We start from the raw sequence: 57,671 nt of genomic DNA, 5'->3' as shown, positions 1-57,671 counted from the left end.
GGTAAAAAGAAGTTCGACGATTGATGTTATATGGTTTAATGAAAGAAAAATGCCACATTCTTTTTTTGAAGTTGAGCATTCTACTGATATACAAAATTCATTGTTGAAATTTTATGATTTACAAGATTTTTATACCAGAATGATTATTGTAGCAGATAAATGTCGGAAAAAAGAATTTGAAAATAAGATAAGATATACAGCATTTAATGAACTAAAAGCCAGAGTTAAATTTTTAGATTATGAGGAATTAGTTAAACAATATGAACAAACGATTGAAAGGTTATCATTCAATACACTTTTATAAAGTGTGGAAGCTAGCTGGAATTGAAAAATTAGGTTATAAAAAATAAAGATAATTGGGAATGGAGGAGAAATGTTAAGCAAAGAAGATGTACTAAAAATAGCAGCACTTTCTAAATTGGAATTTTCGGAAAGTGAAATTGAGAAATTTAGGGTGGATTTGAATAAAATATTTGAGCATATGGAAGAGTTGAATGGCGTTGATACTACTGATGTGGAGCCGCTTTTTAATGTGCTGGACTTAAAAGATAAATTGAGAGAAGATAAAGTTAGGGATGCTGAAATTAAGAAGGAAATTTTGGAAAATTCGCCTAATAAGGATGAAGAATTTATAATTGTGCCAAAAGTTGTTGGAGAAAATGCGGATAATTAGATTTTTTTAAGGAGAGAAAAATGTTGGGAAATGTAGACTTATTTGCAGATAAAATAAAATGTGATTATGAAAAAGTTAATGAAGATAGTGGAATAACAGAAGTTGTAAAAAGATACTTTGAGCTATTGGAAGAAGGTAAAAAAGAAGGCTTTATCCCTGTTTTTGTTGAGGTAAAAGATTATTTCAATGAAGAATTCCCTGAATTTGAGGAATACAAAAGAACAAGAGATGAAATTTTAGAAAATTATAAAAAAGTAAACTGCGCTCAGTGGTTTAAAGAAAGAAAACAGGAGTATATAGAAAATGAGTATCTGGATGAGGAATATGAATTTTCTGATAACAACGATTACTTAGATTATTTTAAAAATTTCAATGAAGATAAAACTTTATATCTAAATTCAATATTTGACATAGAAACTGGAAAAATAAGGGAAAATGTAGGATTATTTAAAGTTCCGACAGATAAAGTTTATGAAATTCCAGGATGGTTTTTATTTGGTGGTTTTAATGAATGTCCTTTGCCAGAAGAAATCATAGCTATCAGTAAATATTGGTATGAAAAATATGATGCACGAATTGTTGCGATAACTGATTCTGAAATGGAATTTTATTTGGAGAAATTTCCAAAAAAACAAAAAGAGGCTGAAGAATTGGCAATAGAGCAGTTTTTAGTTAGCGGGGATTTAGTTTTTCAAATTTATGATGAACTGGAGGAACTTTCAAAAGAATTATACAAAGCTAAAAATTGGTATTTTTGGTGGGATTAGAAAAGAAGAAAGGTGAAAAAAATGAATTTATACAAAAAAACAGCTAGCGAACTGGCTGAAATGATAAAGAATAAAGAGATTACTTCACAAGAAGTTACAAAAAATTTTTTAGATAGAATAAAAGCAGTTGAAGATAAGGTTGGGGCTTTTTCTAATATTTTTGAGGAGAAGGCATTGGAACAGGCTCGAAAAATTGATAGGGAAAATAATGAAGAAGGAAGAAAAAATTATGAAAATACAGGACTTTTTGGAGTACCTGTGGCGTTGAAGGATAATATTGTTTCAAAGGGAGATTTGACAACGGCGGCTTCGCAAATTTTGAAAAATTATGTGGGAGTTTATGATGCGACTGTTGTGAAAAAGTTAAAGGAAGCTGGAGTAGTGCTAGTTGGAAAGGCTAATATGGATGAATTTGCGATGGGATCTTCAAATGAAAATTCTTCGGTAAAATCGGCTTCTAATCCTTGGGATTTGGAAAGAGTGCCAGGAGGAAGCAGTGGAGGATCGGCTGCTGCGGTTGCGGCTAGTGAAATACCTGTTGCTTTGGGAACGGATACTGGTGGAAGTATTAGACAGCCTGCGAGCTTGACTGGAACTGTGGGGATAAAGCCAACTTACGGAAGAGTTTCGAGATACGGGCTTATGGCATTTGGTTCTTCGTTGGATCAGATCGGGGCTTTGGCAAAAAGTTCACAAGATTTGGCAAGAGTTATGCAGATAATTTCAGGATATGATGAAAATGATCCGACAACTGCGGATGTGGAAGTACCAGATTATTTATCTTTGCTTGAAAATGATATAACAGGATTAAAAATTGGGCTTCCAAAAGAATATTTTTCAGATGAACTGGATAAATCAATAAAGGAAGTTGTGGATAAAACCGTGGAAACATTGAAAAAACTTGGAGCAGAAGTGAAGGAAGTATCGTTGCCTTACACAAAATACGCAATTTCCACTTATTATATAATTTCATCGGCTGAGGCGGCTTCAAACTTGTCAAGATATGACGGAGTGAGATATGGAGTTAGAAAAAGTGATGAAAATATTGAGGAAATGTATGTAAAATCACGAACAGAAGGTTTTGGAGATGAAGTGAAGCGTAGAATTATGATTGGAAATTATGTGTTAAGTTCAGGATTTTATGATGCTTATTATAAAAAGGCTTCGCAGGTTAGAAGATTAATAAGAGATGATTTTTTACGAGTTCTTTCAGAAGTTGACTTGATTTTGACACCAGTTTCTCCAACAACAGCGTTTAAAAAAGGTGAAAAAGTTACTGATCCAGTTCAAATGTATTTGGGAGATATTTTTACTGTATCAATAAATATGGCTGGATTGCCTGCAATTTCAGTTCCAGCAGGATTTGTAAATGGACTTCCTGTAGGAATACAGCTGATTGGAAATTACTTTAGGGAAGACTTGTTATTCAATGTGGCGAATAAATTTGAGAAGGAACGTGGGGAGATAGAATATCCGGAGTTGTAAAAATTATTTTTAGGGGGAGTAAATGAAGTATACAGATTTAGATTTGAAAAAACCAATGGAATCTAATAATTATAAAGAAGAATCGGAATTTGTTGTTTCTTCTGTAAAGCAAATTTTGGATGAAAAAAAGGTAATAGGAGATAATAAAATAATAATAAATACGAATTTAAAAATGAGACTTCCATTGGAGAATATAAATAAACTAGCTGCTCCAATGATTGAGGCATGGGCTTTTGAAGTATTTTCAGAGATAAGAGATGATTTTGAAAATAAATATAAACTTATGAATGTAGAGGCACAAGAAAGATTAGGAATGTCAGATATAATATTACAATTTAGAAAAAACGAAGATGTGATAACGGGAAATATTGATGTAAAAGCTACTTCCAATAATATAAAAAATAGTGGCAAATCACCTAATATAACCTCTTTTTCACGAATAAGAACAGCTTATATTCAGAATCCTGATTTTATATTTATAATTTTATCTATAAAACATAAAGTTTATAGTGAGAGGGATAATATTACATTAGCAATGAATGGAATAATGGAATTAACGGATTTTAAAGTGTATGATTTAAAATATGTCAGTGAAAAAGACATTTCTTATAATCCAAGTTTAGGAACTGGACAAATTCAAATAAAAGATATACATTATGTTGAATATCAATATAGAACTACTTGGGAAATGTGCCAATTGTTAGATAGAAAATACTTAAATAGCAGTCGCAGGACTATAGAGAATTTTTATAGGGAAGCGGTGAAAAATAAATGGATAAAGGAATAAAATTAATATTTGGGGATGCTTTGGAGAAGTTAAAAGAAATTTCTGATAAAAGTGTAGATTTAATTGTAACAGATCCTCCATATAATTTAAACAAGGATTACGGATTTACAAAGGATAATCTGGAGTTTGACGAGTATCTTGAGTTTTCACGGCTTTGGATAAAGGAAGCAGTGAGAATTTTGAAAGATGATGGAACTTTATATATTTTTATGGGAATGAAATACATATCGTATGTTTATGTTATGCTGGAAAAAGAGTTTAATTTACATTTTAATTCATGGATAACATGGTTTTATACACAAGGTATTGGTAAAACTAGAGGCTTTTCTCCTAGACATGATGATATTTTGATGTTTACGAAGGATAAGAAAAAATTTAAGTTTAATTTAGATGACATAAGAATACCACAAAAATATTATCGCTCTGTAAATAATATAAGAGGGGCTAATCCTGGAAATGTATGGGAAGTTTCACATGTTCATTACAGTAATAAAAATAGGAAAAAGCATCCTACACAAAAACCGGAAGCATTATATGAACGAATGATACTTGCTTCATCAAATGAGGGAGACCTTGTATTAGATCCATTTTTAGGCAGTGGTACAGCAATGCGAGTTTGTCAGCAGATAAACAGGCAAGGAATAGGGATAGAAATTAATAAAGAATACATAGAAATGTCAGAAGAAAGATTAAATGAGCATTTTTATGGATTTGACAGTATAGATGAGAGAATGAAAAGAATTCCGAATGATTTGAATGATGAGAAACTTAGAAAAGAATATATAGAAAATCATAAAAAATGGTTTTTAAAAAATCATAATTTGGAAATTGAGGAGTTTGAAAAACTTTATTTAGAAAAATACAAAGATAATAGTATAAAATCTAAAAATCGTCTAAAATTATTTAATGAATAATAGAATGTCTTTAAAAAATCAATAATTAAAAAAAATGAAAGGGAAAAATAAAAAAATGAATATGGAATATGAAACAGTCATCGGACTGGAAGTGCATTGTCAATTGAAAACGAATACGAAGGTATGGTGTTCTTGTGATGCGGATTATGATAATAAAGAGCCTAATACTGCGGTATGTCCTATTTGTACAGGGCAGCCTGGGGCTTTGCCGAAGTTGAATGAAAAGGTGCTGGATTATGCGATAAAGGCGGCACTTGCACTTGGGTGCGAGATAAACAGGGAGAGTTATTTTGACAGAAAAAATTATTTTTATCCTGATTCGCCAAAAAATTATCAAATAACACAGTTTTTTAAGCCTTATGCTGAAAATGGAGTTTTGAAAATCACGACGAATAGTGGGAAGGAAGCAAGTGTCGGGATTGAAAGAATACAGATTGAGGAAGATACGGCGAAAAGTATTCATACGGCTTCCGAAACTTTGCTAAATTATAACAGGGCCTCTGTGCCGTTAATTGAGATTATTTCAAAGCCTGAGATAAAAAATGCTGAGGAAGCGTATGCTTATTTGAATACATTGAAGGATAGGCTGAAATATACGAAAGTCAGCGATGTAAGTATGGAACTTGGATCACTTAGATGCGATGCTAATGTTTCTGTTAGAAAAAAGGGTGAAACAAAGCTTGGGACTAGAACGGAAACTAAGAACTTAAACTCGTTTAAAGCGGTTGTAAAGGCGATTGAGTATGAGACAAACAGACAAATTGAAGTGCTTGAAAATGGTGGACGTGTAGTTCAGGAAACAAGACTTTGGGATGAGGAAAATGCGGTTACAAAGCCGATGAGGAGCAAAGAGGAAGCGATGGACTACAGATATTTTCCAGAGCCTGACTTGCCAGCGATTATCATTACTGAATCAAGACTTTCAAATGTAAAGGATGAAATGCCTGAATTTGCAGATGAGAAGGCAAAAAGATTTATTAATGAGTATAAATTGAATGAAATGGAAGCGGCTACTCTTTCATCAGAGCAGGAACTGGCTGAATATTATGAGAAAGTTGTAAAAGTTTCGGATGATGCAAGACTTGCGGCAAACTGGGTATTGACAGAAATTTTACGTGTGTTAAAAGAAAAAAATATTTCTATTGAGGAATTTTCTGTTGAGCCTAAAAATATTGGAAAATTGATTAAATTGATAAAAGCTAATACGATTAGTTCAAAAATTGCAAAAGATGTATTTGAAATATTGCTTTCAGAAAATAAAGATCCTGAAATTATCGTAAAGGAAAAAGGGCTTGTGCAAATTACAGACAACAGCGAAATTGAAAAAATCGTAGAGCAGGTGCTGGCTGAAAATCCTCAGTCTGTGGAAGATTACAAGGCTGGAAAGAGCAACGCGTTAAAATATCTTGTGGGACAGTCAATGAGACTTTCTAAAGGCAAGGCTAATCCGCAAATGATTAATGAAATGATTTTAGCAAGACTGGAAGGTTAATATTGGTTAAAGTAGGAGAAAAATGAAAAAGGGTAATAAAAAAAGCAGTATTATTGACAGAGCAAAGTCAAATATGGAAGAAAATAGGAGAAAACAGAAGTTACAAAAAATTTGTAAAAAACTGTTTAAATATTTTAACACATTTAACGGACGATTTGTATTGATATTTCTTTTTACAATTATAGGATTTGCAGCCTTAATTGGAAGAGTTTATTATCTTCAAACAAAAGGTGGACAAAAGATAAGAGAAGATTCAGAAAAAAAATATTCTTACAAAACGTATAAAAAAGCTAAAAGAGGGAAAATATCCACGAGTGATGGGCAAATTTTGGCATACGATAATGAGGATTATTTTGTTATACTAGATCCAACTTTGATTGATGAGGAAAGTATTGATACATTGCTAGATATGTTAAAAAGATACATTGAATCTTTGGATATTCAAAAATATAAACTTGAGTATTTGGAGAAAAAAAAGGCAGGTAGGCAATATTTAAAAATAGATGATAAAATTTCATATAGAACAAAAATAGAAATTGAGTCAGAAATTGATAATGATAAAAATGAGGCTATTAAACAAAAAAAAGAAAAGTATAAAAGACGGTTTAAAGGAATAGTATTTGAAACAGTTTTCACAAGAAATTATGTGCAGAGTGAGGCTTTTCAAGAAACACTTGGATTTGTAAACAATGAGAATAAAGGTGTTTATGGGATTGAAAAATACTATGATGAACAACTTGCTGGAGAAATGGGAGTTGAGCCAAGACTTAGAATACCAAAGCCATTTTTAGAAATTGTAAAAGTAAAAAATAAAAATGAAGCAAAACCAGCTGTTGAAGGACAAAATCTTGTGCTTACACTTGACAGTGTTATGCAGTATAATCTTGATGACGAGCTTCAAAAGGCATATATAGAACATAGTGCAACTTCAACAATGGGAATTTTAATAGAAGTAGAAACAGGAAAAATATTGGCAATGTCTTCGTATCCAAAGGCTGAAGATAAGTCAACTATAAAAAATAGGACAATTGTTGATTTTTTTGAGCCAGGTTCGATATTTAAGCCTATAACAGTTGCAATAGGATTGGATACAAAAGTGATTAATGAAAATACAAAAATTTATTCACCTGGTTTTATTCGAGTATATGATAGAATAATAAGAGATCACGATAGTTCGACGATTGGAAATTTAGGTTTAGCAGATATAATTGCACATTCTGGAAATGTAGCTATGGTAAAAATACAGGAAAAGATTGATAAAAATACTTTTTATCGTTATTTAATAGACATTGGACTAAGTGGAAAAACAAATGTAGATACATATTTTGAAGCAACACAAAAACTTCGTGAATTTAAAACATTAAAAGATGAAGTAAGAAGAGCTAATATATCTTTTGGACAAGGAATCGCAGTAACACAAATTCAAATGATAACAGCATTAAATACAGTTATAAACAATGGTAAATTAATGAAGCCTTATTTAGTGGACAGAATAGAAGACAATAAGGGAAATATAATAAAGCAAAATAATCCTGTTATGATAAGAAAAGTATTTAGTGATGAAGCGTCAAGATTAAATAGAAGGTACATGGAAGCAAGTGTAAATCGTGGAACTGGTGGAGGAGCGTATATGCCTGGCTATCGTGTTGGTGGAAAAACAGGAACTGCTCAAAAAGCAGAAAAAGATGGATATGGAAATAGACATATTAGTTCGTTTTTTGCATTTTTTCCAGCAGATAAGCCTAAATACGCTATATTGATAACAATTAGCGAACCTAAAGGTGGAAAATATTATGCAGCTCAAGTTGCCTTACCTTCAGTAAGAAGAGTATTGGAAAAATTAATTGAGTATAAGAGAATAAAACCAAATGGGAAGGTAAAAACTCCAGAAAAAATTACTGAAGTTTTTCAGCAGGAAAAGAAAAAGGACTTAGGAAAGATAAAGCAGGATTTTGATAAAAATATTATGCCTGATTTAACTGGAATTAGTTTGAGAGAGTTTTTATCAATTTATCCGCAAGGGAAGTTTGCTCAATATGAAATTACTGGAAGTGGAGCGGTTGTATCACAATTTCCTGAAAAAGGGACTAAACTCGATAAGCATACGAAGATACAGATAATGCTGGAATAAAAGTATTTTTTATAAAAATTAATTGAGGAAGAAATGTTAAGGGGTAAAAATGTATTATTATGAAATTTATGTGGAAAATAATCAGGGAATATACACATATAAATCGGAAGAGAAGTATGAAATTGGGCAATGGTGCATTGTTAATTTTATAAATAAGGATAAAATGGGGCTTGTTATAGCAATCGTTAATGAAAATCAGATTCAGTTTGATATTTCAAAAGTGAAAAAAATTAAGGATGCTGCCCCAGTTTTGTCCATTCCATCCGATATTATGCAGCTTATAAGATGGATAAAAAATTATTATATAAGTGATTATTACAACGTAATAAAGGCAGTTTATCCAGGAGCATTGAAGTTAAATTATTCCAAAAAAGCCATTTTCCAAAAGGAATTTTCAGAAAATAATGAAACTTTGGAAGTGGAAAAAATTGAGGAAATGAAAAAATTTAATGAATATATGAAAAAACGGCAGGAAGTTACCATCGCAACTTTGAAAAAGAATTTTTCCAGTAAAATTGTGGAACAGGCAATAAATGAAAAGGTTATTTCCATTGAAAAGAAAGTTATTTTAAATTCTAAAATTTCAAAAAGAGAAAAGGAAAAAAGTGAAATTGTAGAAAAGGAAATTATTTTGAATGATGAGCAGCAAAAGGCTGTGGATACAATAAAAAATAGTGAAAATCAGATTTTTCTGTTAAAGGGGATAACTGGCTCAGGGAAGACGGAAATATATATTAACTTGATAAAGGAAGCCTTGAAACAAGGGTTTGGCAGTATTTTCCTGGTACCTGAAATTTCACTTACAGTTCAGATGATACAAAGGCTTGAGGAGGAATTTCACAATGAAGTGGCTATTCTTCATAGCAAACTTACAGACAAGGAAAAGCGGGAAGAATGGACTTTCATACGAAATGGCGAAAAGAAAATTGTGATTGGAGCAAGATCGGCGGTTTTTGCACCTGTTCAGAACTTGAAATATATTATTGTGGATGAGGAGCATGAAAATACGTACAAGCAGGAGAATAATCCACGGTATCACGTAAAAAATGTGGCAATAAAAAGAGCATTTTTACAAAACGAAAATTTGAAAAAAGATGAGAAACTTGAAAAAAATAGTGAATTAGAGAAAAATGATAATTTGGAAGAAGCTGAAATTGTAAAAAGTGAAAAGATAAAAGTGATTTTAGGTTCAGCAACTCCTTCGTTTGAAACTTATTATCAGGCACAGCAGGGCGATATTGAATTAATTGAGCTGACAAAACGGTATAAGAATGCTAAACTGCCAAAATTTGAAATTGTGGATTTGAATGAAACAACGGAAAATTTTTCAGAAGAACTGCTAGACAGAATTTCTCAGACTTTACAAAAAAATGAGCAGGTTATCTTGATTTTGAATAGAAAAGCATTTTCAAACTTGCTGAAATGCAAGGATTGTGGAAATATTCCAACTTGTCCGAACTGCAGTATTTCTTTAAACTACTACAAATACGATAATCGCCTGAAATGCCATTACTGCGGCTATGAAAAACGCTTTGACAACACATGTGATGAATGTGGTGGGCATAAAATGAGACAAATTGGGGCTGGGACGGAAAAAATTGAGGAAGAATTGGCGACAGCGTTTCCATCAGCAAGCACTGTGAGAGTAGACTCTGAAAGCATAAAGACAAAGCAAAATTATGAAAAAGCCTACAATGACTTTAAAAATCACAAATACGACATAATGCTTGGAACACAGATTATCGCAAAGGGACTGCATTTTTCAAACGTAACATTAGTCGGAGTAATTAATGCGGACATAATCCTTAATTTTCCAGACTTTCGGGCCTCAGAAAAGACTTTTCAGCTGCTGACACAGGCTTCAGGGCGTGCAGGACGTGGAGAAAAGGATGGGGAAGTGATTATTCAGACTTTTAATGGCGAAAATGATGTAATAAAGAAAACTATTGAAAGTGATTATGAAGGCTATTACAAAAACGAGATGATTATGCGAAAAATGCTGAATTATCCGCCTTTTGGAAGAATTGTAATTTTGGTAATTTCGGCAACGGAGGAAAATCTGGTAACGGAAAAAGCCAAAATTTTGCGTGAAGAAATTATAAGAAATGTAAATGCAGCAATGAACTTGACTTCAAATGATTTTATCTCAGACGCTTTCAAATCCCCAATTTACAAAATAAACGGCAGATACAGATACCAGATATTTTTTAAATTTGAAAGAGAAAATATCTTGAAAATTAAAAAAATCATAAAAAAATGTGTAGGCAAATTTCGCGAAATAGAAAAGAAAATTAGAGTAACGATTGATGTAGATCCTTTAAATATGATGTAATTTTATTTTATATAATTCTAATCAAAAACCCCCAAAAATAAAATTTGGAAATTATAAGTAATTGTTATAATATAATAAATAGAATATGGGATAGGAGTTGATTTTTATGAAGAAATTGATTTTGATTGTGTTACTTGGAATGACAGTTGTAGGATGTACTACAGAGGACATAGCAATTTGGAAAGATTCAGATCGGTGAGCAGCTGAAAGAGGTATAGAATGTTATAGAAGAGGTAATGGTGAATATTATTGCAAGGACAAATATGGAAATCGAGTTTATTAATGTGTGATTTAAGAAAAATGAATTTATGAATGTGGAAGTGGAATTTTTAGGATTCTGCTTCTTTTTTGTTTTAAAAGGGGAATTGTACTCTAGAACTAGAATTAGTATTAAAAAATTTACTATGTATAATCATCTTGTTTTTTCCCCCATAATATGTTATCCTATAATCACGAAAATTAAAAAAATATATAGTAAAAAATATATAAATAAGGAGAAAAATTAATAATGTTTAATAATTTAGGAGATAGATTTAAAGATATATTTAAAAAAGTCAGTGGACAAGGGAAATTGACTGAAAATAATATGAAAGAAGCTTTGAGGGAAGTAAGACTGGCATTGCTTGAAGCAGATGTAAATTACAGCGTGGCTAAAAACTTTGTAGCAAAGATTCGAGAAAAGGCATTGGGAGAACAGGTTATTAGCGGAGTTAATCCTACGCAGCAATTTGTAAAAATTGTAAATGATGAACTTGTGGAAGTGCTTGGAGGTTCAAATGTTTCGATTGCTAAAGCTGATAAAAATCCAACGATTGTAATGCTTTCTGGACTTCAAGGAGCTGGAAAAACTACATTTTCTGGAAAATTGGCAAAGCATTTGAAATCGAAAGGGGAAAAGCCATTTTTGATAGGGGCAGATGTTTATAGACCTGCTGCGAAAAAGCAATTGAAAGTGTTAGGAGAGCAAGTGAAAGTTCCTGTATTTACAATTGATGAAAGTACAGATGCATTGGAGATTGTAAAACAAGGGATTGAGGCTTCAAAAACTGAGCATGCCACTTATGTGATTATTGATACTGCGGGAAGATTACACATTGATGAACAGCTTATGAGTGAATTGCAAGACATAAAGGATAGTTTTAATCCAAATGAAATTTTGCTTGTTGTTGATGGAATGACAGGACAGGATGCGGTTAATGTAGCAAAGGAATTTAATGAACAGCTTGATATTACTGGAGTCGTGCTTACAAAACTCGACGGAGATACTCGGGGAGGAGCTGCTCTTTCAGTAAAGGAAGTTGCAGGAAAGCCAATTAAATTCATAAGTGAAGGGGAAAAACTGGATGACATCGCACCATTTCACCCAGACAGGCTTGCTTCACGTATTCTTGGAATGGGGGATGTCGTTTCACTTGTAGAAAAGGCGCAGGAAGCCATTGATGAAAAAGAAGCCAAGAAAATGGAAGAAAAATTTAGAAAAAATCAATTTGATTTTGAAGATTTTTTAAAGCAGTTTAAGATGATAAGAAAAATGGGATCAATTGCCGGAATTATGAAAATGATACCTGGAGTTGACACTAGCATGATTGACATGGGAATGGCTGAAAAGGAAATGAAAAAGGTTGAAGCAATCATTTTTTCAATGACAGTTCAGGAAAGACGTGATCCAAAACTTCTAAAAAACGGAAGCCGTAAAATGAGAATTGCCAAAGGAAGCGGAGTTCAGGTAAATGACGTAAATAAATTAATAAAACAGTTTGAGCAAATGAAACAGATGATGAAAATGTTTAATAGTGGGGGTATTCCAGGACTTGGTGGAGGATTTATGAAGGGCAGAAGAAGATAAAAAATATATTTAGAAATAAAAAAATAAAAAAGGAGAAAATTAGAATGAAAAAATTAATTTTGATGTTATTTATTATTTTTGGAACACTATCGTTTTCAGCTTTAGATAAAGTTGTAATTGGAGTTATTAATGACAATTATGAAAACCCAGTGATAAGTGGAACAGTAAATCGTGGAGGGCTTGCAAATCTTCTTTTTAAGCTGAAAAAGGATGGAGATTTTGCAAAACAGATGTACAAAAATCTTTCAGGTGCAAATAAAGTCGAATTTATTATAGAAAAACACGATGAATCTGCACTTTTGAGCCTTTTAAAAGTATTTGAAAAAAATAAATACAAAGGGCAATTGGAGGTTACAGAAGTGGCTGCTTCAGAAAATAAGAACATCCGTGAAATTACTAGAAAAAACGGCTGGACTTATAACATCTACCCTTATACAAGTGGAATACCAGGTACTGTGACAATTTCTGGAATTGATACTGATAAGGGAGAATTTGTACAAGATTTATTCCAAAAAGCAAAAGCAGTATTAAAATAAGTTAGTTACTATAAAGAGGGCAGGATTTTTATGAATGCTCTTTTTTATTCGTAAATAAAAATACTTGACTTATAATGGTTATAAATTATAAAATATATTCAAACCTATTTAAAATTAAACTACTAAAAATTATATAAATTTAAGGTTTGAGTAAAATAGTCCTAACTTTTGAGTTCAGTTTTAAATCGGTTTTACTATATATTTGAACACTTGTAAAATTGAATGGAAAAAAATAAAAAAAGAAAATTTATTTTAGAAAAGGGAAAATATGAAAATATTAATAATAAGATTTAGCTCATTTGGAGATGTGGTGCTTACAACTCCGATAATAAGAGCAATTAAGGAGAAGTATCCAGAAGCTGTAATAGATTTTATAGTTTACAATACTTTTTTTGAGGCAATTTCCTTAAATCCTGAAATTAGAAATTTGGTAATTTTTGATAAAAAGAAAAGTAAGGATAGAAATTATATAAAAGATATGATAGGCAAGCTGAAAAAAGAGAATTATGACTATGTTATTGATTTACATTCAAAATTTCTTTCCAGAATTATTGGAAAAAGCCTTCAAAGTAAGAATACTAAGTATTGTCGATATAAAAAGAGAAAATGGTGGAAAACTATACTTGTAAAAGCGAAACTTATTACATATAATGCAGATTGCACAATTGTTGAGAGTTATTTTACTGCATTAAAAAAAATGGGAATAAGTTTTTCTGATAAAAATATAAAAAATGGTCTTGGGGATAATCTGGAATTTTATATTGATAAAAAAATGGAAGAAAAATTTGTACAAAAATATGATTTGAAAGATGGAAGTTATTTTGTGCTGGCTCCTGGAGCTTCTAAATTTACGAAAAAATGGCCTTATTACGATGAACTGGCAAAAAAGATTCTCGAAAATGAAAGTAAATTTGTAAAAAATAATGAAAAGTTGAGAATTTTTGTGATTGGTGGAAAAGAAGATGCGAATGTTGTAAAAGCTGATAGAGATGGACGAGTCATTGATTTGTGCGGAAAAATTTCTTTTAAGGAAAGTGGTGTATTGTTAAAATACGCCAAAGCGGCAGTCGTAAACGATTCAGGTCCTTTCCATATAGCTAGAGCCGTAAAAGCCAACACTTTTGTATTTTTTGGACCAACTGATCCAAAATTATTTTCCTTTGAAAAAAGTACATTTTTGCTAAATAATCCACACTGTCCGCCACATTCACTTTATGGAGATGACAAATTTCCTAAGAAATATGCAGATTGTATGACGGGAATTTTGGTAGAAACTGTATTTGACAAAATTGTTAAGGAATATGACAATTAAAAATTGAAGAAAAAAATGAAAAACGAAAAGAAGAAAGAGAGAAAAACTATGAAAATACTTGCATTTGAAACATCCTGTGATGAAACTTCCGTTGCAGTTGTAGAAGATGGGAAAAAGATTTTAAGCAATATTATTTCCACTCAGATTGATATTCATAAGGAATTTGGCGGAGTAGTTCCTGAAATTGCCTCACGGCACCACATTGAGAATATTTTACCAGTATTTACCGAAGCTCTGGAAAAAGCAAACTGCGAATTAAGCGACATTGACTACATCGCTGTAACAAATACTCCTGGGCTTATCGGCTCTCTGCTCGTAGGCTTAATGTTCGCAAAATCCTTGAGTTATGCCAACAATATTCCACTACTTCCAGTAAATCACATTAATGGGCATATTTTCTCAAGTTTTATTGATAATGATGTAAAATTACCTGCAATATCGCTAGTTGTATCAGGCGGGCATACAAACTTGTATTATATTTATGAAGAGAATGGGAAAATAATTACTGATTTGCTTGGCGAAACATTAGACGATGCTGTTGGAGAAACTTATGACAAAATTGCAAGAATATTGGGATTAGAATATCCAGGAGGACCGTATATAGATAAATTGTCAGTAAACGGAGAAGATATTTTAAAAATAAGAAAACCAAAAGTTGACGGCTACAACTTCAGTTTTAGTGGAATAAAAACTTTTATAACTAATTATGTAAATAATCAAAAGATGAAGGGTAATGCTATTTCAAAAGAAGATATTGCAAAATCTCTTCAGGAAATTATTGTAAATGTTTTGTATGATAAAATATTGATGGCTGTAAAGGAAAAAGATGTGAAAACTATACTCGTTGCAGGTGGCGTTTCTGCCAACAAAAGGCTTCGTGAGAAATTTTCAGAATTTACAAATATTAAAACTGACAAAAACGAACAAATCGCAGTTCATTTTCCCAAAATGGAATATTGTACTGATAATGCGGCTATGATAGGAGTTGCGGCTTATTATGACTTGAAGAATAATTCTCAAGTTGAGCTGGGAAAACAGTATGATGTGGATGCGATTTCTACTAAAAATTAGATATATAATGAAAACACCCCTTGTAACCTGTAATATTATTTATAATAGAAATATAGGTTTTAAGGGGTTTTTATTAATTATAATTTTTTATTACTTTGATTTTAAATAATTTCAAGAATAAGTTAAAAATTAAGAGTAACTTATTATGTTAAATTATTTCATTTCGTCCAAAATATTTCTCACAACTTCCCTATCATCAAAATGTGTTTTTTCAGTTCCGATGATTTGATAAGTTTCGTGTCCTTTTCCTGCAATTAATAGACTATCACCTTTTTGAAGTAGTTTCATTCCATGTTTTATTGCTCTTTTTCTATCAGCTATAATTAAGTATTTACCAAATGGGTATTTTTCTTCAATAAGTCCTTTTTCTATGTCTGCTAAAATATTGACAGGATTTTCTGTACGTGGATTGTCTGAAGTTAAAATAATAAAATCACTGAATTTCGCAGCAGCTTTTGCCATTTTTGGACGTTTTTCGTGATCTCTATCACCGCCTGCACCAAATATTGTTATTACACGATTATCTGTGATTTGTTTCAAAGTTTTTCCAACATTTAAAAGACCATCATCTGTATGTGCAAAATCAACTACTATTCTTACTTCCAAATCGCTTTTTATTGTTTCAAATCTTCCTGATACTGAAGATATTTTTTCTAATTTTTTTACGATACAGTCCATTTCAATGCCAAGTGATAAAGCAGAAGCAACACAACCAAGAATATTGGATAAATTATATTCTCCAACCAAATCAACTTCAAATTTGAATTCTTCTTTACACTCTTCGTTTATGTTTTTAAGAAAAGGATTAGTTTTTTCAAAATAATTTTTCAAATTTATTTTTACTTTCATTCCATTATTTGTATAGTTTAGAATATCTCCCCAAATATCAGCTTTTTCGTTTCTTACACTTATTGAAATAGAATTGTTGCCTTTCATTTCAGAATAAATTTTTTCCCCGTGTTCATCATCAATATTAATTACCCCTGTACCGTTATTTTTTTTATCTTTTCTTAACATAGAAAATATTTTTTTCTTTGCATTAAAATAATTTTCCATTGTTTTGTGGAAATCCAAGTGATCTTGTGTCAAATTCGTAAATATTGCAGAATCAAATTGAAGCATATCTACACGCCCAATTTCCAAAGCATGTGAACTAACTTCCATTATAAAATAGTCAGCCCCTTTTTTTACACTTTTATCAATCAACTTGATTAATTCTAGTGATTCGGGAGTCGTATTCACTGCTTCAAATTCTTCATCTAAAATACGGTTTCCATTTGTCCCTATTCTAGCTGTCTTTTCCAAAATATTTTCTAAAATAAAACTTGATGTAGTTTTTCCATTTGTTCCTGTAATTCCTATGATTTTTATTTTATTTTGTGGATAGTCATAATAATTTGAAGCAATTATTCCTAGTTTTTTTCGTATATCTTCTACTAAAATAAAAGTTACATCGTCAGAATTTTTGTATGTTGCTATATTTATATTTTTTTCTGCAATAATCATTTTTGCACCATTGTCGATTGCCTTTTGAATAAAATTATGCCCATCTGTTTCACTTCCAGACATTGCCACAAATACAAAATCTTTTTTTATTTTTCGTGAATCATACTCAATACCTTTTATTTCAAATTTTTTTGCATCTTTGAGTATTTTATACTCTACATCTTTGAATATTTTATACATTTTACACACTCTCTCTCTTAATTAAAGAATCCTAGGATTCTAAAATTTATTTTTATAATACATTTTATCATTTTAGCCAAAAAAAATCTAGAAAAGACAGAATAAAAAATTTAGAAGCAAGCAAATTTAATTAGATTTTATATATATACTCAAACCTATTTAAAATTAAACTACTAAAAATTATATAAATTTAGAGTTTTAGTAAAATAGTCATAACTTTTGGTTCGGTTTTAAAGTAGTTTTACTATAAGATAGAATTAGATGTTATAAAAAAAGACTCAAACTCCAAAATTATAAAGGAGTTCGAGTGTATTAAAAAATTATAATTCAATATCTTCTTTTCTTAATGTTGGGAATAAAATAACGTCCCTTATTGAAGCAGAATTTGTCTGCAGCATAACTAATCTGTCAATTCCTATTCCAAGTCCTCCAGCTGGCGGCATTCCATATTCTAAGGCACGGATATAGTCTAAATCCATTCCTTGCGCTTCATCATCTCCAGCTTCTTTTAATTTCACCTGTTCTTCAAATCTTTCCTTCTGATCTCTCGGATCATTTAATTCTGAATAAGCATTGGCAAATTCTCTTCCCGAAATAAATAACTCAAATCTGTCTACCCATTCAGTTTCACCTTTTTGATTTTTTGAAAGTGGAGAAATCTCTTTTGGATATTCAGTAATAAATGTTGGATTTAATAAAGTTCCCTCGACTTTTTCTTCAAATATCAAGTTTAAAATTCCATATTTTGTATAAGTTCTGTCCTTTTCTAGTGGAATATTCATTTCCTTAGCTTTATTTATCGCATCTTCATCACTGCTAACTGTGTCAAAATCAAATCCAGTTGTTTCTTTTACAATGCCCTTCATTGTAACACGTCTCCAAGGCTTTGCCATATTAATAGTCTTATCTTCATATTCAATCTCATATTTACCATGAAGCTCAAATGTTAAGCTTGAAATCAAATCTTCTGTCAAGTCCATCATATCATTAAAATCAGCATAAGCCTGATATAGTTCCATCATTGTAAATTCTGGATTATGTTTTATTGAAATTCCTTCATTTCTAAAACTTCTGTTTATTTCAAACACTTTTTCAAATCCACCTACAAGCAGTCTTTTTAAGTATAATTCAGGTGCTATTCTCAAGAACAGCTCCATATCAAGTGCATTATGATGTGTTACAAACGGTCTTGCTGTAGCTCCTCCAGCAACTGGGTGCATCATTGGCGTTTCCACTTCTGTAAATCCTTGTTTTTCAAGATAGCTTCTAAAAAATCTTATAATCTGGAATCTTTTTTTCATCGTTTCCATAACTTCCCTGTTCATTACAAGATCTACATATCTTTGTCTGTAACGAGTTTCGATGTTAGTTAGTCCATGAAATTTTTCTGGAAGTGGACGTACATTTTTAGACAGCACTTCAAAAGAATCTACTCTTAGAGTTAATTCCCCAGTATTAGTTCTAAAAAGTTTTCCTTCTAATCCAATAAAATCACCAAGTCCCATTTTTTTATAAATTTCGTACTGTTCTTCTCCAACTTCATCTTTTTTTACATAGTATTGGATTTTTCCAGTTGGATCCTGAATTTGTCCAAATCCATTTTTTCCCATTCTTCTAAAGGCAACGATTCTTCCCGCTGTTTTAAATACTTTATCACAAGTTTCATCATATTGGTTTATTTCTGCAATATCATTTAATTTTTCATATTTTCGTCCATACGGCTCAATGCCTATTTCTTTTAATTCTTCTACTTTTTTTAATTTTTCTTTTATAATACCATTATCATTGTGGTTTTGATTACTCATTCACTTTTCCTTTCTATTTTTTTTATTATGAAATAAACATACTTAATAATAATTATTTGATACCTATATTCACATCTTTCTATTATCTAAATTTAGAAAATAAAATCTAAATAATTGGCAAGGGCATGGCGTTTGATACCCTTGCTTAAATATCTATAAATTGTACTTCTAAATTTATACTATTTATCACTTCATTACCATCTATTATATCATATTCCAGCATTATTTTTCCATTTTCTTTTTCAATTTTTTTTGTAAAAATCTTATATTTTCCATGAAATTGCTTTGTAATATAGCTAAATAAAGTATTTTTATTATTTTTAAATATTTGCTTGGAATTGATTTGCCCATAGCGAAAAATTTCTACAAAATCACCTTTATCAATAATTTTACAGTTTCCATATTCGTCTTTATAATGATATTCTTTTTTTTCTTCAAGATTTATCATTTTTTCCAGTTCAAATAATTTTTCATAATTTTGTTCAAAGCTATCTGAACTTTTTATTTTTATTTTCATTTCATTCCTTTAGTTTATTTTTTATTCATCTTCATCGTCATCAAAGAAATCATCTAAGAACTCAGATAAATCCTCGTCATCTTCGTCTTCATTGCCAAAAAAATCATTCTCATCATCTTCGTCTTCTAATGCGTCAAAGTTTCTTTCATCATATTCTCCATCCACATTTTCATCTTTATCATATTCCCCAAAATCTTCATTCCAATACATATAATCCTTATCAGAGCCGTAATATTCATCATTCCATATTTCCAACACCTGATCTTCTTCATCCTCATCTAAATCATACAGTTCCTCTTCAATACTGTCATAATAAAACACTTTCTTTTCACCAGTTTCATCATCACAAACTAAATATTCCTTATCTCCTACCGTAACATTGGAAAGGCAAGTATAACCTTCTACATCTCCTTCGTTGTTAATTCTTTCAAATTCTTCCCCAGCAGAATACATATTTTTCCTCCATTATTTATGATATTTTATATTATTATTAATTGAAATCCATCTGTATATTTGCTCTGTCAAAATTAATCGCATAAGCTGATGTGGGAATGTCATTGGTGAAAAACATAGCCTAAAGTCTACAATTTTTCGCAAGTTGTCATTTACACCATTGGATCCGCCTATTATGAAATTAATTTCACTGTTTGTTATGGAAATTTTTTCGATTTTATCTGCCATTTCTTCGGAAGATAGCATTTTTCCATTTAAATCGAGCAAAATATTGTATGAATAATTTTTTTTTGAAATAGCATTTATTATTCTTTCAGTTTCTGAATTTATTGCATTTTCAATCCCCTTGTTATCATCTTCTTCAGCCAGTTCAGTAATATCGAGTTTTATGTATTTTGACAACCTTTTTGAAAACTCAGCTATTCCCTCTTTTATGTATTTATCTTTTATTTTTCCAATACACACTACATTAATTCTTATCATATTTTTTCCTTATTGTCAAAAGTTTTTTCATTTTTTTACTAAATTTTCTTAATTTTTTACTCTTATTTTCTTCTGCCAAACATTTTATCCAAATCGTTTCTAGAGAGTTTTACAATAATTGGCCGTCCATGTGGACACGTATATTTCCCAACTTCGTGAATCCTTCGCACCATATTCTGCATTTCAAACATATCAAGCCTTTGTCCAGCTTTTACAGCTCCCTTGCACGACATCGAAATAATAATATTTTCCCGTAAATCCTTTACTTCAACTTCATTTTTCAAATCCATGAGCAGCTGTAAAAACACATTTTCAATGCTATCCCGAAAGTCAAAGGCAGGAACGGCACGAATCACAATTTCATCTTCTGAAAATTCATCAATATCAAATCCAAAATCTTTAAAAATGTCAACATTTTCAAAAATAATATTTTTTTCAATTTGTGTAACTTCCATTTTTAGTGGCAATAATAAATGCTGTGATTCAATTTTCTTATTATAAAACTTGTCCTTTAGCTCTTCATACAAAATTCTCTCGTGAATAATATGCTGATCATAAATTTCCAGTTCGTCATCTCTGCGAACAAGAATATATGTGTCAAAAATCTGCCCCAGAATATCATAATGAAACTGCTTTCCAACATGCTTTTCAAACGTTCCAACTTTATAATAGGATTCATCTGCAGTATTTTCATTTATAGTATCAAAATTTCTATATTCAGCAGTATTTTTATAATTCTCAAAATTGCTATTATGTTCCCATTTTTTTGTCTGAAATTTATCTTCAATTTCAAAGTTTTCCACATTATTTTCCACAATTTTATTTGAATTTTTATTCATTTTATTCCAGATTTCATCAAGGCTTGAGATATTTTCGTTTTTATTATTTATAAAATTTTCATCACTTGAAAAAGTATTATATGTAATATTTTCGGAATTATCAGGAAACTCAGAATTTCTATCATTCTTATTAAAATCATCCGCTGAAAAATTATCTTTTTCATTTGAATTTTTAGTATTTTCTAAAATTTTTCCATCAAAAGTTTCCAAACTTATAACTTTTTGGTTTTCCCCCTTCAAAACATCATCGGAAAACAAGTCATCCTTTTCCACAGAGACATTTTCATTAATATTGATATTTTTCTTTATCAGGTCAATATTAGGTTGCCAGTTTTCCCTGTCATTGTAGTAAAAAAAGTCATCAATTGCTGATTTTATTTCATTATAAACAATTTTATCATTTGAGAATTTTATTATTTTTTTGGATGGGTGAACATTTACATCTATTTCCTTTGGATCAGTATTGTAAAAAATAATTGCAAATGGATATTTTCCCTTCATTAGTTTAGTGTAATAGCCGTCTATAACAGCACGCTCAATAGTTGCTGACTTTACATATCGGTTATTTACAAAAGTAAACATAAAGTCCTTTGAACTTCGTAAAATTTCTACATTACCTAAATATCCATATTCAAATTTTTTCAAATTTCTCAAAACTGACTTTCCAAATAATTCGAGGATTGCATTCTCAATACCTTTTCCACTTGTTTTTATCGTATTTTTTCCATCTAGTTCGAGCGAAAATGCCACATTGCTGTTTGAAAGTGCTTCCTTTAGTACAATATCCCTGATTTTACCATATTCTGTTGACATTTTTCGTAAAAATTTCCGTCTGGCAGGCGTATTATAAAATAAATCCCTGACTTCCATCTCTGTCCCGACATTTCTTGAAACTTCCTCAAATTTTCTCACAACTCCGCCATAACAGCCAATCTTATATCCTACAGGACTATTTTCAGAACGTGTAGTAATCGTAAGCTTAGACACTGCCGCAATAGATGACAGAGCCTCTCCACGAAATCCATAAGTATTTAAGTTAAAAACATCTTCCTTTTCCTTAATCTTAGAAGTAGCATGCCGCTCTACCGACAAAAGAGTATCGTCCTTATCCATCCCAATTCCGTTATCACTTACTTTAACATCAGTTCCAGATTTGAAAACTTCAATTTTTATCATTGTAGCCTTCGCATCCAGCGAGTTCTCAATCATCTCCTTAATCATCGAAGCTGGATTTTCCACAACTTCCCCAGCGGCAATAATATTTGACACTTTTTCATCAAGTATTTTTATATATCCCACAATTTCTCCTCCTTTTTCTATGTTATTTTTTTATTTTTATTGTAAAATTTTAAGTTTTTGCCTTAAAAATCTTTAATTTTGAGTAAGTGAGTTAAAATTCAAATTAAAGAACATTGCTTTGCTGAATTGTGGACTTTCTTGCATTTCCCAATTATCATTATGTTTTACATATACAATATCAAATGTTTCTTCAAAATATCTTAGATTAGGATCATTCAATTTTTCATTTACAGATTCTTTTAAAAATTGCGTAGTCAATTTTATCACTTCATCTTCTGACCTCACAGTAGGGTTTGGTGATTGCAAAAGTCTTTGTCTTTCTTCTAATATTTTCTTTTTAAATATTTCTATTGCTTCTGATAAATCAGGATATTTTATAGTAATATTTACAATAATTTTATTTTTATTTTCTTTTTTTGTTTTATTAATTTTATAGGACATTTTTTTATATCCTTCATCAATTGCTTCAAATGTTATACCAGCCATTTTATCATGATTTGATAATTTATAACCACCGTTTCGAGTGAATTCTATTAAATTTTTTAAATCATTTTCAATAATTTTTTTATCATTTTGACAACTTGTTATTGTAAATATTAAGATTAATCCTACAATAATTGAGAATATTTTTTTCATATTTGCTTCTTCATCCTCCTTTTTCATCAGTTTTTCTTTTTTAAGACAAATACAGCTATCATACAGATAATTAATCCAGCAACTGCAGGCTTTAACATTGACAATGCACTCTTGCCAGTTAAAAGGTAGCTGTTAAATATTTTAAGAATTGCAGTTGCTATTAAAATTAATAAAAGTAATTTCCAGTTTTTTGTCCAAGTTGAAACTATTATAAAAACAAAAAAAACTATAACAGTAAAAAGCAGGACAATTTTATCTATTGTCCATCGACTTTTCAAATAATTTGCTTCAAAATTTAAAAATTTTGCAATTTCAGGATTAGTTATATTTGGCTTTGGAAACCAGAACATACTCGTAAACAGACCAAAAATAGAAATTGAAATTCCTGAAAACCTCTTTTTGTATGCACTCCAAATTATTGGAATAATAAATAGTGGTCTAATATACCAGCTTAGTATATTACGGTGTCGCTGAAATGCCCACATAAAAAATATGTTATTACTAAAAAATAAATAAATTAAAATTATTGTCATAATTCCAAATAATATGCCTATAGCTATGTCAAATTTTCTTGATTTATCCATTATTCAAAATCCTTTCCAAAATATATCTTGACTCTTTCAATATTAAACTGATAAAATCAAACAATTTTAGAAATAATCATAATTTTTTATTTTCAATTTCAAATTATACTCAAACCTACTTAAAATTAAACTACTAAAAATTATATAAATTTAGGGTTTGAGTAAAATAGTCATAACTTTTGAGTTTTGTTTTAAAGCAGTTTTACTATAATTTTCACAATTATAATTTCACAGTCTTGCTCACAATAATCTTATACTTTTCTTCAAAAATTCCTGCTAATTTTTCCAAATCCTCTTCCAGACAAAGTACCTTCACATTAGGCCCTGCATCCATTGTAAAATAGCATTTTTTCCCATTATTTCTCAAATTTTTTACAAAATCCATTGCTTCATAAGTTTTTTCATTAAAATATGTAAACGGAGGATTTGCAGTTTCAGTTGTCTTGTGCATTCTAAGAGCATTCTCTTCTGTCAAAGTTCCTACTTTTTCAAAATCATTTTCAGCAAGATATTTTTTCATATTTATAAAGTCAATTTCAGACTGTTTTACCCACTCGTCAAAATATGTCGAAGTTTTTGCACAAAGTTCCATTCCATTTCGGCTTGAAATTTCCTTTTTATTTTCATTCAGCACAAGCACAATCATTGCCAGTTTCAAATCTGTCTTTACCTCATAAATTTCTCCAGTATCCTTATCCCAAGCCGCAACAGGCCCAAAGAAGCTTCTCGAAGAAGATCCCGAACCAAATTTTGAAATCTGTGCAAGTTCAGATTGCGTATAGTTTTTTCCAAAAAGTTCATTGCAAGCTTTTATTATAGCAGATAAACCGCTCGAACTGGAAGAAAGTCCCGCCGCCGTTGGCATATTATTGGTTGTAGAAATTTTTACTTTCTGATTCCTGTTTTCCCTGAATAAATCCACAACTTTGCTAATCTTTTCTGTATGCATACTATCCTGCAATTCGCCATTCAAATAAAATAAATCTGCCATGTCTGAATATTTATCTTTACAATTTTCGCTTTTTATATCTTTTTCAACTGCAATTTTAATATCTTCATCATTTATAAATTCCATCTCTGTTTCTGTGAACATATCGTTAAGAGTAAGGGAAATGCTGCTTGTGGAAGGTATCATTTTTGCTGTATCTTTTTTTCCCCAGTATTTTATAATCGCAATATTAGCATAAGATTTGACTTTTACCATTTTTACTCCTTTTTTTTATTAAATTTTCTCCACCCAAATATTCTCTGCTCCACATTTTAACAATTTATCTTTTATTTTTTCTACAATTCCCAGATTCTTAGCAAGTGCGATTACACATCCTCCTAATCCTCCACCAGAAATTTTTGCTCCACTTGCTCCATTTTCGATTGCTGTTTTTACAAATAAGTCTGTTTTTTCAATGGTTATATTCAAATTTCTGAGTTCTATGTTTGCCTTTGTCATAATTTTCCCTATTTTATGGACTTTTTCTTCTTTGGATTCAATATTTTCAGTCAAGATTTTAGCCATTTCATCTGTCAATTCTCCTAATTTGTTTAAAGAACTGTCAGCGTTACTTCCTAAATTTTTAACCTTTTGAATTGCTTCGCCAGTATTTCCATAAATGCCTGTATCTGCAATTACAAGATATGCATCGAGATTTAAGTCAATGTATGAAAATCCCTTGTTCTTTATAAATTTTATGGCTTTATCGCTAAGGCACGTTTTGGCATCCAGCCCGCTTGGTGTACTGTGGGCTACAATTTCTGCCGTGTGAACCAGTTTTTCCAGCAATTCATCATCCAGATTTTCCTCAAAATAGTCAAATACTGCCCGGATTGCGGCAATACTCACAGCTGCTGAAGAGCCCATTCCACGTTTTGGCGGTATTTGAGAAGTTACTTTATATTTTATTTTTGCATTTTCTTTTTTTAAATATTTTAATGCAGTAAAAAGAGCAACTGAAATAGTATCAGTCTTATTAGGGAAATAGCTGCTTTTGGCTTCTTCTACAATACATTCAATTTTAATTTTTTTTAGTGGAATAGCGATGGCAGGATAACCGTAAACAACAGAATGTTCTCCAATTAATATTATTTTACTGTGTGATTTTCCGATACCTTTTTTCATTGAATTTTCCTTTTTTATACTAAAATTATACAAATTTATTATACTAGAAAAGTTATAATAATCCAATACCTTTTTATATATTTTCAAATTTTTTAAAAATCGAAAAAATTAATAAAATCTAATATTTGGATAGAATAATATAATTTTTTATTTATTTTTCAAAAAAAAACTCTAAGTTTTTTATAAACCTAGAGTTTTTAATAATTTTATTGTTGGTAAAGGTTTTAATTTTTATTAACCTGCAAGAAGTTTTGCTCTAGTTAAACGCAATCCTCTGTACCCAGTACCTTCAAAATAAATTTTATAAGAATATCCTTTTGAAACAGAAGATAATCTACCACTTGTAAATTGGAATGTTCTTCCTGATTCTGCACTTTCACACGTTACAGATCTACCTGTTTTACCAGTAACATAACACTCCTCTACGTATCTTGAAAATCCTAATGCTCCAAATGCTAAAAATCCTACTAGAATTAATTTTTTCATGCTAATCAGCTCCTTTTTTACATTTTTTTAAATACTGTTTTCTATTATAGTATATCATATAATTTAAAAAAATCAAGTATTTTTTTGATTTTTATTCGAAAATTTTAAAAATTAAATCTAAATATTGATTATTAGAGATATTGTATAACTTTGAAACGTAATGTTACTTTCTTTGACTTAGTCTATATTTTTAACAAGTTAGAATCTAAGATGCCACTGTTTGATTAAGTTTTTAATTTATACTAAAGAAAGAAAAGAACAATAAAATAAAAAAAGACGTCCTTGTGAACGTCTTCTTTATTTTTGGAGAGAAAATCAACTTGTGAAAATTGATTTATCTTAGTTATATATAAAATATAGCTAAAATCATATTTAATTTGTCTTTTGTGAAATTATTTTTATTATTCACAGACATGGTTTATTATTAAAATTCTTTTTTGATTTGTTCAACCCATGCATCAATTCTTTCATCTGTTAATTCAGACTGATTAACTTCATCTAAAGCAAGTCCTAAAAATTGACCATTTTTTACAGCTCTTGATTCGTTAAATTCATATCCTTCAACTGAAGTTTTTCCAATAATTGTTGCACCAGTTTTTTGGATTTCTTCATCAAGAATGCCAATTCCATCCATAAATGTATCAGAGAATGTTCCTTGATCTCCACTACCGAAATATCCTACTTTTTTACCACTGAAATCTTTGTTTGCCAAGTCATCGACAACTGCAGCCCAGTCATCTTGCAAGTCTCCAAACCCCCATGTAGAAGCTCCCAAAAGCAGTACATCAAAGTCTTCTAACTTATCTTCATTCCCATCAATATTAAAAACTTCTGCTCCATCAATTTTTTCTGCAATTTTATGAGCTATATCTTCAGTTACGCCTGTTGTTGATCCGAAAAAAATTCCTACTTTTGCCATATTAAGCCTCCGTTATTAGTTTTTATTTATTTTGGATATCATGTATCCCACTATTTATTGTATTTTTTAATCAAAGAAATGAAATAAATTCTTTTACTCAAATTTCATATAAAAAATATATCATATTTTATTTTGGTTGTCAAATTTTTTTGATTTTTATATTAGTTTTTTAGATTATATTCAAAATTTTTAAAATTAAGTCCTAAAACTTAATAGAAAAGGACTTATTTTTTTTAAATAACAAAAATAAATTAAATATACCACATATAGTAATCTTCTTCTGTTTTTGGGATAATTCTGGCAGGAATGCCTACAGCGACAGCCTCATCAGGTACATCTCGTAAAACAACTGAATTTGCTCCAATTCTTGCATTTTTACCAATTATTATATTTCCTAAAAGTTTTGCTCCAGTTCCAACTGTTACATTTTCTTTTAATGTCGGATGTCTTTTAGTTTTTGAGGTACTTACCCCTCCGAGAGTTACCCCATGATAAATAACGCAGTTATTGCCAATTTCGGCTGTTTCTCCAATTACAATTCCCATCCCGTGGTCAAAAAATATTTTATTTCCCAGCTTTGCTCCCGGATGAATTTCTATTCCTGTAAAAAAACGTGAAATTTGAGAAATAAGCCTTGCCAAAAAATACAATTTCCTTTTTTGAAAAAAATGAGCAATCTTATGGTTAATAACCGCATGCAGGGATGGATAGAGAAAGACTTCTATTTTAAATCTTACTGCCGGATCCTTTTCTGCGATATTATTTATTTCATTTTGTAACCATTTAAAAATAGTAATCACACTCCTTAAAAATTATATCTTATTATATACTAAAACTATTTTAAACACAACTTTTTTATACAAATGTAATAAAATTTTTTAAGGATTGTAAAAAAGGCAATTCATCTTATTATCTATAATATCAAAGAATTATTGCCATATTATTTTCTATAAATTATTTCTAAATACTTCAACTGATAAGTATTTTTCACCACCATCAGGTAAAATTGCTAAAACTTTTTTGCCTTTTCCTAATTTTTTAGCCACCTTGTAAGCAGCTGCAATTGCAGTTCCAGAAGAGATTCCTATAAATAGTCCATTTTCCTTTGAAGCTCTTGTTGCAAACTCAATAGCTTCTTCATTTGTTATTTTTATAACTTCATCAACAAGTTCAGGATTATAATTTCCAGGAATGAATCCAGCTCCAAGACCTTGCTGAGAATGTTTTCCAGGTTGTTCTCCTGATAATACTGCAGAAGTTGCAGGTTCTACAGCGAACACTTGCACTCCAGGTCTTTCTTCTTTCAATCTTTTTCCAACTCCTGATAAAGTTCCAGCAGTTCCAACTCCTGAAATAAAGGCATCAATTTGTGGGAAGTCATTCAAAATTTCCTTTGCTGTAGTTTCATAGTGTTTAGCAGGATTTGCGGGGTTTTCAAATTGCTGAGGCAAGAAGTATCCATTTTCAGCCGCTAATTTTTCAGCTTCAGCGATTGCACCTTTCATTCCTTTTGCTCCTTCAGTCAATATTAACTCAGCTCCGTAAGCTGCCAAGATGCTTCTTCTTTCCACACTCATCGAATCAGGCATGATGATTATTACTTTATATCCTTTTGCTTTTCCGATTAAAGCTAATGCAATTCCAGTATTTCCCGACGTTGGCTCTACAATTGTTCCTCCTGGTTTTAATTTTCCTTCTTTTTCAGCTGCTTCTATCATTCCAAGAGCCGCTCTATCCTTTACACTTCCACCGATATTGTATTTTTCAAGTTTTACATAAATATCAGCAATATTTTCTTCATTTAAAAATTTTAGTTTTACTACAGGTGTATTTCCAATTAAGTCTAAGATATTTTCATAAATCATTATACATTACCTCCATATAATTAATATATTATTCTTTTAAATTTGTATCTACAATTATTATATCACTAAATTTTTTTTAAATCAATAGAAAAACAGAAATATTTTAAAATTTTATTTTTAATAATGATTTAAATTACAAGTTCATATCATCGACACTATCCAGATATTCTTTAATTTTTGGAATTACAGCCGCTAATGTTCCTTCCTCAAATGGATTTTTCAGATTGGCAGATTTCATAAGTTCAAAGAACGATTTACTTCCTCCAAGTTTACATAGGTTCAAATAATCCTGCCATGCTTTTTCCCTGTCTTCCCTTGATTTTATCCAGAATTGGAAAGCACAGACTTGAGCTAAAGTATAGTCGATGTAGTAAAATGGCGAGCTAAAAATATGTCCTTGTCTAAACCAGAAAATTCCATTTTTCAATTCATTGACTTCTCCGTAATCTCTAGTTGGTAAATATTTTTTCTCAATTTCAAGCCATTTTTCACGACGCTCTTGTGGCGTAACTTCTGGATTTTCATAAATCCAGTGCTGAAATTCGTCGACTGTTACGCCATAAGGAATGAATAAAAGAGCTTCTGACAAATGAATAAATTTATATTTTTCTGTATCATTTTCAAAGAATAATTTCATCCACGGCCAAGTCAAAAATTCCATGCTCATTGAATGAATTTCGCAAGCCTCATAAGTTGGCCATAAATATTCAGGCACATCAAAACCTCGGCTTTGGTAAACTTGAAAAGCATGCCCCGCTTCGTGCGTCAAAACATCGATATCATGTGCAGTCCCATTAAAATTGGCAAAAATAAATGGAGCCTTGTATTCTGGAATATAAGTGCAGTATCCGCCACTCATTTTCCCCTTTTTAGAAAGCAAGTCAAGCAAATTATTTTCAGTCATAAATGTAAAAAATTCATCAGTTTCCTTCGACAGTTCCTTATACATTGTTTTACCATGATTTAAAATCCATTCAGATGAACCATGTGGATCGGCATTTCCAGAATTAAATTTTATAGACTCGTCATAAAATCTAAGTTTTTCAACACCAAGCCTTTTTTCCTGTCTTTTACGAAGTTCAGTATACAGTGGAACAATGTTTTCAAGTACTTGCTTTCTGTAACTTTCCACCATTTTTGCATCGTATTCAAGCCTTGAAAGTTGTTTATACCCAAATTCCACATAATTTTTATATCCCATTTTCTGTGCCATTTTAGTTCTCACTTTTACAAGCGAATCATAAATATTGTCAAATTCTTCTTGATTTTCAGCAAAAAACTGAGCTACTTTCTTTGCGGCTTCAATTCTCACATTTCTGTCCGTTGATTGCGTATAGGGAACCATTTGCGATAAATTAAGCTCTTTCCCATCAAAATCAATTTTTGCACTGGCAATCAATTTTGAATATTTACTGGATAATCTATTTTCTTCCTGTGCATCTGGAATAATCTCGTTCGAGAAAACTTTCAATGTATTTTCCGCTAAGTCGAACAGCAATTTCCCGTATTTCTTGATGAGTTCATCTTTAAATTTTGAATTGACAAGGGCTTTATAAAAATCATTAGTAAATCCAAATAAAATTGGACTAATTTTATCCATATACTCATTTTCCTTATCATAAAACTCATCGTTCGTATCAATGCTGTGCCGAATCGAAACAAGCGTCTGCATAGTCTCAATATGGTTTCTCAGCTTTATTATTTTATCAAACGCTTCAATTTGTCCCTCCACATTTTCTGCCTTTTCAAAATTGCCTATCAGTTCTGAAAATTCTCCTTTTGTTTTTTCCAAGTCCAAATGTTCATATTTGTAATTATTAAAATTCATAATTTTTTCCTCCATATTTTTTATTTTTATAAGTTTAGTATATCAAATTTTAAGTAAAATAACAATTTCAAAGATTTAGATTGCTGGATTTAAATTTCAGAGTTGTATAACTTATTGAATAAATTTTTAAAAAATATAAAAAACAAACACATACCATTATAATGTTTAAAATTACTTCCAAGCCATATTTTTATTGAATTGCCAGTACTTGAATTTCCTAATAAAATATGTTATACTCATGCTGTAATTATGTATAAAAAATAGAGAATAAAACAAAAATTCAAATAAATTTTTTCATCTTTTTTCTCATTTGAAATTATTTAATACAAATTATAATTTTTTGTCTTAGAAAATGTTATTCTTTTAGTAAAAAAATTAAGATAAAATCTTCAATGAATGCTTCTTAAATGGAGTTTATATAAATGATTTGTTAAGTGAGGATGAATAATTATGAAACTAAATAAAGATATACGCATACGTATATTATATATTTTTATTTTATATATGATTTATAGTCTTTTATTAGATAAATATGACTATGTAGTAAAATATTTAACAAATTTTATATTTATTTTATTTATATTTGTAAAGTTTGTATTTGGACAACTGGATTTTTATGCAGAACGTTTTAGGCTTAAGGATGTTTTTATAAATTTAGGAATTGATAGTATTTTTTCTGTAATGTTATATGCCTTTTGGAAGCGTTTTGATGTATTTTATATGTTTGGATTAATATTTGTGTTTCAAGTAATTTTTAGAAAAATTATATGCTCAATTTATATGAAAAAACAAAATGTATTAATATTTGGGTCAAATCATATAGACAATAATATCCAAGAAGATATCATAAATACCCTTGACTATAATTATATTGGATATATTTCAAATAATAAAACTAGAGCAACAAAATATTTAATTGGAAAATATGATGAAATGGAGTCAATTATTGCAAAAAATAATGTGGATATTCTAGTAATTGTAAAAGATATAAAAAGTCCTGATTTTAAAAAATATTCAAAACGTATTTTTGATTTGAAAATTAATGGATTAAAAATAATGAATTATGAAGAATTCAATGAAGATATCCAAAAGAAAATTGATATAAATCAAATAAATGAAGAATGGATTTTACAATCAAATGGATTTGATATTTTGAACAATGAAATGCAAAGAAATATAAAAAGAGGAATGGATTTAATACTAGCATTAATTTTGATGGTTGTTCTTTCTCCTCTCGCATTAATTACTGCGATAATTATTAAATGCGAATCTGAAGGGCCAGTTATATTTAAACAAACAAGAATAGGCGAAAATATGAAACCTTTCAAAGTTTATAAATTTAGAAGTATGAAATTACATGATCCTAAAAAACATTCAAAGTATACTTTGGATTGTGACACAAGAGTTACAAAATTTGGGAAATTTATGAGAAAAACAAGAATCGATGAATTACCACAACTTTGGAATATTTTGAAAGGGACAATGAGTTTTATTGGACCACGTCCAGAATGGGATATACTTGCCAAAGATTACGCAGAACAGATAAGCCACTACAATTTAAGACATCTTATAAAACCTGGAATAACAGGTTGGGCTCAAGTAATGTTTCCATACGGTGAAAGTTTAGATGATGCAAAGAGAAAACTTGAATATGATTTATACTATTTAAAACATCAGGATTTAATACTTGATGTGCTTATTATTGCAAAAACGGCTAAGGCTGTTTTATTTGGAAAAGGCAAATAATATTGAAACTGAAAAATTTCTTTTTATTAAAACGGTTTATTTAAGGAGGAGACTTATGAAGGGGATTGTTTTAGCTGGAGGTTCTGGCACAAGACTTTATCCATTGACAAAATCTATTTCCAAACAAATATTGCCAGTTTATGATAAGCCTATGATTTATTATCCTTTATCTGTACTTATGCTTGCAAATATAAAGGATATTTTAATAATTTCCACACCAAGAGATATCTTGTTATTCGAAAATCTTCTTGGAGATGGAAAGCAATTAGGAATAAATATTGAATATAAAATTCAAAATGAGCCAAATGGAATTGCGGAATGTTTTTTGATAGGAGAAGACTTTATTGATTGTGATAATGTTACATTGATTTTGGGAGATAACATATTTTATGGAAATGGATTTTCAAAAATTCTTGAAGAAGCAATTGATTACTTTGAAAATTCTAAAAAAACAGAATTAAATAATAATGGTGCAATGATATTTGGTTATCCAGTGAAAAATCCCAGTGATTATGGCGTTGTTGAATTTGATAAACATGGAAATGTCATTTCTTTACAAGAAAAACCGCAAATAGCTAAATCAAATTTTGCAATCCCGGGACTGTATTTTTATGATAATACAGTTATAAAAAAAGCTAAGACATTAAAGCCATCAAAACGTAAAGAGCTAGAAATAACATCAATTAATGATCTTTATTTGATTGAAGAAAAATTAAAAGTAAAAACTCTCGGACGTGGCATGAACTGGTTTGATACAGGAACACCAAAAGGTTTGTTAGAAGCTTCAAATTTTGTAGAAGCAATTCAAAATAGACAAGGTTTTTATATTGCTTGTCTTGAAGAAATTGCCTATACAAAAGGCTGGATAGACAAAGAAATGCTTGTTAAAATAATAAATAAGTTAAAAAATTGTGATTATAAAAAATATTTAGAAAGTTTATTAAAAAAATAATTTATAATAATAGTTGTTGTTTTCTATAATTCTGAAAACACGCTAATAAAATTTCAGATAAAAAAGGAGGAGCTACATTGACTTCAATAGTAATAATGGCTGGTGGAAAAGGTGAAAGATTTTGGCCTAAAAGTCGAACAAATTTGCCAAAGCAATTTTTATCTTTAACAGATGATGGGAAATCCATGATACAACATACTGTTGAAAGAGTAAAAAATTTAGTAGACATTGAAAATGTTTACGTGGTAACAAATGAAATGTATAAAAATTTGGTTTTAGAACATATTCCAGATATACCGAAAGAAAATATTATCATTGAACCAGTTGCCAAAAATACAGCACCTTGCATTGGACTTGCTGCAGTGCATATTGCAAAAAAGGATATAAATTCAAAAATGATAATTTTACCTTCGGATCATTTAATTAAATTTAATGAAATTTTTATTGATACATTGAAAATAGCATTAGACGTTGTTGAAAAAGATGATAATCTAGCGACAATAGGAATTACTCCAAATTACCCTGAAACAGGATATGGGTATATTAACTTTACAAAAGGTCAAAACTTTAAAGATAGTACAAATATTTATGAAGTTTTGCGTTTTGTGGAAAAACCAACTTTAGAAAAAGCTAAAGAATACTTAACAAGTGGACAATATTTATGGAATAGTGGAATTTTTGTATGGAAAGTATCAACTATTTTGAAAAATTTTAAAGAATATTTGCCAGAAATTTATGAAGGACTGCAAAAAATAGGAGAGTCAATAAATACAGAAGAATATGAAGAAGTGTTAAGAAAAGAATTTCCAAATCTTCCATCAGAATCTATAGATTATGGAATAATGGAAAAAGCTAAAAATATTTATGTGATTCCAGGAAACTTTGGATGGGATGATGTAGGAAGTTGGCTTTCACTTGAAAGAATTAATAAGACAAATCAAGATGGAAATGTTATAAGTGGAAATGTTATAAGCATAAAAACAAAAAATTCAATAATACAAGGTAATGAAAAACTCATCGCAACTATTGGATTAGAAGATATAGTAATTGTGGATACTGAAGATGTAACGCTGATTTGTCACAAAGATAATACGCAAGAAGTTAAAGAAGTTATTAATAACTTAAAAATTTGTAATAGAAATGAATATTTATAAAATGAGAATTGGAGAATATAAATGAAAAAAGCTTTAATTACTGGAATAAATGGTCAGGACGGTTCATATCTGGCAGAATTGTTATTGGAAAAAGGATACGAAGTTTATGGATTGATGAGAAGAAAAAGTGTAACTACTTTTGGAAATATAGAACATAAAAAAGACGAAATAAAATTTATATATGCTGATATGACAGATCTAGTTTCATTAATAAATGCAATGCAAATTTCACAAGCTGATGAGGTTTACAATCTAGCAGCTCAGTCATTTGTAGGAACATCTTGGGAACAACCTGTTACAACTGCAGAAATTCATGGAATTGGAGCTTTGAACATGCTTGAAGCTATAAAAACAGTAAAGCCTGAAGCAAAATTTTATCAAACTTCTACAAGCGAAATGTTTGGGCTAGTTCAAGCAATTCCCCAAAATGAAGAGACCCCCTTTTTATCCTAGAAGTCCGTATGGAGTAGCAAAATTATATGGACATTGGATAACAAAAAATTATAGGGAAAGTTATGGCATGTATGCATGCTCAGGAATTTTATTTAATCATGAATCGGAAAGGCGTGGAAAAGAATTTGTAACAAGAAAGATAACAGATGCTGTAGCAAGAATAAAATTAGGAGTCCAAGATGTTTTAGAATTAGGGAATTTAGATGCAAAACGTGATTGGGGACATGCAAAAGATTATGTTAAAGCAATGTGGTTAATGTTGCAGCAAGATAAAGCAGATGACTATGTAATTGCAACGAATGAAACGAGAACAGTTAGAGAGTTTGTTGAAAAAGCCTTTAAATGTGTGGATATAGATATAATTTGGGAAGGAAAAGAGGTTAATGAAATAGGTAAAGATTCTAAAACAGGAGAAATAGTTGTTAGAGTAAATCCTGAATTCTTTAGACCAGCAGAAGTTGATATTTTAATTGGAAATCCTGTAAAAGCTGAAAAAGTATTAGGATGGAAAAGAGAAATATCATTTACAGAACTAGTTGAGAGAATGGTTGAAAATGACCTAGAACTATTGAAAAATAATTAAAGTTAAATTAAACACAAGAAGAGGATAGAAAGAATGTTATCTAAAGTGATTAATAAGGAGACAATTTTATATACTGTTTTTGGTATATTAACTTCTGTATTGAATGTTTTATTATTTCAAATATTGTTATTTTTAAATTTTGAGTATAAAGTTTCAAATCTAATATCACTTGTAGTAGTAAAAATAACAGCTTACATATGTAATAAAAATTTTGTATTTAAAAGTAAATGTCCCAATTTAGTTTCACTTTACAAGGAAATTTTTAGATTTATAATAGCGAGAGGTTCTATCATGTTAATTGATTTTTTTGGACTTATTATTATGGTAGATTTTATAAATTTTTCTAAATTACCAAGCAAAATATTTATAACAATATTAGTAGTAGTTTTGAATTATATAATAGGGAAAAAGCATGTTTTTAAAAATAGTAGTTAAATAATATTTATTAGGAGTTATTATGAAATTAATTATCCAAATACCATGTTATAATGAAGAAGAGACATTAGAAATAGCATTGAATGAACTACCTAAAAAAATAGAGGGTATTGATACAATAGAATATCTAGTTATAAATGATGGAAGTTTAGACAATACTGTAGAAGTTGCTAAAAAATGGGAAGTACATCATATAGTAAATTTTAAAAGAAATAAAGGACTAGCAAAGGGCTTTATGGCAGGGATAGATGCGTGTTTAAAAGAAGGAGCATAATAGTAAATACTGACACAGATAACCAATATTGTGGAAAGGATATAGAAAAACTTGTCAGCCCAATTTTAAATGAAAAAGCTGATATTGTTGTAGGAGAACGACCTATCAAAGATATAAAACACTTTTCTCCTTTAAAGAAAAGACTTCAACATTTTGGAAGTTATGTAGTTAGAGTAGTATCAAACACTGAAATTCCAGATGCACCAAGTGGATTCAGAGCATACAGTAGAGAAGCTGCTAGGAGATTAAATGTAATAAATGAATATACCTATACTCTGGAAACAATTGTGCAGGCAGGAAGAAGTAAGATGGCTATGATTTCAGTTCCTATAAATACAAATGCTGAATTAAGGCCTTCAAGACTTTTTAATAGTATGTTTGGATATGTGAAAAAGTCAATACCAACAATACTTAGAGCATTTCTTATGTATAAGCCGTTAAAGTTTTTTTGTACAATTGGAATGATGTGAATATTTATAGGCTTTTTGATAGGGCTTAGATTTATCGTTTTTTATCTAAAAGGGCGTGGAGACGGAAATATCCAATCACTTATTCTATCAAGTATGTTAATTGGAGTGGGGGTACAATCATTTATTATTGGATTACAAGCGGATATAATAGCAGCAAATAGAAAAATATTAGAAGATATTCAGTACAAAGTACGTAAAATATACTATGATTCTAAATAAAAAATTAGGGAGAAATTTTATATGAAAGTATTAATAACAGGGATTGATGGTTTTGTTGCAGGATATTTATCTGAATACCTTTTAAAAAATGATTATGATGTCTATGGAACAACAATAAAAGAAAGTTACAAAAATGCTAGAATAAAGATACTCAAAATGAATCTTCTAGATGTAGAAAATGTTAATAACGTGATAAAAAATATAAGTCCAGATATGATTTTTCACTTAGCTGGACAAAGTGCGGTAGGACTTTCATGGCAAAAACCAGTTTTAACAATAGATGTTAATGTAAATGGAACCTTAAATTTATTAGAAGCTGTAAAAAATAGTAATGTAAATTCCAAAATATTAATTGTTGGCTCAAGTGATCAGTATGGAATTATAAAACCTGAGAATTGTCCAATTAAAGAAACACAACCACAAATTCCTCAAAGTCCTTATGGAATTAGTAAAAAAACACAGGAAGAAATTGGTAAATTGTATGTAAAAGCCTACAACATGAATATTATATTTGTGAGAGCATTTAATCATATCGGTGCTAGACAAAGTGAAAATTTTGTTGTTCCTGATTTTGCAAGTAAAATTGTAAAAATTGAAAAAGGTGCAAATCCTGTATTAAAGGTTGGAAATCTAGATACTTTGAGAGATTTTACTGATGTAAGGGACATTGTTAGGGGCTATGTAATGTTACTTGAAAACGGAAAAATCGGAGAATCATACAATATTGGTTCTGGAAACGTTGTGAAAGTTAAGGATATTTTAGAAAAATTAGTTAGTTTATCAAATAAAGAAATAAAAATAGAAATAGATAAAGAAAAATTTCGTCCAGTTGATGTACCAATAGTGCAATGTGACAATGCGAAAATTAGGAAAGATACAGAATGGATTCCAGAAATTTCTATTGATGAAACACTGAAAGATGTTTTAGAATATTGGAGAGGGAAATAAATTATGAGAATTTTAAAAGAATTATATGATTACCGTGAAATGATTTCAAACTTAGTAAAAAAAGATTTAAAAGTTAGGTATAAGGGTTCAGTATTAGGTTTTTTATGGACATTTTTGAATCCTCTTCTGCAATTAGTTGTTTATACAATAGTGTTTTCAACAATTATGAGAGTAGATATTGATAAATATTATATTTATTTATTTGTTGGATTAATACCCTGGATATTTTTTGCTTCTAGTATACAAGTAGGAGCTGTGAGTATAATGATGAATAAAGATTTAATCAAAAAGATATACTTTCCAAGAATAATACTACCAATAGTAACAAGTAATTCAGCGTTTATGAATATGTTTTATAGCATGATAGTTGTACTATTAACAATCTTAGTTAGTGGTATTGGTTTTAGTAAATATATGTTACTTCTACCAGTTGTTATGGTTGTACAATATATTCTTGTATTGGGGATGACTTTTATATTTTCAGCTTTAAATGTATTTTTTAGAGATTTGGAATATATTTTAAATATAATAGTGATGATGTGGTTTTATTTAACTCCGATAGTTTATAATATTGATATGATACCAGAAAGACATCGTTTTTGGTTTTATTTAAATCCGATGACAGGAATAATAAATTTTTATAGAGATATTTTATACTACAAAAGAATGCCAAGTTTCAATTCATTTGGAGGCATAATAATTTATGGAATCATTATGATTATCATTGGATATTTTGTGTTTGAAAAATTACAAAAAAACTTTGCGGAGGAATTATAATGGTGAAAGATATTGTAATAAATGTAAAAGATGTGAAAAAAAGTTTTAAGATATACAGTGATAAAGGACATACACTAAAAGAAAGATTACTTTTTTTTAAGCAGAGAAATAGCTATACAAGACACGAAGTTTTAAAAGGAGTAACTTTAGAAATAAAAAAAGGAGAAGTTGTAGGATTAGTTGGACATAATGGCTGTGGAAAAAGTACATTATTAAAATTGATGACAAAAATAATTTATCCTGATAAAGGGAAAATAGAAATAAATGGAAAGATCTCAAGCCTTTTGGAATTAGGAGCAGGATTTCATCCTGATATGACTGGAAGAGAAAATATTTATACAAATGCTTCTATTTTTGGACTTACGAAAAGAGAAATAGATGCTAGATTAGATGATATCATAGAATTTTCTGAATTAGAAGAGTTTATAGATAGTCCTGTTAGAACATATTCTTCAGGAATGTATATGAGGTTGGCTTTTTCTGTTGCGATAAATGTTGATGCGGATATTTTATTGATTGATGAGATTTTGGCAGTTGGTGATGCTAGGTTTCAAGCTAAGTGTTTTAATAAAATGTTGGAGTTAAAAAAAAGTGGAATTACAATTGTGATAGTGTCACATGATTTGGGTTCAATTGAAAGATTATGTAATAGAGCTATATGGATAGAAAATGGGAAAATAAAGGATGAAGGTATACCTCATGATATTGTTGCAGAATATTTAGATGACATTATGAGTAAAGACGAGAATAAAAAAATAAAAGTACAAAGTAACGAAAATAATCAAAAAAATAGCAAAGAAAAAACAGAAGAAAGAATTATTGAAAAAAAAGAAAATAAAAAAGATAAAAATCGAACTGGGAATAAAGATGTTGAAATTATCGGTATAAAGTTATTGAATGAAAAAGATGAAATAAGTGATACTTACAATTCAGAAGACAAGCTAAAAATACAAGTTAAATACAAAAGAAATAATGACGAATTAAAAGATTCTGTTTTTGGATTCGGAATTTTTAGAAATGATGGATTAAATTGTTATGGAACAAATACCTTTATTGATAATTTTGGGAAAATTAAGATTCAGGATGAAGGAATTGTTGAAGTAATAATAGATCAGATTCAATTATTAGAAGGTAAATATTATTTGGATATAGCCTTTCACGATGAATATGGAAAACCTTATGATTATATAAGAAAAATAAAAAAATTTAGTATCTATAGTATTTTAAAAGATGCTGGAATATTTAGAATAAAACATAAATTTAGTCACTTATAGGAAAGAAAGGATATGTAAAAATATGGAAATAAAAGAAAATGACTTTGAAATAAATATTGACAATATTAATGTTGAAGAAATAATGAATAAAATTAGACAGAATATAAAAGATAAAGGATATGCAGAGGAAGAAAAAATAAATAATTTTGATTTTACTCCTAAAATAAGTGAAGAAGATAATTTTAGATATGATATAGATGTATTAAACCGAGTTTGGAATATTAATTTGGAAAGAGAAATTTTATCTAGAAATAAGTTGTTTGCATTTGTAAAAAAAGTGATTAGAAAATTGACTAGATGGTATATAGTTCCAATGATGCAAGATCAGATAACATTTAATTCATATGTTGTTAGAAATATAAATAATTTAAATAAACAAAACGAAAAAATAAGACAAATATTAGATGAAAAAGACGAAAGAATAAAAAAATTAGAAAAAATAGAAAAAGAAAATAATTTTGATATGGATTACCTTGCTTTTGAGAATAAATATAGAGGCTCTGAGGAGAGTATACAGAAATTACAAGAAAAATTTGTAAGATTATATGCTGGGAAGGATAATATATTAGACATAGGTTGTGGAAGAGGAGAGTTTATTAAAACTTTACTAAATGTGGGAAAACAATATGTTTTTGGTATGGATATTAACCCACAAATGGTGGAAAAATGTAAAAAAGAAGGATTGTCTGTTGAATTAAAAGATGGAGTAAGTTATTTATATGATAATGATAATTTGAACTTGGGGGGGATATTTTCATCACAAGTTATAGAACATTTGAAACCATCACAAATAGTAAAATTAATAAAAGGAGCATATAAAAACCTCCAAGAAGGGAGTCCTTTAATTCTTGAAACAATAAATCCAATGGCATTAGTAACCCAAACTATGGCATATACCCTAGATTTGACACATAGACAATATGTTCATCCGTTTACAATTGAAATGTTATTAAAAGAACATGGTTTTAAAAAAGTAGAATTTATTTACAGTTCTCCAGTTGATATAGAAGCACCTGTACTTAAAGATAATGATATGGATTCAAAAGAATTGGAAAAATATAATGAAAAAATTAGAAGAATGTATGAAATGTTATTTGGATATCAAGATTATGCGGTAATTGCGTGGAAGTGATTAAGATGAAAAAAATAGCATTTGTAGTTCCATGGTATGGGGATAAGATACCAGGTGGAGCAGAAACAGAATTAAGAGGTTTGATTAAAGATTTACAAAAAAATGGCATTAAATTAGAAGTATTAACAACTTGTGTTGAAAAATTTATGTCTGATTGGAACAATAATTACTATAAATCGGGAGATTATATAGAGGGTGGAATAAAAGTTAAAAGATTTAAAGTTAGAAAAAGGAATACAAAAAAATTCGATAAAATTAATTTTAAATTAATGAATAATCATAGGATAACAATAGAAGAAGAAAAAATTTTTTTTGAAGAAATGGTTAGAAGTATAGAGTTAGAAAATTATATTGAAGAAAATATAGACGAGTATTCGTTGTTTTGCTTTATTCCCTATATGTTTGGAACAACATATTATGGAGTAAAAAAAGCTAGAAAAAAAGCGGTAATAATACCTTGTTTGCATGATGAATCATATGCTTATATGGAAACAATAAAAGAAATTTTTAATATTTCATTAGCTTCTATTTTTCATGCTAAACCTGAACAAGAATTAGCAAAAAGACTTTATGGTATGGAAAATATTAAAATTCCTGTTTTAGGAGAAGGGCTAGATTTTAACATACCAAATAAATTAGAAGGTTTTAAAGAGCAGTACAATTTGAAAAATCCATATATACTCTATGCTGGAAGAAAAGATGAAGGAAAAAATGTTCATCTTTTATTAAAATATTTTAGCATTTTTAAAGAAAAAAATACTTCTATTAATTTAGATTTGGTATTAATAGGAGGAGGAGAAATACAGATTCCTCAAAATATAAAGAAAAATGTCTATGATTTGGGATTTGTAAGTATAGAAGATAAATATAGAGCTTATGCAAATGCTATAACTTTAATACAGCCTTCTGTAAATGAAAGTTTTTCAATAGTAATTATGGAATCTTGGGCTGTTGGAACACCTGTTATAGTAAATGGTAAATGTGAGGTAACAAAAAATTTTGCAATAGAGTCAAATGGAGGACTGTATTTTAATAATTATTTTGAATTTGAAGAAATTTTAAAATTTTATATCAATAACTCTAAGATAGCAGATAAAATGGGGAAAAATGGGAAAGAGTATGTTTTCAAAAATTTTGATAGAGAAATTGTTACTAAAAAATATATAAATTTTTTTAAAGAGTTAGTAGGTGAGGAAAATTAAAATAATACAAGTTTTACCAACAATGAGTTATGGAGATGCAGTTAGTAATGATGCAATAAATATTGATAAAATCTTGAGAAAAAATGGGTATACCTCTGAACTTTATGCAGAAAATATAGATAAAAGAGTAAAGGATAAAGTTTTTTATATAAGTAAATTAAAAAAAGTAAATAAAAATGATATTTTGATTTATCACAAATCTACTGGAACTGACTTAAGTTTTTCATTACAAAAATATAAATGCAAAAAAATAATGAGGTATCATAACATTACTCCAGGAAAGTATATGGAAAAATACAATAAGTATTTATATAATTTAGTAGAATATGGTAGAAAAGGATTGGAATATGCAAGTACATATTTTGATTATAGTTTGGCTGTTTCAGATTATAATAAAAATGAACTTGATGAACTAAAATATAAAAACATAATGACAGTGCCTATATTAATTCCTTTTGGAGACTATGAAAAAGTTCCTGATAAGAAAATTATAAAAGCATATTCAGATGGTAAGAAAAATATATTATTTGTAGGAAGAATAGCTCCTAACAAAGCGCATGAAGATATAATTAAATCTTTTTACTATTATAAAAAATATGTTAGTGAAGATTCTAGATTAATTTTAGTTGGAAATGATGGAGGATTTGAAAATTATTCAAAATTGTTAAAAAAATTAATCAAAGAATTAAATTTAGAAAGTGATGTCATATTTCCTGGGCATATAAAATTTGAAGAAATTTTAGCTTTTTATAAAGTCGCAGATTTATTTTTATGCATGAGTGAACATGAAGGATTTTGTGTTCCATTAGTCGAAAGTATGTTTTTTGAAATTCCAATTTTGGCTTATAACAGTAGTGCAATAAAATACACTTTAGGAAATAGTGGAGTAATTATAAATAAGAAAGATTATTTTTTAATATCAGAATTAATGAATTTTATTCTTTCAGATGAAAATATAAAAAAAGAAATAATCAAGAAACAAAATAAAAGACTTGAAGATTTTAAATTAGAAAAAGTAGAAAAACAGCTATTGGAATTTATTAAACGAATAGGTGGATAGTATGAAGAAAAAAATTTTATTTGTTGTTCAAAGATATGGACTTGAAATTAATGGAGGAGCTGAACTTCATTGCAGACAGCTTTCAGAAAGACTTATGGATGATTATGACGTATCAGTTTTAACAACTTGTGCAATAGATTATGTTACATGGAAAAATGAATATAGAGAAGGAACAGAGTGTATAAATGGTGTAAAAGTTATAAGAAAAAAAGTTGATTTTGAAAGGGATCAAAATAAATTTAATAAAATATCTGAAAAAATAAGTAATGATAAAGAAAATAAGAATTTAGGAATAGAGTGGCAAAAAGCTCAAGGACCTCATTCATCAAAATTGATAGAGTATCTTAAAGATTATAAAGAGGATTATGATGTTATTATTTTTCTTACATATTTGTATTATACAACTTATTTTGGATTACAAGTTGCACCGGAAAAAAGTATATTAATTCCTACTGCTCATGATGAACCACCAATATACTACAGTATATTTAATGAAACTTTTAATTTACCAAGAGCAATACTATATTCAACGACAACAGAAAGAGATTTTGTAAATAAAAGATTTAAAAATAATCATATACAAAATGATATAGTTGGTTTGGGTGTAGATATTGATAAAAATACACCAGATATAGATTTAGAAAAAGCATTTGGTATAAAAGATGACTATATTGTTTATGTAGGTAGAATTGATGAATCTAAAGGCTGTAAAGAAATGTTTGAAAATTTTTTAGAATATAGAAAAATATACAATAATAATTTAAAATTAGTTTTGGCTGGTAAAAATGTAATGAATATACCAAAACATAAGGATATAATAGCTTTAGGATTTGTAGGTGAGGAAGAGAAAGTAAATTTAATTAAGCAAGCAAAACTTTTAGTATTACCTTCTAAATTTGAAAGTCTATCATTGTCTACTTTAGAAGCTATGTTTTTAGGAATCCCTGTGTTGCTAAATGGAGAATGTGAAGTCCTGAAAGAACATGCTGTTTTGAGTAACGGAGGGCTTTATTTTGAAAATAAATATGAGTTTATAGAAACTTTAAACTTTATAATTACGCATCCAGAAATAAGTAAAAAGATGGGAGAAAATGGAATAAAATATGTTGAAAATAACTATAAATGGGATGTTGTGATGGAAAAATTAAAGAAAGCTATTGAATTTATAATAAATATCAATTATTAATTGAAGGAGAATACGAATGAAAAAATTACTTAAATCTACTAAAATAGATTATATTAGCATTATATTAATATTTATAATAATCAATCTAATGATTGTATCTAAAGTAAAAACACTTGTAGTTATTCCAGATGAAGTCAATACATTGGCCATACCTGCAGCATTATCTGGAAGCCATTGGGAATTGGTTAACTCTTATTATGGCTGGGGAGGTTCTATATTTTATTATCCTTTATTTTTATTAATTAAAAATCCAATAGTTTTGTACAGAAATATAATTATGTTAAATTCTGTATTATTGGCTATAATTCCTTGTATAGCATACATGATGTCAGAAAAGTTTTTTCAAGTCAAAAATAGAAAATTAAGATTTTTGTTAGCTTTTTTTCTTGGAATATATCCATGGACTTTTGCAATGTCTCAATATGGATGGAATGAAACTTGGATTAGACTTATAACTTGGATTATATTACTTATTCTATTTAAATTAGTGAATGAAAAAGGAGAAAAAAGATTAAACAGCTTTATTTTTGGTGTATTATTAGCTTATTCTTATGCAATACATGGAAGAATGTTAGTGTTTATACCAGTTACAGTAATTATATATGTTTTTTTACTAAGAAAATATAAAAATAAATTTATAAATATGAAATATTTAATTTTTGGATTTTTACCAATATTCTTCCTTGATATAGTTGTAAAAAAACAAATAAAGAATACTCTTTTTGGAAATATAGTTTCATTAAGGAATACATTTTCGGATACAATGATTAATAGCTTAAAAGCACTTGCAAATTTAAAAACATTTATAACAGTAGTATTAAGAGCTACAACATCATACACTTTTTATGTAGGAATTACAAGTTTTGGAATAGTTTTTCTAGCAATAATATTGTTAATTAAATTATTAAAAATGGACACTAAACAAGATAAAAATTATATTATATTGGGAATATTTTCGGTTATAGGAATTTTATTTTCAGTAATGGTTTCAGTATTTTTCTTTCTACCAGACTTTCATGAGCAAAAAGTATATATATGGGGACGATATGCTGATCATTTTACTTCTTTAGTAATATTTTTCGTAGTTTTATTAGTAATAAATAAAAAGTTAAATTTGAAGTACGTTTATTATTCAATAGCTATTATGTTAGTGCTTAGCGTTCCTGTATTAATAATTGAAACTGGTGATGTATTTTCTGGTATGGCGGATATAAACATATTAAGTTTAATATCATTTGTTCCTGGTTATATTTTTGATAGTCCAGAAAAATTTTATATGCTAATTTTATTTTTAATAATATTATCAATATACATATTATTTATGTTAAAAGAAAATATTACTTTAGCCTTAATGGTAGGAATAGCAATTTATAGCATTTCGAATGCACATTTAGAATATAAAAGAATCAAAAAATCTGATGGGAATTTTTCTGCAATAGGAAATAGTAAATATGGAGTTATAAATATACTTGGAGAGTATAAGAAACAAAAATTAACATTAAATTTTATAAATAACATATCAACAGATATTCACCCAATTACATATCTTTTACTGTTAAATAAATTTGATGTTAATTATTGGGAGAGTTCAATTCAAGATAATATTAAATCAGGTAAAGAAAATATCAGTTTAGCAAAACCTGAACAAGAATCATTGCTACTTGATAAAGATGTTTATAAAATTGATATCCAAAGTGATGATCGTAGTATGTATGATTTATATTATAAAGGAAAAGAAATAAAAAATTTTTTAGAATCTAAAAATATTTTTAGTAAAAGAAATGACACTTATAATATTTTATTAGACAATTTATATACAACCAATGGAAATACTAAGGAAAATAATAATTTAGTTGTTACATCTAATAGTGTTATGTATGGACCTTATATAGAATTAAGACCAAATCATTATAAGGTAATTATAACAGGCGAAGGTTTGAATAAAGAAGGAATATCTTTTTTATTTAACAAAAAAGGTGAAGGAGAGGCAATTATATCTGAAAAATATACGACTGTTAAAAAAGAATATAATGAATTTATTGGAGAATTTAATGTGAATAATTTTATTAAAGGATTTGAAACTATTATTGAGAATAAATCTAATGGTAATATCCTTATCCATTCTGTAAAAATAATTGCTGAATAATTATTTTTATATAAAATTTAATAAAAAAGGAGGTTAAATACAAATGAATAAAATTGATATTTTCTTTAAAAAAGATAAAATATTAAAAAAGATTTTAATATTACTTTTTTTGTTAACTACAGCAGTATACTTCTCATTAAGTAACCACATTAAAATGATTTATGTTTATGGAGATGAATTGGGTTATTATGGAATTGCAAGAAGTTTAGCAAATCTAAATGGAATATATATATACAATACAACTTATTTGGATCAAAAAATACTATATGACGTTTTTATAATACCTGCTTTTTGGTTTTCATCAAAATTAATGCAGATTTCAGCAATATCTTTTATAAATGCTGTTTTAGTTAGTTCAGGAATTTTTCCAGTATTTATACTTGGGAAGAATGTAATAAAAAATAATTTTTACATTTTATTATGTATTCTACTTTATTGTTTTTTTTCAGATCTTACTTTTTCACAAACATTTATGAGTGAAAATCTATATCTTCCTTTAGCAATGTGGGGAATAGTTTTATATGAAAAATTGATAAATTCATGGTTAGTTAATAAGAATAAAAAATTAACTTTAAAAGAATATGGATATAGTATATTTTTAGGAATATTTACATATTTATTATATATGACAAAAGAAATTGGTATAGTTTTCATAATAACATTATTAACCTTGGTAATAAAAAAAATGATAAATAAAGAAAGCTTGAAAAAAGAGTTTATTCAACTTGTTTTGATAATTATAACATTTACTATAATGTACATTTTTATGAAAAATACAATTTTTAGGGGAATGGAAAATAGATATGCAGTTCAAGTTCATCAAACCAATAAACTGTTTTTTTCAAAAGGAGGTATAAAGTATTGGTTATATGCTAGTTTTGTATATTTTTCTAGTATAACAGTATCTTTTTTTATTTTACCAATTATGTTTCCAATATTAAATTATAAATTCCTAAGCCAAAGACAAAAAAATTTATTTTGGTTTTTAAGTTTTTTATTAATTTTTGGCATTGCTATTGTTACTTATACAATATCTCTTGTTGAAAATTTTGGTGAAAAAAATCCAAGAATGTATTTGAGATATTTCAGTTATTTGTATTTTCCTTTTATTTTATTGTTTTATAGTATTATTGAGAAAAAAAATATTAAAATTGATATAAAAAAAATTATATTAAATTTAATAACTGTATTCGTTTTATCTATTATAGTTGTAAAATTTTTTAGAAATCCTAGGAATGATAGTGGTCCAGAATATACAATTTTAAATTGGGTTTATATTTTTACTCAAGGGAAAATTAGTTTAATAAAATGGTTATACTCTGTATTATTAATTATTTTTATAAGCTTATGGTCAAAAGGTAAATTTAAAATTATAGGGATAAGTTTTTTTATTATTTTCTTTATGTTAGAAGTCATTAGTTCCAAAGAAGCTACAAATATTAATAGACGAATATTTATATCAGAAAAACGAGTCTTAGAAGCAATAGTTATTGATAATTATATAAAAGAACATCCTGATAAAAATTTCTTGATTGTTAACGAATCTATGAACGATTATCAAAGATTACTTGATACATATGTATATGCACAAAATGTATATGCAACTTTTGATAAAGATTATATTGATATACAAGATGAAAACGGAATAGATTTAAATAACAGAAAAATTAAATCAATAATTAATAATAAAGAATATACCACTTTAAAAACAGTTGATTATATAATTACTCCAAATAAACTTGAACGAAAATTTAAAGAAGAGGGAATGGAATATGTACCTAATGTAAACTTTGAAGATTTTAGTTTGTTAAAACTGCATAATAATAAGTTATTACCCAAATTAGAAAGTAGTTTATTGGGAGTACAATTTTATACAAATGGTGCAGTTTGGGAAAAAGGGAATATTAGAATTCCAAATGGAGGAATATTATTTGGACCTTACATAACTTTATCAGCAGGTAAATATAAAGTAGAATTTACATGTGAATTTCCAGCGAATTCAATAGGAGAATTTAATATACAAAGTGAAAAAGGTAAATATAATATTACGCGTATCTCTAGTAGAGAAAACAAGTTAGTAATTGAATTTGAATTGAAAGAAGAGACTAAAGATGTTGAATTTACTGTAAATAATAAAAATAGTGAGGAATTTATAATTAAAAATATTCAGTTATATAAAATTTATTAAAATATCAATAAGGATAGGCATTTATGAAAAAAAAATATATAGAAAAATTAATAAATATAGAAGTGATATTGTATTTATTTTTTGGTGTAATTGCCACTATTTTAAATATAGTTTTATTCTATTTATTTGTAATAGAATGGAAAATGTCAACTTCTTTAGGAAATATACTAGATACTATTATCTGTGTCCTTTTCCAATATTTTACCAATCGAATTTGGGTATTCAAAAGTAGTAATAAAGGAAAGATAGCAATAAAAGAATTTTTTCAATTTATTATAGCAAGAAGTATTACAGCAATAATTGATCAAATTTTTATAGTAATAGGAGTAGATATTGTAGTTGTTAAATTTATAAGTTTATCACAACAATCAATATTTAGTATAGGTATAAAAATTCTATCTAATATTATTGTAGTAATTCTTAATTATATTTTTTCTAAATATTTTATATTTAATAAAAATCTTAAGGAAAGGGATGATGATTAAGTTATCATATAGGTGAGTTATAAGATGATTAAAAAAAAATTATGGCAAGAATTTATTGTAGTAGGCATTATAACTTCGTTTCTCACATTTATAATTTTACAAATTTGGAATATGAGATTTAGTATACCTTTAAATTATCAAGGAGATGGATTATATCTTGGTTATAATGTCAAGACAATACAAGAAACAGGATGGTGGTTTGAAAATTCTAGAGTAGGAGCACCATTTAATGGGACAATGTATGATTTTTCTTCATTATATTTTGATAGTTTAAATTTTTTTATATTAAAAATAATGGTTTTATTTATAAAAAATTGGGGAAAAACAATTAATACATTTTATATATTTTTGTTTCCAATTACAGCATTAACAAGTCATTATACAATGAGAAAATTAAATATAAATTTCTATACATCAATGTTATCTTCAATTTATTTTACATTTTTGCAATATAGATTCTTACGAGGAACAGCACACATGTTTTTATCTGCATATTATTTAATTCCCCTTGTAAGTTTATTGATTTATTGGTTATATACAGATGATAATGTTTTGACAATAGGAAAAGATTTTTTTCATAACAAAAAGAATATATTTTCGATAGTATTATTAATTTTGCTATCCTTATCGGGAATATATTATACTTTTTTTTCATGTTTCTTTGTAATAGTTGTATTTTTAATAAAAGTCAATAGACATAACATTAAACAACTTCTAAAGAAATTTGTATTGAGTTTTAGTATTATTGGGATAACTATGTTCTTGGCTTATATACCTGCAATATTATATAAATTAAAAGTAGGTATAAATGAAGAAAGTCCTTTGAGGTATGTTTCAGAAACGGAATTTTATGCATTAAGGATATCAAGATTATTTATTTCTCAGAAATTATTTTATTTAAAAGGTCAATATTTTGAAAAAGTTCAAAAAAATATACTAAATTATTTAAATTTTTTGAAAAATTCAGAAGGAATGGAATATTTAGGGATAATAGCAATAATAGGATTCTTTTATTTATTATGGGTATTATTAAAAAGAAAGAAAGAAGATAATGAATTAATAAATTTATTAGCAATACTAAATATAACTGGAATATTGTTAGCTGTTGCTTCAGGCTTTGCTATAATGTTTGCAATATTTGTTTCTCCTCAAATAAGAGCTTATAATAGAATATCAGTATTTATAGCATATTTTTGTATCTTAGCAATATCTATAAAAATAGATAATCTATTAAAAGAAAAGAATAAAAAAACGTGGTATCCACTAATATTAGTATTATTTTTATTTTCTATTTGGGATCAAATTCCTTCGTCTTCAAAAATAACGTATACTGATTCGTCACAAAAGTATAAAAAAGAATTTGATAGTGATAAGACATTTATATTAAAAATTGAGAAAATTTTAGGAAAAGATGGGATGGTTTTTCAACTTCCATATTTTAAATTTCCTGAAACAGGAAATATTAAAGATTTAGGTGATTATGGATTATTTAAAGGATATTTATTTTCAGAAAATATAAAATGGAGTTACGGAGGATATAAAGGACGTGAATCAGATTTATGGAATAGGTATATAGTATCGTTACCAATTAATGAGATGTTAGAAAAAATTTCAATTGCAGGATTTAACGGCATATATATTGATAGAAAAGCATATACTGTAGATGAGTACACGAAATTGGAAAATGAAATAAAAAATATTATAAAAGAAGAAGCTTATGTTAGCGATGATAAAAAATTAGTTTTTTTTAATTTAATGAATTTTAGTAATAGTTTAAAAAATAAATATTCAGAAGAACAATTAAAAGAAGAAAAAAATAGAATTTTAAAAATTTTAATATCATTTAATGGTTTTTATGAAGTGGAACAATTAGAAAATAGGAAATGGCGATGGATGAGAAAAAATTCTGTTATAACACTTGAAAATAAAACAAATGGAAGTATAAATTATATTTTAAAATCAACAGTTTTTTCGGAATATCCTGATAATTCAGAACTTATAGTTGAATTTAATGGGAAAAAAGAAAAATATTTAATTAATAATAAAGGAATTGAATTAAATTTGTCATTTAATATAGGTAGAGGAAAAAATATAATTAAATTTTATACAAATTCTAAACGTGTAAATTCAGATCCTGATCCAAGAGAGTTATATTTGAGATTTGAAAACATGGAAGTCAAGTTAGAAAAATAAAAGTTAGGAGATATAATGAAAGAAAAATTAAAGCAAGAAATTTTAGAGAAAGTAAAGGAATATTATGAGGTAGCTCATAAGGACAAAGAATTTATACCTGGAGAAACAAAAATTCCTTTTGCAGGAAGAGTGTATAATGAAGAAGAATTAATTAATTTAGTTGACTCATCATTAGATTTCTGGCTGACAGCCGGAAAATATGCTCAAGAGTTTGAAACTGATTTTGCAGAGTATATGGAACAAAGATATTCAATTATAGTTAATTCTGGATCGTCTGCAAATTTAGTTGCATTTTCTTCATTGACATCAGAAAAATTAAGAGATAAAAGACTGAAGAAAGGTGACGAAGTCATAACAGTTGCGGCAGGTTTTCCGACTACAGTTAATCCAATAATTCAAAATGGCATGATTCCAGTTTTTGTTGATGTAGAGTTAGGAACATATAATATAAAAGTATCCGAACTTGAAAAGGCTATTTCTGATAAGACCAGAGCAGTTATGATAGCACATACTTTAGGAAATCCTTTTGATTTAAAAGCAGTAAAGGAATTCTGTGAAAAGTATGATTTATTTTTAGTTGAAGATTGTTGTGATGCAGTTGGATCAAGATATGATGGAAAGTAGGGACATTTGGAGATATAGCTACAGTTAGTTTTTATCCTGCACATCATATGACAATGGGTGAAGGTGGAGGAGTACTCACTAATAATTTCTTACTAAATAAAATAGCAACTTCTATCAGAGATTGGGGAAGAGACTGCTATTGTGATCCTGGTTCAGATAATACCTGTGGCAGAAGATTTCAGATGCAGTTTGGTAAATTGCCTTTTGGGTATGATCATAAATATGTTTACAGTCACATTGGATATAATTTAAAAGTCACAGATATGCAAGCTGCAATTGGAGTTGCTCAATTAAAAAAATTGGATTATATTGTAGAAGCAAGAAAGAATAATTTTAAGAAATTGTGGAAAGGTCTTGAAAAATTTCAGAAATATTTACTTTTATCAGTAGCAACAGAAAATTCAGATCCTTCATGGTTTGGATTTCCTATAACAGTTAAAGAAAATGATAAATTTACAAAAAATGAAATAGTAGAATATTTGGAAAATGCAAATATATTAACTAGACAGTTATTTGCTGGGAATATGACTAAACAGCCTGCCTATTTAAATGTAGAATGCAGAATAATAGGGGATTTAGCAAATACTGATTATATCATGAATAATACATTCTTTATAGGAGTTTATCCTAAAATAGGAGATGTAGAAATGGAATACATTATAAAAACTTTTGAGGAATTTTTTGGAGGTATAAAATAATGTCGATTTTTTCAAGAGCAACTGTAATTGATGTAAAAGATTATGGAAATGATATAAAAGAATTTACTTTAAAATTAGATAATTATAAATGGTTTGAAGCTGGAACTTTTTTACAATTGACTTTAAAAAATGTTACTGCTTCTGAAAGATGGCCTGATTCACGACCTTTTAGTATAGCATCATATTATAATGAAAATAAAACTATGAGATTAATAATAAGAAAAGTTGGAAAGTATACTACTAAAATATTTGAGCAGTTGGTAGTAGGAGCAACTTGCACAGTAAAATATGCTTTTGGAGAGTTTATATTACCTATGTTTGATAAAGAAAACGAAATAATCTGTATAGCTGGAGGAACAGGGATATCTCCTTTTCTCTCTTTTATAGAATGCTTAGAGAGAGAAGGGAGGATAGACAGAATCAAATTATTTTATTCAGTACGAACTCAAAAAGATTACATTGAATTGGATTATATAAAAAATACTATAAGTAAGGATAATTTATTTCTTTATTGCACAGGTGAAAATGTTGATTACGCTAAAAATGAAAGAATTAAGATAGAAGAAATTCTGGAAAATGTTAAAGATAAAGAAAAAGCAGATTTCTATGTATGTGGTTCAAATGAATTTATTGCAGATTTTAAAAGAGAACTAAAAGAAAATAACATAGAGCGAATAAATACAGATGAGTGGCAATAATCTAAAAAACAGGAGGTTATAAACATGAAAGTAGTTATACTGGCTGGAGGACTTGGAACGAGATTAAGTGAAGCAACACATGCAATTCCAAAACCAATGGTAGAAGTTGGTGGAAAGCCGATGTTATGGCATATTATGAAAATTTATTCACATTATGGATTTAATGAATTTGTAATTTGCTGTGGATATAAAGGAAATGTAATAAAAGAATATTTTTTAAATTATTTTTCACGTATGAGTGATATTACAGTAAATTTAAAAAATAATGAAGTTGAGGTACATAAATCTAATAGTGAAGATTGGAAAGTAACATTAGTTGATACAGGAATGAATACTCTGACAGGAGGAAGAGTAAAAAGAATACAGAAATATATTGGTAATGAAGCTTTTTTACTTACTTATGGAGATGGAGTAGCAGATGTAAATATAAAAGAACTTGTTGAATTTCATAAAGAAAATGAAGGGAAATTAACAGTTACTGCATATCAGCCACAAGGAAAATTTGGTTCATTAAATATTTCAAAAGATAATAAAGTAGAGAGCTTTACTGAAAAACCTGCTGGAGATAATATGTGGATAAATGCAGGATATTTTGTATGTGAACCAGAAGTTTTTGACTACATCATTCATGGAGATGAAACCATATTTGAAAAAGAGCCATTAGAAAATTTAGCAAAAGATGGGAAAATGAGAGCATTTAAACATACAGGATTTTGGAAACCAATGGATATCTTGAGAGATAACAGAGAATTGAATTCAATGTGGGAAAAAGATAAAGCTCCATGGAAAGTATGGGAATAATTTTAGGAGGAAGTATGGAATATTTTAATGGAGTCTATAAAGGAAAAACAGTTTTAGTAACAGGACATACTGGTTTTAAGGGTTCCTGGCTATCAATATGGCTTAATGAGTTAGGTGCAGAAGTTATTGGTTATGCACTTGATCCATATACCAAAAAAGATAATTTTGTTCTCTCAGGCTTAGAAAATAAAATAGTTGATATTAGAGGAGACATAAGAGATAAAAAACATTTAAAAGAAGTTTTCGATAAATACAAACCAGAATTTGTATTTCATCTAGCTGCACAGCCATTAGTAAGGTTATCTTATGACAATCCTGTTGAAACATATGAAACAAATGTAATGGGAACTATTAATGTACTGGAATGTATAAGAAAAACTCCTGAAACTAAAATAGGAATAATGATAACGACTGATAAATGTTATGAAAATAAGGAACAGATATGGGGATATAGAGAAACAGATTCTTTAGGTGGATATGACCCGTACTCTTCTTCAAAAGGTGCAGCTGAAATAGCAATAGGCTCCTGGAGAAGTTCCTACTTTAATCCAAAAGATTATGATAAACATGGAAAGTCTATTGCAAGTGTTAGAGCAGGGAATGTTATTGGTGGAGGAGACTGGTCATTAGATCGTATAATTCCTGACTGTATAAGGGCTCTCGAAAAAGGTGAACCAATAAATATAAGAAACCCCAAAGCTATAAGACCGTGGGAACATGTTCTGGAGCCATTGAATGGCTATCTATTATTAGGGCAAAAAATGTATGATGAACCAAATAAATATTCAGAAGCATGGAATTTTGGTCCAAACATTGAGGGGATTGTTCCAGTTTGGGAGATAGGAGAAAAAATAATAGAAAACTATGGAAAAGGTTTATTAAGAAATATTTCAAATCAAAATGAAGTTCATGAAGCTCAGCTTCTTGCTTTAGATGTTACTAAAGCTAAATTTAGATTGAACTGGGCATCTAGATGGAATATAGACAAGACAATAGAGAAAACAGTTGAGTGGTATAAAAAATATAATAATGAAGATGTATATAAGTTATGTGTAAAACAGATAAAAGAATTTATAGGAGAATCAAAATGAAAGAAAAAGTATTAGTAACTGGAGCAGCGGGATTTGTTGGTGCTAATTTAGTTAGAGGTCTTTTAAAAGAAAATAAATATGAAATACATATCTTAACTAGAAAAAATACTAATCTGTGGAGATTGAAAGATATTTATTCTAATATTATAGATCATAAAGTAGATATTTTAGATAGAGAAAGACTGTTAGAAATTATAAAAGAAATAAATCCTAAGAAAATATGTCATTTAGCAATATACGGAGGTTATCCTTTTCAAAAAGATGATAAAAAAATAATAGATACAAATTTTACAGGAACAATAAATTTGTTAGATGCTTTAAATACTATAGATTACGACTGTTTTATTAATACAGGAAGTTCATCAGAATACGGAGAAAAGAAAGAACCTATGAAGGAGTCTGATGTATGTGAACCTAATACAGTATACGGTGTAGCAAAAACAGCCTCAACAATGTATTGTAATTATATAGCAAATTCTGAAAATAAAAATATAGGAACATTAAGACTTTTCTCAATTTATGGAGATTATGAAGAAAAAGGGAGACTAGTAACAACTTTATTTACAGATTTAATAAATCAAAAAGATGTAAAATTGGGGAATCCTAATGCTGTTAGAGATTTTGTTTATGTTGAAGATGTGGTTAATGCTTATAAATTGATTTTGGAAAATCCTCAAAAACTAAAGGGAAAAATATATAATATATGTTCAAATAAACAAACAAGCGTTAAAGAAATGGCAGAAAAAATAAAATTAATATCGCATTCAGAAAAAAAATTAAATTTTTCAACTTTAGCAGGTAGAAGTTTTGATACTAAAGTATGGGTTGGAAATAATAACTTATTTAGAAAGGATTATGGCTGGAAACCTTTATCACTAGAAGAAGGATTAAAAAAAGCTTCACAATGGTTTAAAAAAAATATAGATTTATATGAGGAGGAAAATTAAAATGAAAGACTTGAAAGTTATTTCAAATGAAGCTAGAAAAAAAATAATAAATATGAAATATCATTCAAAAAGTTCTCATATAGGAGCTGCATTTTCTGTGCTTGATATTTTAGTTTATTCTTATTTCAAAGGTTTAAATATAACAAAAGAAAATATAGATGATAATAAAAGAGATAGATTAATCTTAAGTAAAGGACATGCAAGTGCGGCTATATATACCACTTTGTCATTAAGAGGTTTTTTGGAAGAAGAAAAATTAGAAAAATATTACTGTAACGATGGAGAACTGCCAGGACATATTGATATGACAGTTTCAAACTCTTTAGATTTAAGTACAGGTTCACTAGGACACGGATTATCAGTTGCTACAGGTATGGCTTTAGCAATGAAAATAGATAACGTTAATAACAGAATAGTTGTTATTATGGGAGATGGAGAAATTGACGAAGGTAGTGTATGGGAAGCTGCAATGTTTATTTCTAAAGAAAATTTAAAAAATATTTTGATCTTTATTGATTGCAATGGATTGCAAGGATATGACAGAACAGAAGAAATACTTGAATTTGAAAAAAATAAAAATATGTGGAAAGCTCTTGGATTTGAAGAAATTGAAATTAATGGTCATAACTTTGAAGAAATTGAAAAAGCATATAAATATAAAAGTGACAAACCTATTGTAGTATTAGCTAAAACTATAAAAGGTAAAGGAGTTTCATTTATGGAAGATAAGTTAGAATGGCATTATAAATCTCCTAATTTAGAAGAATTGAAAGCAGGATTAAAGGAATTGGAGGAAGAAATAAAATGAGAACAACTTTTGTAAATGAATTAATAAAATTAGCAGAAAAAGATGAAAGAATAATATTAATAACTGGAGATATGGGATTTTCAATGTTTGAGGAATTTAAAGAAAGATTTCCTGAAAGATATTACAATGCAGGAATAGCAGAACAAAATATGATAGGAATGGCTGCTGGTCTTGCATTACGTGGAAAAAAACCATATGTTTATTCTATCATTCCTTTTTTGATAATGAGAAGTTATGAACAAGTAAGAGTAGATGTTTGTTATCATGA

Annotated in this window: 54 protein-coding genes and 1 pseudogene (2 of these 55 cut by a window edge); 40 read left to right on the top strand and 15 right to left on the bottom strand. The window is 28.4% G+C overall.

The window, feature by feature from the left end:
- From ACZ5B9_RS12095 to tsaD, 13 genes are all read left to right on the top strand, one after another.
- Positions 1-304, top strand: partial view of a hypothetical protein gene (locus tag ACZ5B9_RS12095; protein ID WP_464422810.1) — the end only. It extends 494 nt beyond the left edge of the window; 304 of the gene's 798 nt are visible here — the last part of the coding sequence; its start codon lies beyond the left edge, outside the window; the stop codon is at positions 302-304.
- A gap of 69 nt (positions 305-373) precedes the next feature.
- On the top strand, positions 374-673 hold the full coding sequence (gatC, locus tag ACZ5B9_RS12090; protein WP_464422809.1) for an Asp-tRNA(Asn)/Glu-tRNA(Gln) amidotransferase subunit GatC: 300 nt from the start codon (positions 374-376) through the stop codon (positions 671-673).
- A gap of 20 nt (positions 674-693) precedes the next feature.
- Positions 694-1,440, top strand: coding sequence for a DUF4253 domain-containing protein (locus ACZ5B9_RS12085; RefSeq protein WP_464422808.1), 747 nt, complete (start codon positions 694-696; stop codon positions 1,438-1,440).
- Between the two features lie 21 nt (positions 1,441-1,461).
- Positions 1,462-2,925, top strand: coding sequence for an Asp-tRNA(Asn)/Glu-tRNA(Gln) amidotransferase subunit GatA (gene gatA / locus ACZ5B9_RS12080; protein WP_464422807.1), 1,464 nt, complete (start codon positions 1,462-1,464; stop codon positions 2,923-2,925).
- A gap of 22 nt (positions 2,926-2,947) precedes the next feature.
- Positions 2,948-3,712 carry a restriction endonuclease gene (locus tag ACZ5B9_RS12075; RefSeq protein WP_464422806.1) on the top strand — a complete coding sequence of 255 codons (765 nt, stop codon included), beginning with the start codon at positions 2,948-2,950 and terminating at the stop codon, positions 3,710-3,712.
- Entirely contained in the window at positions 3,697-4,626 is a 930-nt protein-coding gene (locus ACZ5B9_RS12070; RefSeq protein WP_464422805.1) for a DNA-methyltransferase, read from the top strand. The genes ACZ5B9_RS12075 and ACZ5B9_RS12070 overlap by 16 nt, the downstream gene beginning before the upstream one ends.
- 55 nt (positions 4,627-4,681) lie before the next feature.
- Entirely contained in the window at positions 4,682-6,118 is a 1,437-nt protein-coding gene (gene gatB, locus ACZ5B9_RS12065; protein ID WP_464422804.1) for an Asp-tRNA(Asn)/Glu-tRNA(Gln) amidotransferase subunit GatB, read from the top strand.
- A gap of 22 nt (positions 6,119-6,140) precedes the next feature.
- Complete coding sequence (locus tag ACZ5B9_RS12060; protein ID WP_464422803.1) at positions 6,141-8,249, top strand: penicillin-binding transpeptidase domain-containing protein; 2,109 nt, start codon at positions 6,141-6,143, stop codon at positions 8,247-8,249.
- A gap of 49 nt (positions 8,250-8,298) precedes the next feature.
- Positions 8,299-10,581, top strand: coding sequence for a replication restart helicase PriA (gene priA / locus ACZ5B9_RS12055; protein WP_464422802.1), 2,283 nt, complete (start codon positions 8,299-8,301; stop codon positions 10,579-10,581).
- A 508-nt stretch (positions 10,582-11,089) separates the two neighbouring features.
- On the top strand, positions 11,090-12,427 hold the full coding sequence (gene ffh / locus ACZ5B9_RS12050) for a signal recognition particle protein (RefSeq protein WP_071124082.1): 1,338 nt from the start codon (positions 11,090-11,092) through the stop codon (positions 12,425-12,427).
- 44 nt (positions 12,428-12,471) lie between these two features.
- A complete protein-coding gene (locus tag ACZ5B9_RS12045; protein ID WP_464422801.1) occupies positions 12,472-12,963 on the top strand; it encodes a hypothetical protein in 492 nt (163 codons plus the stop codon).
- Between the two features lie 268 nt (positions 12,964-13,231).
- Entirely contained in the window at positions 13,232-14,275 is a 1,044-nt protein-coding gene (locus tag ACZ5B9_RS12040) for a glycosyltransferase family 9 protein (RefSeq protein WP_464422800.1), read from the top strand.
- Positions 14,276-14,323: 48 nt separating this feature from the next.
- The gene (gene tsaD, locus ACZ5B9_RS12035; protein ID WP_464423975.1) at positions 14,324-15,346 is read left to right on the top strand and encodes a tRNA (adenosine(37)-N6)-threonylcarbamoyltransferase complex transferase subunit TsaD; all 1,023 of its coding nucleotides are present in this window, start codon (positions 14,324-14,326) and stop codon (positions 15,344-15,346) included.
- A gap of 153 nt (positions 15,347-15,499) precedes the next feature.
- Here the strand turns inward: tsaD and ACZ5B9_RS12030 are convergent, their stop codons facing one another.
- The 15 genes from ACZ5B9_RS12030 to ACZ5B9_RS11960 form a co-directional block, all read right to left on the bottom strand.
- On the bottom strand, positions 15,500-17,032 hold the full coding sequence (locus ACZ5B9_RS12030; RefSeq protein WP_464422799.1) for a UDP-N-acetylmuramoyl-L-alanyl-D-glutamate--2,6-diaminopimelate ligase: 1,533 nt from the start codon (positions 17,030-17,032) through the stop codon (positions 15,500-15,502).
- Positions 17,033-17,352: 320 nt separating this feature from the next.
- Positions 17,353-18,837, bottom strand: coding sequence for a lysine--tRNA ligase (gene lysS, locus ACZ5B9_RS12025; RefSeq protein WP_464422798.1), 1,485 nt, complete (start codon positions 18,835-18,837; stop codon positions 17,353-17,355).
- 145 nt (positions 18,838-18,982) lie between these two features.
- Positions 18,983-19,354, bottom strand: coding sequence for a DUF1934 family protein (locus ACZ5B9_RS12020; protein WP_464422797.1), 372 nt, complete (start codon positions 19,352-19,354; stop codon positions 18,983-18,985).
- A gap of 21 nt (positions 19,355-19,375) precedes the next feature.
- Positions 19,376-19,807: a hypothetical protein gene (locus ACZ5B9_RS12015; RefSeq protein ID WP_464422796.1), complete on the bottom strand. Its 432-nt coding sequence runs from the start codon at positions 19,805-19,807 to the stop codon at positions 19,376-19,378.
- A gap of 12 nt (positions 19,808-19,819) precedes the next feature.
- Complete coding sequence (locus ACZ5B9_RS12010; protein ID WP_314291391.1) at positions 19,820-20,290, bottom strand: 23S rRNA (pseudouridine(1915)-N(3))-methyltransferase RlmH; 471 nt, start codon at positions 20,288-20,290, stop codon at positions 19,820-19,822.
- 62 nt (positions 20,291-20,352) lie between these two features.
- A complete protein-coding gene (mutL, locus tag ACZ5B9_RS12005) occupies positions 20,353-22,428 on the bottom strand; it encodes a DNA mismatch repair endonuclease MutL (protein ID WP_464422795.1) in 2,076 nt (691 codons plus the stop codon).
- A gap of 72 nt (positions 22,429-22,500) precedes the next feature.
- Positions 22,501-23,091, bottom strand: a complete 591-nt coding sequence (locus ACZ5B9_RS12000) for a hypothetical protein (protein ID WP_464422794.1) — start codon at positions 23,089-23,091, stop codon at positions 22,501-22,503.
- A complete protein-coding gene (locus tag ACZ5B9_RS11995) occupies positions 23,091-23,648 on the bottom strand; it encodes a hypothetical protein (RefSeq protein ID WP_464422793.1) in 558 nt (185 codons plus the stop codon). The genes ACZ5B9_RS12000 and ACZ5B9_RS11995 overlap by 1 nt, the downstream gene beginning before the upstream one ends.
- 220 nt (positions 23,649-23,868) lie before the next feature.
- Positions 23,869-24,852 (bottom strand): diphosphomevalonate decarboxylase, encoded by a 984-nt coding sequence (mvaD, locus tag ACZ5B9_RS11990; RefSeq protein ID WP_464422792.1) that lies wholly within the window; start codon positions 24,850-24,852, stop codon positions 23,869-23,871.
- 18 nt (positions 24,853-24,870) lie between these two features.
- Positions 24,871-25,761 carry a mevalonate kinase gene (mvk, locus tag ACZ5B9_RS11985; protein WP_464422791.1) on the bottom strand — a complete coding sequence of 297 codons (891 nt, stop codon included), beginning with the start codon at positions 25,759-25,761 and terminating at the stop codon, positions 24,871-24,873.
- Between the two features lie 234 nt (positions 25,762-25,995).
- Positions 25,996-26,247: a hypothetical protein gene (locus ACZ5B9_RS11980; protein ID WP_036070439.1), complete on the bottom strand. Its 252-nt coding sequence runs from the start codon at positions 26,245-26,247 to the stop codon at positions 25,996-25,998.
- 424 nt (positions 26,248-26,671) lie between these two features.
- The gene (locus tag ACZ5B9_RS11975) at positions 26,672-27,166 is read right to left on the bottom strand and encodes a flavodoxin (protein ID WP_021768870.1); all 495 of its coding nucleotides are present in this window, start codon (positions 27,164-27,166) and stop codon (positions 26,672-26,674) included.
- A gap of 251 nt (positions 27,167-27,417) precedes the next feature.
- Positions 27,418-27,966, bottom strand: a complete 549-nt coding sequence (gene epsC, locus ACZ5B9_RS11970) for a serine O-acetyltransferase EpsC (protein WP_464422790.1) — start codon at positions 27,964-27,966, stop codon at positions 27,418-27,420.
- A 147-nt stretch (positions 27,967-28,113) separates the two neighbouring features.
- Positions 28,114-29,031 (bottom strand): cysteine synthase A, encoded by a 918-nt coding sequence (gene cysK, locus ACZ5B9_RS11965; RefSeq protein WP_464422789.1) that lies wholly within the window; start codon positions 29,029-29,031, stop codon positions 28,114-28,116.
- Between the two features lie 133 nt (positions 29,032-29,164).
- A complete protein-coding gene (locus tag ACZ5B9_RS11960; protein ID WP_464422788.1) occupies positions 29,165-30,859 on the bottom strand; it encodes a M3 family oligoendopeptidase in 1,695 nt (564 codons plus the stop codon).
- Between the two features lie 450 nt (positions 30,860-31,309).
- On the opposite strand from ACZ5B9_RS11960, the gene ACZ5B9_RS11955 reads away from it, so the two are divergent.
- From ACZ5B9_RS11955 to ACZ5B9_RS11825, 27 genes and pseudogenes are all read left to right on the top strand, one after another.
- The gene (locus tag ACZ5B9_RS11955) at positions 31,310-32,605 is read left to right on the top strand and encodes a sugar transferase (RefSeq protein ID WP_464422787.1); all 1,296 of its coding nucleotides are present in this window, start codon (positions 31,310-31,312) and stop codon (positions 32,603-32,605) included.
- Between the two features lie 55 nt (positions 32,606-32,660).
- Positions 32,661-33,557: a glucose-1-phosphate thymidylyltransferase RfbA gene (rfbA, locus tag ACZ5B9_RS11950; protein ID WP_464422786.1), complete on the top strand. Its 897-nt coding sequence runs from the start codon at positions 32,661-32,663 to the stop codon at positions 33,555-33,557.
- A gap of 77 nt (positions 33,558-33,634) precedes the next feature.
- Positions 33,635-34,711: a mannose-1-phosphate guanylyltransferase gene (locus ACZ5B9_RS11945; RefSeq protein WP_464422785.1), complete on the top strand. Its 1,077-nt coding sequence runs from the start codon at positions 33,635-33,637 to the stop codon at positions 34,709-34,711.
- A 21-nt stretch (positions 34,712-34,732) separates the two neighbouring features.
- Positions 34,733-35,164: a GDP-mannose 4,6-dehydratase gene (locus tag ACZ5B9_RS11940; protein WP_464422784.1), complete on the top strand. Its 432-nt coding sequence runs from the start codon at positions 34,733-34,735 to the stop codon at positions 35,162-35,164.
- Positions 35,139-35,747 (top strand): GDP-mannose 4,6-dehydratase, encoded by a 609-nt coding sequence (locus ACZ5B9_RS11935; protein WP_464422783.1) that lies wholly within the window; start codon positions 35,139-35,141, stop codon positions 35,745-35,747. Before ACZ5B9_RS11940 ends, ACZ5B9_RS11935 begins: the two co-directional genes overlap by 26 nt.
- Positions 35,748-35,780: 33 nt before the next feature.
- The gene (locus ACZ5B9_RS11930; protein WP_464422782.1) at positions 35,781-36,182 is read left to right on the top strand and encodes a GtrA family protein; all 402 of its coding nucleotides are present in this window, start codon (positions 35,781-35,783) and stop codon (positions 36,180-36,182) included.
- Between the two features lie 22 nt (positions 36,183-36,204).
- Complete coding sequence (locus tag ACZ5B9_RS11925) at positions 36,205-36,456, top strand: glycosyltransferase (protein WP_464422781.1); 252 nt, start codon at positions 36,205-36,207, stop codon at positions 36,454-36,456.
- Positions 36,435-36,926: a glycosyltransferase gene (locus tag ACZ5B9_RS11920; RefSeq protein WP_464422780.1), complete on the top strand. Its 492-nt coding sequence runs from the start codon at positions 36,435-36,437 to the stop codon at positions 36,924-36,926. Before ACZ5B9_RS11925 ends, ACZ5B9_RS11920 begins: the two co-directional genes overlap by 22 nt.
- 15 nt (positions 36,927-36,941) lie before the next feature.
- Entirely contained in the window at positions 36,942-37,145 is a 204-nt protein-coding gene (locus tag ACZ5B9_RS11915; protein ID WP_464422779.1) for a hypothetical protein, read from the top strand.
- A 21-nt stretch (positions 37,146-37,166) separates the two neighbouring features.
- A complete protein-coding gene (locus ACZ5B9_RS11910; protein ID WP_464422778.1) occupies positions 37,167-38,093 on the top strand; it encodes a GDP-mannose 4,6-dehydratase in 927 nt (308 codons plus the stop codon).
- A gap of 3 nt (positions 38,094-38,096) precedes the next feature.
- Positions 38,097-38,870 (top strand): ABC transporter permease, encoded by a 774-nt coding sequence (locus tag ACZ5B9_RS11905; protein WP_464422777.1) that lies wholly within the window; start codon positions 38,097-38,099, stop codon positions 38,868-38,870.
- Complete coding sequence (locus ACZ5B9_RS11900; protein ID WP_464422776.1) at positions 38,870-40,144, top strand: ABC transporter ATP-binding protein; 1,275 nt, start codon at positions 38,870-38,872, stop codon at positions 40,142-40,144. Before ACZ5B9_RS11905 ends, ACZ5B9_RS11900 begins: the two co-directional genes overlap by 1 nt.
- Before the next feature lie 22 nt (positions 40,145-40,166).
- The gene (locus tag ACZ5B9_RS11895) at positions 40,167-41,276 is read left to right on the top strand and encodes a class I SAM-dependent methyltransferase (protein WP_464422775.1); all 1,110 of its coding nucleotides are present in this window, start codon (positions 40,167-40,169) and stop codon (positions 41,274-41,276) included.
- A gap of 5 nt (positions 41,277-41,281) precedes the next feature.
- Positions 41,282-42,478, top strand: coding sequence for a glycosyltransferase family 4 protein (locus ACZ5B9_RS11890; protein WP_464422774.1), 1,197 nt, complete (start codon positions 41,282-41,284; stop codon positions 42,476-42,478).
- Positions 42,465-43,538, top strand: coding sequence for a glycosyltransferase (locus ACZ5B9_RS11885; RefSeq protein WP_464422773.1), 1,074 nt, complete (start codon positions 42,465-42,467; stop codon positions 43,536-43,538). The genes ACZ5B9_RS11890 and ACZ5B9_RS11885 overlap by 14 nt, the downstream gene beginning before the upstream one ends.
- Position 43,539: 1 nt before the next feature.
- Positions 43,540-44,724, top strand: a complete 1,185-nt coding sequence (locus ACZ5B9_RS11880; RefSeq protein WP_464422772.1) for a glycosyltransferase family 4 protein — start codon at positions 43,540-43,542, stop codon at positions 44,722-44,724.
- 16 nt (positions 44,725-44,740) lie between these two features.
- Positions 44,741-46,870 (top strand): hypothetical protein, encoded by a 2,130-nt coding sequence (locus tag ACZ5B9_RS11875; protein ID WP_464422771.1) that lies wholly within the window; start codon positions 44,741-44,743, stop codon positions 46,868-46,870.
- Between the two features lie 685 nt (positions 46,871-47,555).
- Positions 47,556-49,058, top strand: a complete 1,503-nt coding sequence (locus ACZ5B9_RS11870; RefSeq protein WP_464422770.1) for a hypothetical protein — start codon at positions 47,556-47,558, stop codon at positions 49,056-49,058.
- Positions 49,059-49,081: 23 nt separating this feature from the next.
- On the top strand, positions 49,082-49,543 hold the full coding sequence (locus tag ACZ5B9_RS11865) for a GtrA family protein (protein ID WP_464422769.1): 462 nt from the start codon (positions 49,082-49,084) through the stop codon (positions 49,541-49,543).
- A gap of 24 nt (positions 49,544-49,567) precedes the next feature.
- Positions 49,568-51,736, top strand: a complete 2,169-nt coding sequence (locus ACZ5B9_RS11860) for a hypothetical protein (RefSeq protein WP_464422768.1) — start codon at positions 49,568-49,570, stop codon at positions 51,734-51,736.
- Between the two features lie 15 nt (positions 51,737-51,751).
- Positions 51,752-53,058: pseudogene (gene rfbH / locus ACZ5B9_RS11855) on the top strand (lipopolysaccharide biosynthesis protein RfbH).
- Positions 53,058-53,756 (top strand): ferredoxin--NADP reductase, encoded by a 699-nt coding sequence (locus tag ACZ5B9_RS11850; protein ID WP_464422767.1) that lies wholly within the window; start codon positions 53,058-53,060, stop codon positions 53,754-53,756. Before rfbH ends, ACZ5B9_RS11850 begins: the two are co-directional and overlap by 1 nt.
- Positions 53,757-53,780: 24 nt before the next feature.
- Positions 53,781-54,557 carry a glucose-1-phosphate cytidylyltransferase gene (gene rfbF / locus ACZ5B9_RS11845; protein WP_464422766.1) on the top strand — a complete coding sequence of 259 codons (777 nt, stop codon included), beginning with the start codon at positions 53,781-53,783 and terminating at the stop codon, positions 54,555-54,557.
- Between the two features lie 14 nt (positions 54,558-54,571).
- A complete protein-coding gene (gene rfbG, locus ACZ5B9_RS11840; RefSeq protein ID WP_464422765.1) occupies positions 54,572-55,648 on the top strand; it encodes a CDP-glucose 4,6-dehydratase in 1,077 nt (358 codons plus the stop codon).
- The gene (locus tag ACZ5B9_RS11835) at positions 55,645-56,595 is read left to right on the top strand and encodes an NAD-dependent epimerase/dehydratase family protein (RefSeq protein ID WP_464422764.1); all 951 of its coding nucleotides are present in this window, start codon (positions 55,645-55,647) and stop codon (positions 56,593-56,595) included. Before rfbG ends, ACZ5B9_RS11835 begins: the two co-directional genes overlap by 4 nt.
- Before the next feature lies 1 nt (position 56,596).
- Positions 56,597-57,403 (top strand): transketolase, encoded by an 807-nt coding sequence (locus tag ACZ5B9_RS11830; RefSeq protein ID WP_464422763.1) that lies wholly within the window; start codon positions 56,597-56,599, stop codon positions 57,401-57,403.
- A protein-coding gene (locus ACZ5B9_RS11825; protein ID WP_464422762.1) for a transketolase family protein crosses the window boundary here: on the top strand, positions 57,400-57,671 show its beginning. Its footprint extends 664 nt past the window's final position; 272 of the gene's 936 nt are visible here — the first part of the coding sequence; the start codon lies at positions 57,400-57,402; its stop codon lies beyond the right edge, outside the window. Before ACZ5B9_RS11830 ends, ACZ5B9_RS11825 begins: the two co-directional genes overlap by 4 nt.

It is taken from the genome of Leptotrichia sp. SK-5 (assembly GCF_055387215.1).
Note: the sequence above shows the minus strand (reverse complement) of the source record. Positions and strands in the feature narration are given on the sequence as shown.

Excerpts from the sequence above, each read along its gene's own strand:
- gatA (WP_464422807.1), top strand. The coding sequence starts at position 1,462 with ATGAATTTATACAAAAAAACAGCTAGCGAACTGGCTGAAATGATAAAG.
- ACZ5B9_RS11980 (WP_036070439.1), bottom strand. The coding sequence starts at position 26,247 with ATGAAAAAATTAATTCTAGTAGGATTTTTAGCATTTGGAGCATTAGGA.
- ACZ5B9_RS11960 (WP_464422788.1), bottom strand. The coding sequence starts at position 30,859 with ATGAATTTTAATAATTACAAATATGAACATTTGGACTTGGAAAAAACA.
- priA (WP_464422802.1), top strand. The coding sequence starts at position 8,299 with ATGTATTATTATGAAATTTATGTGGAAAATAATCAGGGAATATACACA.
- cysK (WP_464422789.1), bottom strand. The coding sequence starts at position 29,031 with ATGATTTATGAAAATATCTTAGACTTAATTGGAAATACACCTGTAGTA.
- lysS (WP_464422798.1), bottom strand. The coding sequence starts at position 18,837 with ATGAGTAATCAAAACCACAATGATAATGGTATTATAAAAGAAAAATTA.
- rfbF (WP_464422766.1), top strand. The coding sequence starts at position 53,781 with ATGAAAGTAGTTATACTGGCTGGAGGACTTGGAACGAGATTAAGTGAA.
- gatB (WP_464422804.1), top strand. The coding sequence starts at position 4,682 with ATGAATATGGAATATGAAACAGTCATCGGACTGGAAGTGCATTGTCAA.
- ACZ5B9_RS11900 (WP_464422776.1), top strand. The coding sequence starts at position 38,870 with ATGGTGAAAGATATTGTAATAAATGTAAAAGATGTGAAAAAAAGTTTT.
- ACZ5B9_RS11875 (WP_464422771.1), top strand. The coding sequence starts at position 44,741 with ATGAAAAAATTACTTAAATCTACTAAAATAGATTATATTAGCATTATA.
- tsaD (WP_464423975.1), top strand. The coding sequence starts at position 14,324 with ATGAAAATACTTGCATTTGAAACATCCTGTGATGAAACTTCCGTTGCA.
- mvaD (WP_464422792.1), bottom strand. The coding sequence starts at position 24,852 with ATGGTAAAAGTCAAATCTTATGCTAATATTGCGATTATAAAATACTGG.
- gatC (WP_464422809.1), top strand. The coding sequence starts at position 374 with ATGTTAAGCAAAGAAGATGTACTAAAAATAGCAGCACTTTCTAAATTG.
- ACZ5B9_RS12020 (WP_464422797.1), bottom strand. The coding sequence starts at position 19,354 with ATGAAAATAAAAATAAAAAGTTCAGATAGCTTTGAACAAAATTATGAA.
- ACZ5B9_RS11830 (WP_464422763.1), top strand. The coding sequence starts at position 56,597 with ATGAAAGACTTGAAAGTTATTTCAAATGAAGCTAGAAAAAAAATAATA.
- mvk (WP_464422791.1), bottom strand. The coding sequence starts at position 25,761 with ATGAAAAAAGGTATCGGAAAATCACACAGTAAAATAATATTAATTGGA.
- ACZ5B9_RS11905 (WP_464422777.1), top strand. The coding sequence starts at position 38,097 with ATGAGAATTTTAAAAGAATTATATGATTACCGTGAAATGATTTCAAAC.
- ACZ5B9_RS11995 (WP_464422793.1), bottom strand. The coding sequence starts at position 23,648 with ATGGATAAATCAAGAAAATTTGACATAGCTATAGGCATATTATTTGGA.
- ACZ5B9_RS11835 (WP_464422764.1), top strand. The coding sequence starts at position 55,645 with ATGAAAGAAAAAGTATTAGTAACTGGAGCAGCGGGATTTGTTGGTGCT.
- ACZ5B9_RS12075 (WP_464422806.1), top strand. The coding sequence starts at position 2,948 with ATGAAGTATACAGATTTAGATTTGAAAAAACCAATGGAATCTAATAAT.
- ACZ5B9_RS11865 (WP_464422769.1), top strand. The coding sequence starts at position 49,082 with ATGAAAAAAAAATATATAGAAAAATTAATAAATATAGAAGTGATATTG.
- ACZ5B9_RS11860 (WP_464422768.1), top strand. The coding sequence starts at position 49,568 with ATGATTAAAAAAAAATTATGGCAAGAATTTATTGTAGTAGGCATTATA.
- ACZ5B9_RS12030 (WP_464422799.1), bottom strand. The coding sequence starts at position 17,032 with ATGTATAAAATATTCAAAGATGTAGAGTATAAAATACTCAAAGATGCA.
- ACZ5B9_RS11955 (WP_464422787.1), top strand. The coding sequence starts at position 31,310 with ATGAAACTAAATAAAGATATACGCATACGTATATTATATATTTTTATT.
- ACZ5B9_RS11850 (WP_464422767.1), top strand. The coding sequence starts at position 53,058 with ATGTCGATTTTTTCAAGAGCAACTGTAATTGATGTAAAAGATTATGGA.
- ACZ5B9_RS12060 (WP_464422803.1), top strand. The coding sequence starts at position 6,141 with ATGAAAAAGGGTAATAAAAAAAGCAGTATTATTGACAGAGCAAAGTCA.
- ACZ5B9_RS11870 (WP_464422770.1), top strand. The coding sequence starts at position 47,556 with ATGATAAATAAAGAAAGCTTGAAAAAAGAGTTTATTCAACTTGTTTTG.
- ACZ5B9_RS12085 (WP_464422808.1), top strand. The coding sequence starts at position 694 with ATGTTGGGAAATGTAGACTTATTTGCAGATAAAATAAAATGTGATTAT.
- ACZ5B9_RS12010 (WP_314291391.1), bottom strand. The coding sequence starts at position 20,290 with ATGATAAGAATTAATGTAGTGTGTATTGGAAAAATAAAAGATAAATAC.
- ACZ5B9_RS11880 (WP_464422772.1), top strand. The coding sequence starts at position 43,540 with ATGAAGAAAAAAATTTTATTTGTTGTTCAAAGATATGGACTTGAAATT.
- ffh (WP_071124082.1), top strand. The coding sequence starts at position 11,090 with ATGTTTAATAATTTAGGAGATAGATTTAAAGATATATTTAAAAAAGTC.
- ACZ5B9_RS11890 (WP_464422774.1), top strand. The coding sequence starts at position 41,282 with ATGAAAAAAATAGCATTTGTAGTTCCATGGTATGGGGATAAGATACCA.
- ACZ5B9_RS12045 (WP_464422801.1), top strand. The coding sequence starts at position 12,472 with ATGAAAAAATTAATTTTGATGTTATTTATTATTTTTGGAACACTATCG.
- ACZ5B9_RS12000 (WP_464422794.1), bottom strand. The coding sequence starts at position 23,091 with ATGAAAAAGGAGGATGAAGAAGCAAATATGAAAAAAATATTCTCAATT.
- ACZ5B9_RS11940 (WP_464422784.1), top strand. The coding sequence starts at position 34,733 with ATGAAAAAAGCTTTAATTACTGGAATAAATGGTCAGGACGGTTCATAT.
- ACZ5B9_RS11910 (WP_464422778.1), top strand. The coding sequence starts at position 37,167 with ATGAAAGTATTAATAACAGGGATTGATGGTTTTGTTGCAGGATATTTA.
- rfbA (WP_464422786.1), top strand. The coding sequence starts at position 32,661 with ATGAAGGGGATTGTTTTAGCTGGAGGTTCTGGCACAAGACTTTATCCA.
- ACZ5B9_RS11925 (WP_464422781.1), top strand. The coding sequence starts at position 36,205 with ATGAAATTAATTATCCAAATACCATGTTATAATGAAGAAGAGACATTA.
- ACZ5B9_RS11895 (WP_464422775.1), top strand. The coding sequence starts at position 40,167 with ATGGAAATAAAAGAAAATGACTTTGAAATAAATATTGACAATATTAAT.
- ACZ5B9_RS12070 (WP_464422805.1), top strand. The coding sequence starts at position 3,697 with ATGGATAAAGGAATAAAATTAATATTTGGGGATGCTTTGGAGAAGTTA.
- ACZ5B9_RS12015 (WP_464422796.1), bottom strand. The coding sequence starts at position 19,807 with ATGTATTCTGCTGGGGAAGAATTTGAAAGAATTAACAACGAAGGAGAT.
- ACZ5B9_RS12040 (WP_464422800.1), top strand. The coding sequence starts at position 13,232 with ATGAAAATATTAATAATAAGATTTAGCTCATTTGGAGATGTGGTGCTT.
- ACZ5B9_RS11930 (WP_464422782.1), top strand. The coding sequence starts at position 35,781 with ATGTTATCTAAAGTGATTAATAAGGAGACAATTTTATATACTGTTTTT.
- ACZ5B9_RS11975 (WP_021768870.1), bottom strand. The coding sequence starts at position 27,166 with ATGGCAAAAGTAGGAATTTTTTTCGGATCAACAACAGGCGTAACTGAA.
- rfbG (WP_464422765.1), top strand. The coding sequence starts at position 54,572 with ATGGAATATTTTAATGGAGTCTATAAAGGAAAAACAGTTTTAGTAACA.
- ACZ5B9_RS11935 (WP_464422783.1), top strand. The coding sequence starts at position 35,139 with ATGAAGAGACCCCCTTTTTATCCTAGAAGTCCGTATGGAGTAGCAAAA.